We start from the raw sequence: 57671 nt of genomic DNA on the forward strand, positions 1-57671 counted from the left end.
CTGTATAAATCCACATCAAATAATGATTGCTGTTTGTTAAAGTGAAGCTCCTGCATAGCATATTTAGCCACACCTGATTGCCCTTGTAACAAGGCCGAAAAATCAAAGCCATGAAAGCTAAAGCCAAATGATACACCGTAGCTTAATGTAGGCAGGTCTGTTTTGCCTGAGCGTACGTAATCTTTTTCGTTCACGATACCGTCACCATTAACATCTTTCAGCCTAACTTCGCCCGGTTGTACCGGAGCGCCGGCGTAACCAAGATCTTTTTGGTATACAGGGTTACCTGCCGCGTTATTATATGGCTTACCATCCTTGCCAACAGCTAAAACTGGCTGTGATAATATAGGGTTGCCATTAGGGTCTGTTTTATACAATTGCGACCATGAGGTGTAAAGTCCGTCGGCCTGCAAGTATGATCCCTGGTTAATTGGCCTGCCGGTAGCTGCCTGGTATTCCAAACCAGGAGCAATGGCTTCGTCTTTAAACAGGATTTTATTGTGGTTTGTTGAGGCATTACCTTTTACCCACCAGGTAAATTTACCGGGGGCACTGGTATAGCTCAGTTCAATCTCATCGCCCCAGTTCTTTACTTCGCCAAGGTTGTATGGTGGCAGGGTTGCCTGCACTATACCCGGTACACTCCCTTTGTACGAAAGGATATTTTTGCGATGCTCGTTGTAGTGGTCGTAAACGATCGAAAGGCGATCGTTAAGCAGGTGTGTTTCCAAACCAATATTTGATTTTGTTGCCGTTTCCCAGGTTACATCAGGGTTACCCAAAACGTTTTCCCGGGCACCTTGTATCCTGTTACGATCATTAAGGGTACCAAATGTGTAACCGCCGCCAGCATTGTAGCCATTAACGTATTGCCAGGTATCGGGCAGATACAGGTAACGGGCCGATGTATTGGTGCCGGGAATATTGATACCATCATTGCCTACTTTACCCAACGATCCGCGAACCTTTAAATAAGTTATATAATCGGTTTTAGGAAAAAACGACTCATTGCTTGCAATCCACCCTAACGAGTAAGCCGGCAGAAAGCCAAACCTTTTACCCTCAGGGAAGTTTTCCGAACCATTATAACCCATATTATATTCGGCCAGGTAACGGTCGCCGTAATTATAAGCAACCCTGCCTGATATCCCTTCATATGCGTGCGGAAGGTCATACAGTAAATTCGGGTCATATTTTTTCTCGGCATTGGCCAGGATAAAAGCAAGGATATTATGTTTTTTTGCAAATACATGGTTATAATTGATAGATGCTTCACCGTATACCTTACGCCATTTGTCGGTATAAAAGTCGGTCCAGCGGGCAGGTGCTACGTCATTGGTTAACTGCACCAGGATAGGATTAAGCTTATCGCCATTGGGATTTGCCCTTAAACCGTATAACAGCGGCGTATATTTACCACCGGTACGGCTTTGGAAATAACTATCATAAGCACCACGGGCATTCACCGATAAGCCGGGTGTTATGTCGTCAAGCTTATAACTTAGTTTGATGGCCGAATTTAAAGTACTGTTAGTTGTTATGTTGTAATTGTTACTGTTGGCTATGGCATATAAAGGATTAAGCTGATCGTTTTGATTGGTGAAAGGCACCACAAACTTACCATCTATTATTCCGGGCGAACCAAGCGGTGACGACCAAAGAATCCTTTTTTCCCAGGTGTAACCGTCGTTATCCATACCCGTAATAGTTACATATTGGGTAGATACATCTACCGATACCCTGAAGTCGCTATTTACATCAAAATCAAGGTTTGAGCGCAGATTGTAACGTTTCTTTTTGAACTGCATCTCGTCAGAAAACGGCATATAATCGGTATTGAACAAACCGCCTTGTGCCAGGTAACCTAATGACACAAAGTATTTGGTCGCTTTGGTGCCGCCGGTAATGTTGGCGTTTACCTGTGTTTGAGGAGCAAACTTATTGAAGATCTGTTTTTTCCAGTCCTGATCAGGGTGGCCGTAAGGATCATAATAAGGGTTTGTTTGCCCGTTAATAGTTGGTGTATGAGCATTTTGGTAATATTTCAGGTCTTCGGGCGAATAATATATAGTAGCGTCCTTGATCCAGTTGGCATCGCGTTTGGTCACGAAATCACCCCAGGTTTTTACGTCGGCATCCCTTGAATGCTGGATCCAGTAATTTTCATAGCTCTGCTCATTTAATAGCGTAGCATATTGGTATGAGTTAACAAAATTTGGCATGCTCGAAAACTGCGAAATAGCCGTTTGGAAAGTAGCACTCACTTTTGGGGCACCTTCTTTACCACGTTTGGTGGTAATGAGGATAACACCGTTTGCGCCACGTACACCATACACTGCTGTAGCTGAAGCATCTTTCAGAATACTGATGGATTCTACTTCGTTAGGATCGATATCATTGTAGCTATCGCGGGCTATACCGTCAACCATAATTAATGGTGCGGTTTGGCCCGTATAAGTACCAACGCCACGCACATACAGCGTAGCACCGTCTTCACCAGGCTTACCGCTGGTTTGGGTTACAGTTAAGCCCGATAAGCGACCGGCCAGCGCGTTACTCAAATTGGCAACCGGCGATTGCACCAGATCTTTGGTACCAATTGAGGTAATAGCGCCGGTTACGGTTTCTTTTCGTTGTACGCCGTATGCCACAACCACAACCTCGGTAAGGTCTTGCGGAGCATCTTCAAGTGTAACGTTTATTTCCGAGCGGCCATTCAGGGGGATTTCTTTAGCTCTAAACCCCACAAAGGAGAAAACAAGGGTAGCGTTTGCCTCGGTAACGTTAATGGTATAATTACCATTTAAATCCGTTATGGCAGCGGCAGCTGAACCCTTCTGTTTAACAGTTACGCCCGGTAATGGTAAACCTTTACTATCAACAACCTTACCGCTAATTTTCTTGGGGGCATTACTCTCCGCCGCAGTTTTCCTGCGGATGAGGATGGTTTTGTTGTCGATAGTATAAGTTAACGACTGATTGCTTAAACACAGGTCCATGACCTGGTTTATGGTAGCATTAGTAAGATCAACGGTTACCGGTTTAGCCAGCTTAAGATCATCAGAATTATACAGGAAATCATAACTGGTTTGATTCCTGATCTCTTCGAAAACCTCTTTTAAAGTTGTTTGTTTAACCTTTAAAGTAACCTTCTGTGCATAAGTTGCGGCAGACACCTGTAAGAAGGTAACTGTTAGCAAAATAAGTGTTAGTTTCATAATAAGCACAGGTTTATATAGGCGCCCACAATGTTTGCCGCAAGTAAATGCAGTAAAATTTTTATACATTTGAATGTCAGTTTATTAATAAGTGGTTGTAATCGCTGCAATTAGTTTTACTATCTGGCATTGCCATAACATGGCTTAGGTCAGGGGCGGTCCGAAACGCTCCTGGCTTTATTTTTTTATGCTGATAGATAATTGGTTGGGATAATGGAGAGCGTAGATTTATTGCATAACGGTGATCCTCCTTCCTGTAATTTTAAAATGCACATTGCTTATTTGTTCAAGATTTTTCAGCAGGTCGGCTATGCTTTTTGAGCGGGTAAACGTACCACCAAAACGCTGGTTACTAAAATTGCCCTGGTATTCAATATCCGCATCATACCAGCGGGATACCTTCTTCATGATATCAACTATGTTATCATCATTAAACATGAAATAACCGTTTTTCCAGGCCATAGCTTCATTGATGTGTGCTTTTGAAACTGTAATAGCATTGGCATTGCTGCCTATCACTGCCTGTTGCCCTGGTTTTAACAAAGTCAGGCTTCCGTTTTTACTGATCTGCACCGAGCCTTCAAGCAGCGTGGTGGTCAAATCATCATCATCAGCATAGGCCGAGATATTGAAGTGCGTACCCAGAACCTTTGCCTGTACATTGTTCATCTCCACATAAAAAGGCTTGTCTTTATTTTTCGCTACCTCAAAGTAAGCCTCACCGGTAAGTTTTACAGTACGGCTGTTACCGGCAAATTCGGTTGGGTAGCTTAATGACGATGATGAGTTTAGCCATACCTGTGTACCATCGGGCAGCACTACCTGGTACTGGCCTCCCGGCGGGATAGTGAGGGTATTGTATAAAACAGCATTAACACCGGCATGAGTGGCATTTGGCAGCACATCATAAACCAGTTTGCCATCGCCAACTTTATTTACCTGGCTTTTTCCGAGGTTAGCAAGTGCACCGTTAGCTGCACTATCCAGCACGATACTTTTACCGGTTGCCAGCGTAAGTATGGCCTTATTGCTGCCCGGAACAATCCTGGCCGTGGTATTGGCAACTTCATTTTTAACAGCGCCCATTTTTTGGCGGCGCACAAAGTAAAATCCAACCGATGCAAAAATCAAAACGGCAGCTGCAATTTTCACCCAGCCTGCATATAATTTCACGATATTATTTTTACCGCTGACAGGTAGAGGAACAATGGCGTCATCCTTAAATCTTGAATCGGCCTTGATATCGGCCAATACTTTTTGCGCGCGGGTGTTATCAAACTCAGGGGCGCCTTCAAGGTTCAGCATCTCTTCGTCAACTGCGCTAAATACTTCACCGGGATTGCTGTTCAGGTAGCTGAGCAACTCCTCGCGGTCGGTATCGCTTATAGCATCGTTAAAATACTGTTCAAGTAAACTCCTGAGCCTTTCGTTATTCATGTTATTGGTTTATATACAAATTCCCCGGGAGGGGCATTTATGTATAGAACACGTAACTCAAACCATAGGACTACCTGTGTATGATTTTTTTTTTAAGAAATTGTAATTTTCTCTTTTGATGGCGCATTATTTCAACTTATAATGGCACACTCAGCGGTTAGATGATCATCTTTAGTCATACAACACTCGTTAATGCAACGCAGACCAGGCAGGATATATCGAAACCCTATAGTGTAGCACCATTCAATAGTGTTTTGGCAACTGACGCGAATGACTAAAACCGTACATACAGGCGTTCGCTTCTGTTACAATCTGTAATTCCGCTTGAAGTAATTTATTATCGGTCAATTATTTATAGGTTTGGAACAAAAATTGACTTATAAAGCCACTTGCATTCCTTCATATTTCATATCGGCGTTTATGACCTGCTTTGCCTGGCGGCTATAGTCAGCGCGCTTACGCTGGCCTTATTGTTAGTATTCGCCAGAAAGCAAGCGCCAGCTGCCGGCCTATGGTTAAGCCCGGCCCTCGTGGTTGTTGCCCTGCATTTGGCGCAGTTACCGGTAAACCTTTCATTGACATTGGGGCCCTTGCTCTATTTTTTTACACTCAAAATAGTGCGGCCAGAGCGCCCTTACAGCAAAAAGGATTGGACTCATTTCAGTGTCGTGTTAATCAGCCCGCTGGTGCCCGCCTGGTTGGTATCCGTTTCTATCCTCTTTTACCTATACCTGTCTCACCGGGCGATACAGCAATTTTACAATCGCATGCAGCCCCTATTAATGGACAGGTCACGTTTTGTGTTCCGGCGGCTGGAAACGTTTTTGTATTTGTTTGTTTTTAGCGTTTTGTTATGGTTGTTTAGCGATGCTTTCGCGGTAGCTTCCGCTGCGGTACTTGTAGTTATGGCAGCGCAGGTGATTGTAAAGCCGGGTGTTATTATTGCAACACCGCAGCCAAATCGGATTCACGACGACCTGCGTGAAAAAGGCCGATGGCTGAAACGAACGGTAAAGGATATGCGTTTATATGAAGACCCAGAACTAACCCTGCCGTCGCTGGCCACTAAACTGATTGTACCGGTACACGAATTATCGCGCATCATCAATCTGGGCCTCAAAAAAAACTTCAACGATTTTATCAATGAATTGCGGGTACAGGAAGTATCCCGGAAAATGCGTCAGCCCGCTTATGACCACCTCACCTTGCTGGGGATTGCCTACGAATCAGGTTTCAATTCCAAGACGACCTTTAACAGGGTTTTTAGAGAAGTGACCGGAAAAAGCGCCGCAGAATACAAAAGCGAGCTGAAAAAACAGCGCCCAGGTTATAATCCGGGCCTTCCGCAGCGTCTGCAGCCGGTATCATTGCGTTCAAAAATCAAACGCAATTTTATGATCAGGAATTACATCAAGACCGCCTGGCGCGGTTTGTTAAGGAATAAATCGCAAACCATTATTAATATTTCAGGGCTTGGTGTCGGCCTGGCCTGCAGCCTGTTGATCCTGTTATGGGTGCAAAATGAATACAGCGTGGACGGCTTTTTTCAGAACAGCAACCGTTTGTTCAAGGTGTATAAGATTAATTTTGACCATCATGTACCTTCTGGTTCGTATGAGCTGCCTGGCATTCTGGCCGATGAGCTGAAACGGTCATTCCCGGATATTGAATACGCCACCAATATGGCATTTGGCGAGCAGAGCGCTTTCCAGGTCGGTGAGAAGGTAGTCAAAATGAAAGGTAATTCTGCGGGCGCGGATTTCTTTAAAATGTTCAGCTACCCGCTGCTGGCCGGTTCAGCGCAGACAGCGTTGAATTCGCCTGATGCGATTGCCATTTCCAGGCACATGGCAGAAATATTTTATGACAGTCCTGAGCATGCGATTGGAAAAACGATCCATTATCAGAATCAAAAGGATTTCAAGGTAACCGCTGTTTTTGAGAACCTCCCCAAAAACGCCTCACAATCATTCGATTTTTTAACCAATTGGGCGGCCTTCCTGAACAATACCCCCTGGGCCAGAGACATGGGTAATACAGGCCCGTCGGCATATGTAATGCTCAGGCCGCAGGCAAATGCAACCGCGGTAAATGCCAAGATCGCGCATGTTTTTGACCTTTATTATCATATTAACCGCAGCACAGCAAACTGGTATGCCGATATAGCCCTGCAGCCTTATGCCCAGGCTTACCTGCACAATGATCTGGCCAGCGGCAAACCCGCAGGTGGGCGTATTGAATATGTACACCTGTTCAGCATGATCGCTGTTTTTATCTTACTGATCGCCTGTATCAACTTTATGAACCTGTCAACCGCGCGTTCGGTTAAACGGGCAAAAGAAGTAGGTGTCCGCAAAGTGGCGGGTGCGTTACGCGGTTCTTTGATAGGACAGTTCATTACTGAATCTTTGCTGATCACACTGATCGCCGTGGTCTTTGCGCTAATATTGGTATGGCTGTTGTTACCTGGGTTTAACCAGATCACACAAAAGCAGCTGGCCCTCCCATTTGGGCAGCCCAGGTTTTGGCTGACTACTGCCAGTATTACGATGATCACAGGCCTCGTCGCCGGGAGTTACCCGGCCTTCTTTTTATCAGCTTTCAAACCCATTAAAGTTTTAAAGAGCACCGTGAAACTGGAAACCGGCACCCTTTTCTTTCGGAAAGCCCTGGTCATCTTCCAGTTCGTGTTATCAGTGGTTTTGATCACCGGCACGATCATCGTTTCCAGGCAAATGAATTACCTGGCCTCCAAAGATTTGGGCTATGACCGAGGGAATGTGGTTTACCTGCCCATAGAGGGACAACTTTCGTCCAGGTACGATGTTTTCAAAAACGAATTGCTCACCCGCCCCGGCATACAAGCTGTTAGTTACGTCAGTTCAGCGCCTGTTGACATTTATGGCAGCAGCCCTGCTGTTAACTGGACCGGGCATGACAGCACGTCCAATATTATGTTTACCCGCGCTGTTATCGGTTATGATTATTTCAAAACCATGAAGCTGACTTTGCTTGCGGGACGGGAATTTTCCAAAGCCTATCCGTCTGATAGTTCGGGCTATATCCTGAATGAAACGGCGCTAAAATTAACTGGCTATAAGCAGCCAATCGGTCAGCCTTTTACCTATATGGGAAAGCGGGGCACGATTGTCGGGATAGTTAAAGATTTTCATTTTCATTCGTTACACGAGGCTATCGGGCCGATGGTGCTGGCAGCCGGTGCAAAAGATAAATGGGGTGTTGTATTGGTAAGAATCCAGCCGGGCAGGACCCAGGAGGCCTTGGCAGGTTTACAGCAATTGAGTAAGGAATTCAATCCGGCATTCCCGCCGGTTATTTATTTTATGGATGAGCAATACCAGCTACTCTATCAAAACGAACAGGTGATCAATAAGTTAGCCGACATTTTCGCCGGACTGGCGATTTTCATATCCTCCCTGGGGCTTTTAGGCCTGGCGATGTTTACAGCCGAGCAACGTGTTAAAGAGATCGGTATTCGAAAGGTGCTGGGTGCGGGTACCGGTTCCTTATTTGCGTTGCTGTCCGCTGAATTTATGACGCTCATCGGCATCGCGATCGCTATCGCCCTGCCATTGGCCTGGTTGGTGACACACGGCTGGCTGCAAGGTTTTGCCTACCGTGCGTCGCTACCCTGGTGGGTGTTTGCCCTTTCCGCGGGTGCGATCATTTTGATCGCGCTGGTAACCGTCAGCTTTCAGATCATTAAAGTGGCCCTGGTTAATCCGGTAAAAAGCTTACGGAGCGAGTAATTGTTATTTCCAGCTTGCGCGAGATGCCAAAATAAAAGCAAATAAATTTGCGCAACTCAAAAGTTGCATATATATTTGCAACCTACAGGTTGCTTAATTAATATTGCAAGATGAAACAAGACATATTTCAAGCCATAGCCGATCCAACCCGCAGGGCCATATTAACTTTACTTACTATCCAGGCATTAACCCCAAATGCTATGGCCGAAAAATTTGATATGAGCCGGCAAGCCGTATCGAAACATATTAAAGTATTACACGAATGCGAATTGATTAAACCTGAACAGGCTGGCAGGGAAATTTATTATCACTTTAATGCAAAAAAAATGCAGGAGTTTGACAACTGGTTAGCCCAATTCCGACAAAACTGGGCAACTCAATTTAACCAACTCGACCAATTATTAACAACAATTAAAACACAGAAATAATGAGCAACGATCTGCTATTTGATTTTAACGTTGATAAAACAGCGAAAACGGTATACATCACCAGGGAGTTTAGTGCCGGCCAGGCTTTGGTATGGGATGCCTTTACCAAAGCCGAACTACTTGACCAATGGGGGGCTCCTGCGCCTATGCGTGCCAAAACCAAGTACATGGATTTTAAAGTAGGCGGCCGGCGGTTTTACGCAATGATAAGCCCCGACGGGCAGGAACGTTGGTCGGTACAGGAATATACTTCCATTACCCCGAAAACCAATTTTAAGATGTACAACGCGTTTTCAGATAAAGACGAAAACCGCGAACTACCGGGTTCTGAATGGGATTACAATTTCAGCGAACAAAATGGTATCACCAAGGTTGATATTACCATTTTTAACGAATCATTTGAGCGATTAGAGAAATTGTTAGAAGGCTTCAAAATAGGCTTCACCATAACCTTAAAAAACCTGGAAGAGTTGTTGGCCTCCTTATCGCATAAATCATAAACAGAAAAAATTAACCACTTAAAAATAAAATTATGAGAACTATTAATCCCTGGATCAACTTTAATGGAAATGCCGAAGAAGCATTCACTTTTTACAAATCAGTTTTTGGCGGAGAGTTCACAAAGATCATTCGTTTCAAGGACCTGTCAGGACCTGAGTTTCAGGTGGCAGAAAGTGAAGAAAACAAAATAATGCACATTGGACTACCTATCGGCAAACACAATGTATTGATAGCTAACGACGTTCCGGAATTTATGGGACTGGTAAGCGAAAACGAAAACAGATCTAAAATATATGCGAGCACTGAAAGCCGTGACGAAGCAGACAAAATATTTAACGGATTATCAGTAGGCGGAGAAGTTGAAGGACCGATTGGCGACAGCCCGTGGGGTACATACGCCGGCATGTTCAGAGACAAATATGGTATTGAATGGATAGTGGAATTTGACCCCAAATTATAACCGAGCTGATTAAATAGTCTCAATCAAAATTCTATACAGATGAAACGGGTTATCCTTTCCTTAATTTTCATTTTGCACCTGGCAACAATGCAAAATGTGTATGCACAGACTGCAGCCGACAGCAAACAACAGTATGCATCCATCGGTGATTTTCCCCTGGAAAATGGTCAGCATATCGTTAACTGTAAAATCGGTTACCGCACATTTGGGAAACTAAACACAAGCCGGTCTAATGTGGTTATCTATCCAACAGCCGGTGGCAGTACAACCTACATGATGCAACTTTTTGGTGCAGGCACTGAAGTGGATACCACCAGGTTTTACCTCGTATTGATCGATGCTTTAGGAAATGGTGTTTCCTCCTCTCCAAGTAATAGTATTAGCCAGCCAAAAACTTTGTTCCCTCAATTTAATATCAGGGATATCGTCAATACACAATATCAAATACTTACCGAGAAATTAAACATACATCATTTAGCTGCTATTGTTGGAGGCTCTTTAGGGGGCCTCCAGGCATTGCAATGGGCAGTAAGTTATCCTGATTTTATGGATAAAGTAGTTGCCATTGAAGCGACGCCGAAATCTTCTGCCTATGACCTGTTATGGATGCGTACTTATACGGAGGCCGTTAAAAGCGATCCGGCTTATCATGATGGCAATTATGCCGTTAACCCGTCTGTACCGCTATCGGTACACCTGATGCAATTGCTGCTGACAAGCCCTGCCATGCTGAACAATACTGTGCAGGCAGATAGTTTGTCCAACTGGCTGGCCTCGCTTGAAAAACCCAGCCCTTTTACGGTTGATTGCAATAATATGCTTTGGCAAACAAAAGCCACTATGATGCATGATATTACAGCCAAGGCCGGCGGCACAATGGAAAATACCGCTAAACGGATAAAAGCAAAAATGCTGATCATTGCCAATAAACAGGACCACGTGATTAACCAAACTTTGTCCATCAAACTTGCGGGCCTGACAAAAGCGGCATTGGTAGTCATGGATAATGATCTGGGGCATCTGATTTTTAATGAGCAAACCGTAATTGAAGCAACACGGAAGTTTTTATCACCATGATTTTCACCCATCCCCCCTCATCATCCTAACAATGTTCATGCTATAAATCAAGGAAAGCCCATTGCCGGATGGTGAGGGGGATAATGGTGACATTAAATGTAAATGTGAGCATGATTATGTGTTGTTAATATTTTGTTGAATATTCACTTATAGCGTCACATTTTAGCCAGTTCAATTTTGAACGGATATTGTTCACTTTTGATACAATAACCCGAAGCCAATTCAAATCAAACACATAACAGTCAATCACATAAGCCCTCGCCTCAATTATTCCCTTTAACCCTGTCTTCCCAATAATATTTACAATTATGTTTGTTATGTAATCTGGCATTTCCAAATGCTATCTTTAATAAAACAAACATCATGATACTCCAAAACAAAAACGCGGTAATATACGGGGCAGGCGGTTCATTAGGTAGTGCGGTTGCAAAGGCGTTGGCAGCTGCCAAGGCGAAGGTATTTTTAACCGGGCCCCATATTGAATCCATCCAAAAAGTAGCTGATGAAATTATTGCGTCAGGAGGTTTAGCCGAAACAGCTGTAGTAGATGCATTTGACGAGACAGCAATTGATCGGCATTTACAGCAAATAATAGTTAAAGCCGGGACAGTTGATATTTCCTTTAACGCCGTTGGGGTTGATGTAGTGCAAAATATTCCGCTTACCGAAATATCAGCCGAAGACTTTGTGAAACCCATTACCTTTACCATGCAAACCCGCTTCATGACGGCTATTGCAGCAGGTAAGGTAATGATGAAACAAAGATCGGGTGTAATTTTATCGCTTACCGCTACGCCCGGAGGTATTGGTTATCCTCATACAGGAGGCTTTGGCCCGGCTTGCAGCGCGGTTGAAAGTTTTTCACGTACGCTGGCATCCGAGCTGGGTGCTTACGGCATCCGGGTGGTTAATATTCGTTCGGGTGGCTCGCCTGATTCGCGAGTGTTTAAAAACGCCATTGATACCATGCCTGATGTTATGGCCCCTATCATCAAAAAAATGGAAAATGATACCATGCTCAAAAAACTCCCTTTAATGACCGATATCGCCAACACCGCTGTTTTCCTGGCATCAGACCTTGCAGGTCAAATAACAGGTGTGACTATTGATGTAACCGGCGGTACAACGGCAGCATTAAATTACAGGGTAAGCAGACTTGATTAAGAAAGGTTTAGGGTGGAATTGCCTTTAGTTAATCCAGAAGAACAAGGCAAGCATAAAAATAAGGTCGGAGTATTGCAGTTGCGATTTAAGGGTTTTCAGCGCCTCAACCATATGGTTTTTAACTGTATTTGGCGAGATCTGCAACTGATCGGCAATTTCTTTGTGAGTAAGATGCTCCACCCTGCTCAGCCTGAAAATCAATTGCTGCTGACGCGGAAGTTTATTGATGATCCGCTCGGTAAACTGCTCCAGGTCGCTTACCAGCACATCCTCTTCAGTATCGTTATGAACTGTAGCGATGTGGTTTACCAACTTATCTGAAAACTCGCGCGACTGGCACATCTGCCTTAATGAATTTAACGATAAGCGCTTTGCAATAACGTAGAGGTATAGCCAGATATCGCCTAAAGCATTCAACTTTTCGCGGCTGGTCCAAAGGTTTATAAAACACTCCTGCACTATTTCCTCGCTCTGCTGTGCGTCCTTCAGAAAACGGTAAGCCAGCCGGTAAACCTTGCTGCTATACACTTCATAAATCAAATCAAAAGCAGCCTCGTCGCCCGCTATCAATTGTTGGATATGATTGTTGTTAATACTCTTACCCACTGTAGTTTAATTATAATTGGTGAGCTAAAAGTAAAAAGTAAATTTTAATTTAACATAGCAAAAACATGATAATAAATTAAAGTAGTGCTGTTGTAGTGGTACTTTTTTAACGAATGAACATGCTTTTACAACTGATTATCAGCACAAAAGGAGCAAAAATCACATCCTGCATCAAGCGCGGTATTTTTCAAAGTAACTGTACTTTGTGCAAAAGTATTAACGTGGTTAGGCCAATTTTATTGCCGCAGGTTAAAAAAAACAACCTCCTACCGCTCAAACATTAAAAGCAATGGTATTTTTCCACCTCAAACACGGCCGATCAAATTATAACCTTACCTTTACGCCAGAAAAATCTAAATCGTTATCACTTTATGCACCCTGTTTACCGGACGCTCATTTTTACTGCAATAAGTTTATTTTCCCTTATTTTAACCATAAGCAGATGCCAGCGAAGGCAGGCCTATCAACAGCGACAAGCAGCCGAACTACAAAAGGGCTGGACACCAGAACTGGAACAACAGATGTATGATGTCTTCTATACGCAATCAAGTACCTTTAATACCACCGACAGCGTACGGCGTGAGTTTTCATCATGCTGCCTTACCAAAATGAAGGCCATGTTCCCAAACGGCCTTTCGGGGATGGAACAAATGACCGATAGTGTAAAAGTAGCAGTAATGAAAATGGGTGCCGACTGTTCGAAGATCGTCACTAAAAACATTGACATCTGGCAACCTGAAGTTGTACAGCAGCTTAAGCTGCAATTTTACTCGTACCCGGAAATTAAGCTTCTTCCCAAAAACGTAAAAAAAGAATATGTGGATTGTCTCTCGTTTAAAGTAACCACCCATTTCTCCCACGGCTTAAGTGATAGCAGTGCTAAAAAAGATCTGAAAAAGGTAATAGAAAAAGCAAGGAACGGGTGTTTGGTGATGATTGCTAACAAGTATGAAAAATTGAAAGTAAAGAAGGATACCACCAAAAACAGGTAACCCCTCATGACAACAATCCTTGTTAAAAAACAGGCGCAGAATGTCAGGGACCCGGAATGCATGGAACCGGAAAGTATTCAAGCCCTCCACTACCCTTTCCGCATCTTATTTTTCAGGTAATTACGAACGGGGATATCCAGGTAAATCATAATAACATAAGCCAAACCTGTTAATAATAAAACACCAATAGGGATCATGATTATCATTTGCCCCATGGAGGGCTTTTGTGCTTCCAGATAGCTCAGAAACATCCATAAAAACGGGTAGTGGATTACATAAAGCGGGTATGAAATATCACCCGAAAACATACAGATTTTGGCAAAGCGGGGATATAAACCAGCCCCGGCGCCGAGCGCTACCAAAAATGGGAAATAAAAGATCACGATAAGCGGATCGGTTATATGGTTAGCCTTAATCGAAAAAGGAACAAGGAACGCGATCAACAGAAACAAACCAATAGGTAAAAAACCTAAGCGGGATTTAATGATCCAGTTTGAGCGATACACTAAGATCCCTGCTAAAAAAGAGTAGAAAATCCGGATGGCTCCTCCACCAAAGGTATCTCCACCCCAGCCCACCCCAAGGTAACCTGCCTTTAAGGCTTCATAACACAACAACACTGCTGCAACTATGGTTAACAGCCATAGTACTTTATTACGCATTTTAACCAGCACCAGAGCATAAAAAATATTGGCAATGTACTCCCAAAACAACGACCATGTTGGCGGGTTAAGATGGAACAGGTTAAAATATCGCTCATGCACAATTGGGTATGGAATGAGCAGGCATGAACTCAAAAACATAAGTAAAGTTTGCCCTACCCCATAGATTGTATAAAGATTACTGAACGGATCAAAAATAAACGCTAATAACCCAATAACCGCCCCGATAACTACCAAGGGATGTAAACGGATAAGCCGTAGCTTAAAAAAGGCCGCAATACCCAGGTTGTTCAGTTTACTATCATAGGCGTAAGCTATTACAAAACCGGATAAACAGAAAAAGAAATCGACAGCAAGATAAGCATGTGCAATAAAGCTTTTGCTATAATCAGGAACAACAAATTCCATAAAATGAAATATTACAACGGCAATAGCCGCAATGCCACGAAGGCCATCCAGGATCTCAAAATGCTGTTTTGTTTTTAATACTGGTGCTGCTACTACAGGTTCTGCTATCTCCATTGGTTATTTATTCAAACGCCTGCTGCTATTTACCTGGCGTTACTGGTTAGTGTAGCGGCAAACATCCATAAAATAATCATGCAGCTATTTGCTCAAATACCACTTTGAGATGAATTGAAGAAAAATTGAGACGATTTATGGCTTTCAGCAAATCAAAATGCTTCCGGGAATCCTCAAACCGGGCTGGAATTTCAGATGCTATTTGCTATGTTTACTTATCATATCATTTGCTAAACCATATGGAATTTTTATCACTTGAGCCCTTTGTTCCCTCCGGCAGCGATTTTGAAGGCGCTAAACAATTGTTTCAGGAACTGGGTTTTAAAACTAACTGGGATTCGGGGGATTATATCGGATTTCAAAAGGATAGCTGCCGTTTTATTCTGCAACGTTATGACCAGCCTAACTTTGCTCAAAACTTTATGCTAAGCGTAAAAGTGACCGATGTAACAGCCTTTCGCCAAATGGTTATAGATAAGCAATTGCCACAGCGGTTCAATATCCGTATAGGCGGTATCAATCAGGAACCTTACGGCAAGGAGTTTAATATTATCGATATCGCCGGTGTTTGCTGGCATTTTGTAGAGCAATAAAGTCAGGCCAGCCAAAGCTGCATTCTAATAGATGATTTCTCTATAAATCACGCATTACTCCCGCTACTTTAACCAAAAACAAAATTGTACAGTAATGGGAAAATTGTAAAAATAAACTCATCAAATAACTAACAATCAATCAATTAAAAAACACCTCACTTTTCTCACTTCTACACAAAGACATCTCTGTATAAGTTACAGCCATTTCATCGATATAGCTTTTAGCTATATTAGTAGTGATCTAAATCGAACCTAATGGCCAAAACACTTTTATACATTGATGACAATCAAATAGATATTGCCATTATTAAAGGGATGCAGGACAAATACCTGGCGTTTGATGCTGTCACATACAGTACAGATGCAGAGTATTCTATCCGCTATATCAGGGAACATGTACAAAATGAAGATGAGCTCCCGGATGTCATTTTTCTTGATATTTATATGAATCCTTTTAGCGGATGGGAATTTCTGGATGAATTTACTAAAATTCACCACCTGATCGGGAAAACCATTGAGATCTATATCGTAAGCTTTTCGATACTTCCAAAAGATGTGACGCGTTCAAAGCAGTACCAGCATGTAAAATCATATTATACCAAACCGGTTACCAGGGAAACGTTTACCAGTTTCAGAGTTAATTGATAATTGGCGGAAAAGGTTTTGATGGAAGCGCGTTACGATTTTCCGCTCATAAACCCTATCGACTTTGCCGCTTCCTGCTTAGTTACCACTCCTTCAATGTAAAGCTGTCCGTCTTTAATTTTATAGTCGAGGGCTCTTTCGTCCAATTTGTAGTCGTCGTCTTTAAAAAGGTCTTTCAGTTTATTCAGCAGTTCCTTGCGATCAAACACCGGGCTGATGCTTAGCTGATCATTAACCGGTTCAAGCGCGATGCCATCAACTTTGTATGAAAATATTTTTGACTCCATATCGATAAAGATAGGTTATTAGGCCGAACCTGGACAAATAACGCCTTATGGTTTCCTTTTATAAGCCTTATGTTTTGCAAAACCATTACCGACTTGATAAATCCCGTTTACAGGCTGCACTTGTTTCAGTTTGCCGACGGATGTATCATTAGTATTATTGTCTGCCTCTTTATAAGCAGCAGGGATCCATTCCAGCTTTAATCTACATGAGTTGCTCATATCTATATCTCAATGAATATAAATTTACAAAACATGAGGCATAAATACTAAAGGCAAACTAATACAACATCCTATGCCAGCGCATCCGCGGCAAACTGGCGGCAAATTTTCACCTCTTTTACCGCGTCTGATCCATCGGGGACCTTGTACTCCAACTCAATAGTAGCCGGGAATTTATAGTGGTTGTTTTTAAGCAATTGCAGCACCTCTTTGATCGGGGTATCACCCTGTCCCCAGGGCTGGTTGGGGCCATCGTGAAACTTACGGTCTTTGATATGCATGCTGGTGATACGGTCGTGATATTTTTCGATAAACGGTATCGGGCTGCTGCTGGTACCCGCCACATAATGACCAATATCCAGGTTAATTCCGTTGTATTTCGACTGGCTTAGCGCAGTATCCCAAAGGGTTGGCGTAGCCTGGGTGTGGGCATGGTAGCCAACCATCATTTTATGTTTGGCAGCTATATCACCAAGGCGCTTGGTTTGGGCTTCGTCGGGCAGCTCAACAGTTACGTGGTTTACCCCAAGGGCCTTACCTGCGTTAAAGGCATAATCAATTTCGGCATCGCTGTTTTTTGTGCCGAGGGCATTGGGTTTCCAGGCGTAAATATTTACTCCTGCTTCATTATATTTTCTGCGGATCTCTTTAAACTTATCTATCGGGGCATTGGCACGCCATTCGGCTATCTTTTTGCCAAAAGCGGCCCAATCTTCGCCTGCCTCCCGTTTAGGTGCGCCTGCATAAATTTCTGCGGCATCACCCATGAGTTCAATGGCATTAATATTACAATCGATGCAATACTTAAGCAAATCATCAATAGTATCAGGCTTACTGCGGAACGAGTAGGTGATCACCCCTATCTGTACCCCGTTAATGCGCGAGTTGGGTTTATCAGCCAGGCCTGAAAGTACGCCTGCAAATGATGATTTTGAAAATGCTAAAACCCCGGCCGCTGCAAGTACTGCGCTGCCAATAAACCTGCGCCTTGATAAGTTATGCTGTTTCATGATTTTATAGGAAATAGATTGGTTTAAACCAAAGTTATCAATTAATTGATACCCGCAAATTGTGTATTGAAACTGTTACTAACGGAGATTGGCTTGTAGCGTTTGGCCTTATAGTACCGTAAGTATTATAAACTTATAGTATGAAAAAGCTGTTCCTGTTTGGCGTACTCGCTATTTTGTTAGGCTGTAAAAAAGATAATACTCCCAATAATGACCAGTTAATGGGCAAGTGGGAGTATCGTGGCACAAGCTGCTACTGCACGCCCCCCGATCCCAATTCAATAAAACCCGGAAATGGCAATATTATCATCTTTACCGCTAATACCTACAAGCGGTTAAAAAAAGATACCCTGATAAAAAGCGGTACTTACCGCACCCGCAAATATGACAATGTTCACGAACAGATCATGTACGATAACGACACCTCAAGCAATAGCATCACATTTTTTAGGATAGAAGGCAAAATACTCACCTTTTACGGAACGGTTCCTCTTGCAGCCGACGGACCTGAAGACCACTATGAACGGCAATAATATTAACCCAGTGGCCAGTGAAAGCACAACAGGTATCCGTCGGGATCAAGCAGGTGGATAGCCTTCCACCCATAGCCGGTAATTTGGGGCTCTTTAAGGTGCATACCCTTGCTTAATAAATAGTTGTACAGTTTATCAATATCCGGGTGGCCGAAATAAAGTGAGGTATCAGTATGGGCTGCTATGCGCTGCTCATCGGGTTCGGGAGGGCGATCTTGCTTTTCGTAGGCTGTATTAAGCATCAGTTCTATACTGTTGAACTTGAGTAAAACCCAGTCCACATCATCACCTTCGCCCGATGCTTGTGCTATTTCAAAGCCAAGCACATCGCGGTAAAAACCTATAGCTACAGGCATGTCAAAAACCTGGAGTAATGCGGCTACGCCCTGGATCTGTTTTGTAATGATGTTATTCATTTATCTATCAGCTTAACTCCATATAAAGTTACATATTCCCTCTGCACGAAAACGAACGATCCATGTGTCAGAATGATGCAAATTCAAAATCCAGGCAAAAGTTTATTTATTGAAAATCAACACTATACATACATGGCACTTAATTTGAGTTTATAAAAAAGATTACTTTATATATCATGAAACACGGCAAGCAATTGGAAAGGCGAACTTTCAACCAGGACCGTTTTGAAATACTTATTAAACGGCAAAAAAATGGCACTGCTACCTTCAACGAACTTAGCGAATTGGATGAGATCGTAAACCGTGACCCTGATATCCGTGAAATTGTTTTGGAAGAAATGCAGGATGCAGATACCCCAAAGCCTCCGGACAATGACCAAATTCAAACTATCGAAAAACCGGTCAGAAAAAGCTTCATCGAAAACATAAAGGCGTTCTTCAACCGCCTGTTCACTACCGGAGGTGTAAGCATTTACCCATCAATTGCTGCCTGAACAACGTAAACGTTGTATACAATTTTAGTATTCCATACCCTTCAAAACAAAAATGGAACAATCTTTATAGAGTATGTTTGTAGTATCGTTATAAAGCAAACTATTTATGAAAATATTTCAGCAAATGCTTCAGCTCAGGGAACGCAAAAGAGGTTTTCACCTAATCACATCTGAAGTAACTAATGCTTTGCCTCAAATACAGGAACTAAAAACAGGAATTTGCCAGGTATTCATCCAGCACACTTCGGCATCATTAACCATCAATGAAAATGCTGATCCAACCGTCAGGCAGGATTTTGAAATGTATTTCAGTAAAGCCGTACCGGAAAATGATCCTGATTATCTACACGATGACGAAGGTCCCGACGATATGCCCGCCCACCTTAAAGCCGCCATGCTTGGCAGCTCAGTAACTATCCCTATCCGCAACGGCAGACTGGCTTTAGGCATGTGGCAGGGGATTTATTTGTGTGAACACCGCAACTACGGCGGCAGCCGCACGCTGATAATATCGGCCTGGGGCGAATAAATAAAGAATAAATGTTAATAATTATTGTAAAAAGCACAATTAATTTACACATTTGACTAACTATTGTAAATTAATACTTTTTTAACCGGTATACATAGCAAATTTGTCTGCTTATATCGAATGTTATTCTATATTTGTTTTTACCATAAAATTATTACTGTTTATAAATGCTCAAGTATTCCAAGCAAACAAGGTTATTATTAGCTGTTGATTGTATCATTTTTGGCTTTGATGGCGAGGTTTTAAAGATTTTATTGATAAAAAGAGGTTTTCAGCCCGAAAAGGGAAACTGGAGCCTGATGGGTGGCTTTGTTCAGCCCGATGAAAGCCTTGACCAGAGCGCCAACCGGATCCTTAAGCAATTAACCGGCCTGGAGGGCGTGTACCTTGAACAGTTATATTCTTTTGGGCAGCCCCAACGTGACCCTATTGAGCGTACAGTATCTGTTGCATATTTTGCGCTGGTTGATATCCACAAATATGAAACCCAGATCAGTGATGATTACCAGGCCGAATGGTTTCAGCTTAAACGCGCCCCTAAATTGATATTTGATCAGCAGGAAATGGTTGAACAAGCCCGCAAGCGCATCCGTTACAAAGCTGCTATGCACCCAATTCTGTTTGAGCTTTTGCCTACCAAGTTCACCATCCCACAATTACAAACACTTTACGAAAGCGTGTTTAATACCACTATTGATAAGCGTAATTTCAGTAAAAGGGTACTGGCAACCGGCTTGCTTATTAAGCTCGCCGATAAAGACAAAGCAGGTTCCAAACGCGGCGCTTATTATTACCAGCTTAACATGCAAAATTACTATGCCAAATTCCAGGCATTTATGAACTTTATTCCTAACCCCGATTCGTTATAATAACATTTAGGTAAAACGTTCAACTTAATCGTCGGTAATATTATAATAAGGGTATTAAACACGAAAGCGCTATACCACAATATCACCGAATAACAGTTAAAACTAATCGTAGCCGATCCTATTTTTATTTAACATTATCCAACCATACTATTTTTTGTACGTATAACAGATTTAGGCCATATCTTTAACAAAAGGCCTGTTTGCTGATATCAGTTAATGAGAAAAACCGTAAGCTTCTTAGTATTGCTTCTGCTTGCTGTATCCGTATGTTTCGGCCAGTTCAGGGAGGTTAATAAGCTAAAAAAAGACCTACCCTTAATTCGCGATAGCATTCGGTATGTAAATACACTTAACCGGTTGGGTATGCTTATGTATGAGCAAAATATAGACAGTGCTTTTTATTATGCTAAAAAAGCAAGAAATATAGCTGAACGACTTGATTATAAAGCAGGTAAAGCCGACGCCCTGAATGCCATAGGAATTGTTTATGATCTAAAGGGCAATTTGCAGCTTTCGCTCCGTTATTATAATGAAGCCTATAATCTTTATAAAGAATTAAAAGATACATCAAACGTTATACAGGGTTTGATGAACATTGGCCTGGTATTTAATGAAACCCAGGAAAATAAAAAAGCGATTGATTTTTTTAAACGTGCGATAAACACAGGAAAAACGCTACAGCGCGATTCTATCATGTCATTGGTGCTATGTAATTACCTGCTTTTATACCCGGAGCAAGTGCCAAAAGATTCGGTAGAAATTTATCTTAAAAAAGCGCGGGCGATAGGAGTACGATTTAATGATAAACGCATGCTGGTTGAAGCAGACCAGATCCAGGGCCTGCTATACCTGCAAAACAATCAGCGTGAAAAAGGTATAGCATTATTACAGCAGGCTGCTAACAACGGTTTGGCAATGGAACTATCATACTTAAGCCTTGATATAATCATTAACCTTGGCGACCTTTACCTGACCAACGATACTGCTAAAGCTGTTGCATATTATAAACAAGGGCTTTCCATTGCCGAAAAAAGCGGTTATCATTACTATGAAAAGTTCTTTGGGAAAAAATTATATGATATTTATATCGCCCAAAACAACCTTGGTGAGGTGCAGCGCTACAGCGAAAAATTACTGAAGCTTTATGAAGATGAAGAAAAATTCGCTAATACATCCGGCTTCGATTACATTGATTATGCACTTAAAGACCAGGAACTTGAAGCTATAACTATCAGGAGCCAAAACAGGCAGGTGCTTGCCATTGTACTGGGTATTTTATTTGTGATAACAGCCATTACCGTGGTGTTTACATACCGCCTGTATAACCTCAAGAAAAAACATGGCCAAACATTAGAAGAACTTAACCACTCGGTACAGTTACGCAATCAAAAACTGGAGATAGACCATGAGTTTAACAACCGGCTGGTATCCATTCTTGCACATGATTTCAGGCAGCCGATAGGTGCTCTAAAAACGCTGGCAACAGTACTTAAAGACGCAGATTCTTTTACAAGAGAAGAGTTGATGGACCTTGTTGATACCATGGAGCATTCTTCAAATATCTCGCTGGAGATTTTTGAAAACATATTGCAATGGATCAAACAGCAGCTATCGGGCTTTGATTATAAAGCTGTTCCCCTGCCTTTAAAAGAGCTTATTGATGAGGCTATACAACCATTTTATTTAATAGCCAAAGACTGTGGACTTACGTTCGTTATTACAATTGATCCGGCTATTATTATTTATGCCGATAAAGAGTTGGTACAATTTATACACCGCAATTTTATACATAACGCCATTAAATTTTCGCCCAATAATTCAATCATTACTATAAACGCATCAAAAGGTGAGAATGACGTAACTGTTTGTATACAAGACGAAGGAAAAGGCATCTCGCCCGATAAACTTCAACTGTTGTTCAATTTTAAAGCGAACATGCAGTACAGTAATGAAAAGGAAAAAGGTGCAGGCGTAGCCCTCATGATCTGTAAAGATTTTACCGAAAAAATGAACGGCCGCATCTGGGTTGAAAACAACCCGGTTAGGGGCGCTGCTTTCTGTTATTCATTGCCCGACAGCCGTTAACCCCTATTGTAATTTTTAAATTACCACTTGAAAAACAATAGTTTAAGTTCGTAAATTTCAGATCAAATACAGTTTGCTATAACTTGTTATTAAACCTTTAATTTATGAAAACTTACTTACTACTGTTTGTGGCCCTGCTGCTTTCTGTGCATTCCTTTGCCCAGCAAATACCCGCCCGCTGGGACGAGCTTGTTGCTTCTGACTTCCCTGCGGCGCTCGAAAAATCATCAAAAACCTGTATCCTACCCATTGGCATACTTGAAAAACACGGCCCTCACTCCCCTATCGGTACCGACCTCATTCACGTACGCGAGTGGGCTGCCCATGCAGTTAAATCAGAATATGCGGTTGTATTTCCTGATTATTTTTACGGGCAGATCAATGAGGCCCGTCATCAACCCGGAACCTTCGCCCTGCCCAGCAAAGTGATCTGGGATTTACTGGAGGCTACCTGCGATGAGATAGCCCGCAACGGGTTTGATAAAATAGTGATCCTGAACGGGCATGGCGGTAACCCCGAGTTTATCCAATTCTTTATGCAATCGCTACTCAACAAACGGCATAACTATGCGGTATATTTTTACAATCCGGAAGGAGGCGACAAGGAATATAATGCAGAGTACCGAAAAATGCATAAGTCGGCCATTGATGGCGATCAGCATGCCGGCGAAAGCGAAACTGCTTCGATGCTATACTACCGTCCCGACCTGATGAAGATGGACAGGGCGGCGTCGCAATCAGGCGATAACCAGCACCGGTTAAACCTGGCCAACATTTACACCCCTATATGGTGGTACGCCGCTTACCCTAACCACTACGCCGGCGAAGGCGCTAAAGCCACGCCGGAGTTTGGAAAATTCATAGCCGAGCATGAGATAGCCAGCTTTGTACAGGCCCTCAAGGCCATAAAGGCAGATACAAGTACCATTAAATTACAAAATGAGTTTTTTGATAAAGTAGATGCGTTGAATAAGTAATTTATCAAGCAACCAGTTGGACTTTGAAGATAAAGACGACAAAGGGTGCCTGTCAGTCTGAGCCAGTCGAAGACTCGTGCGGATAGGCCGACCCTCCTATATCACATGTCCATCAGGGTCCTCTGTGAGTTCATGTTCCCTCAGGGTCTCTCGCAGAGGACCCTGAGGTTCACCGCCCTCTAACCATCTAACGGAATATTCGGAACAGCAAATCTGCATAGCGTATACATCAGGGTCCTCTGCGAGAGACCCTGATGGGACGTTAACCTGAGGGAGCGTCAAACACTACTTCAACAGTACCTTGGTAGCACCGTAGCCAAATTTCTCTTTACGGGCATCCATAAAGGTTTGTACCTTTTTATGCCGGCCTAATTGTTTGTGCAGCTCATTACGTAGTGTGCCGTTGCCCGCGCCATGTATAAAAGTAATATCGGGCAACTGATGAACAATAGCTGCATCCAGCGCTTTGTGAAAATGGGCCAGCTGGATTTCCATGATCTCCGAACTTGTTAAAAACTGGTAGTCATCACGTAGCTTTTCTATGTGCAGGTCAACTTCGCTGACCGGTTTTTCAATTACCACTTTTTCAATCGGCGTTTCAAAAAAGCTTTCTTTTAGTTTTTGGGCATCTATAACCAGTTCTGGCTCGTCGAGCCTGATGAGCCAACCTGGCTGGTTAAGCAGTAGGATGTTTTTTTTGGTGGTCGAAAAGTCTTTCGCTTTAAACTTTTCATGCACAGCTAATGGTGCCGGTGGTTCAACATTTTGTTTAGTGTTGAATAAAACACTGAAAATAAATTTAGGCCAAACCTGTAGATCGGCCAGTTGGGCTGAATAAATATTTTCAGTTGATTTAGGACCTACTATCCCGGCAAATTCGCCTTTAAACACTTGTTGCTTATCGGTTGTTAAAGTAGCCAGTAACTGAAACGAAGTTTCATTGATCAAATGAAAATGAACTACGGAATTAGCTTTGGCATCAGTAACCACACCTATGTAAACGCCATTTTTTATAAACTCGCCTGCAGGAATAGGCTTTTCATCTGTGATATTAGTACTTTTAGCTGTTCCGGCCGGCTGGTAACCATGCACATAAGTTACTTTACTGGCAAGCACAGGGATCTCAAAATCGTCGTCGCCGGTAACGCCTATCATTTGCTCATCAATAATGCGGGTAACAAAACCTTCCATTTTTTCATCAACAAACCGAACAAAATCGCCTAATTTATATTTCATAGCATATGTTATTACCGTGCAAAGTTAATTTATCCGGGCACATCCACCCCGATAATAAAACTTACTTATTTTTAAAGTAAGTTTGAGTAACAGATTTTAAGAAACATCAATTTTAACCGGATACTTTTAATTTCATACCATGAGCAACAATACCCCTAAAACATTAGATGCCGTTTTATTAAAACAGGTATTTGTCCACAACCTAAACCGCATCTATTTTGGCAAATGCTACCTTGACAAGCACCTTGAACACCTGAAAAGCCTTGCCTCATTTACAGCGCTGCAGCAAGCCATACAGGAGTTTTGGGAAGATATCAAAAAGCAGATAAGCAGGATGAATGAGATCTATACACTGATCAATGAAACGCCGTCAGATAAAAACTGTAACCCTATAAAGTCCATTGTTAAGGATGAATTTTGCCTTGACGAAGCGCAAACTATCCCGGTATTGCTGGATATGGATATTATGATGTATCTGCAACTGCTTGAGCATATTAATATAACCTCATGTCATATGCTTATTATGGTTGCTAAACAGCTTAATTATGCCGAGGCACAGCAACTGCTTACCGAATGCAAGGACGAATCAATTGATAACGATGAGCTTTTCACGCTCATTTCCAAAGAATATATCGTTACCGAATAAAGGCATAAAATAAGAAAGCCATCCGCATAGCGCAGATGGCTTAAATGTTAGTTATTTAATACCCCTATTAAAATAACTGATAACAAAGTAAAAAAAAATATATCCGATACCGCAAAATATTTATTCATAAATAAACTTTGTGACAGCTTTGTTACAAATACATGGTATTACGACGATTTATCAGCTGGTTTTTACTCTAAAATTTCCTGATTAATGCTTCCCGCATATCGTTATTTAATCCAATTGATTTAAATTGGCGACTGAAATTTAAGACGTATGATCAAACCCATTATTTTATCTGCCTTATCCTGCATTGTTTTTGTACAGGTTAAGGCTCAAACCTTGTATATGCCCCGTGATATACAAAAAGCATTTAAAAATGAGACCCGGTCGGCCGATGGCCGCCCCGGCAAAAAGTACTGGCAAAATTATGGCCGCTATAATATCAGTATTACAGCGGTGCCTCAAAATCGTACCGTAAAAGGTACAGAACAGATCACTTATGTTAACAACAGCCCTGATACTTTAAAAAGGCTTAACATGAAGCTGATCCTGAACATTCATAAGCCGGGCGCCGCCCGTTTTGGTGATGCAGCAGCCGACTATCTTACACCGGGCATCCAATTTGATAGCTTCTTAATTAATGGCGAAGCAAAAAAAGTTGCATCAGGATCAACAAATCAAATGGTAGGCTTAAGTAAACCGTTACTGCCGCATGATTCGGTTAAGCTTGACATTGGCTGGCATTTTGAAATTTCAAAAGAGAGTGGCCGCGAAGGCATGATCGATTCAACTACTTGTTACCTGGCTTATTTTTATCCGCGGGTATCGGTTTATGACGATTACAATGGCTGGGATAGGTTACCTTTCTTAGACGCTCAGGAGTTTTATAATGATTTTAACGATTATACCCTGCATGTTACCGCGCCCAAAAACTATGTAGTTTGGGCTACAGGCACCCTGCAAAACCCTAACGAAGTATTACAGCCAGAATATGCAAAGCGCTTACAGGCTTCGTTCACCAGCGATTCAACTATTAACATTGCATCAGCTGCCGAACTTGCCGCCCATAAGGTAACCGCTCAAAAAGACATGAACACCTGGACCTGGACCGCCAATGATATCAGCGACATGGCTGTAGGTATCAGCGATCATTATGTATGGGATGCTGCCAGCGTTGTTGTGGACGATGCTACAAACCGCCGTGCCAGCATGCAGGCCGCTTTTTTAGATAGCTCAGAAGATTTTCACCACGCTGTACAAAACGGTCGTAATTCATTAGGCTGGCTGTCACACAACTGGCCAGGTGTACCATATCCATTTCCTAAAATGACATCATTCCAGGGTTTCGCCGATATGGAATACCCTATGATGGTAAACGACAGCCACACTAATGATGTGCGTTTTTCGCAATTTGTGCAGGATCATGAGATAGCGCATACCTATTTCCCTTTTTACATGGGTATAAACGAGAGCCGTTATGCCTTTATGGATGAGGGCTGGGCAACCACTTTTGAATTGCTGATAGGCACATCAGAAGTGGGCAAAGAAAAAGCCGAAACTTTATACAAAACCTTTCGCGTTGACAGGTGGATCCATGATGCCGTAACTGCCGAAGACCTGCCGGTTATCACTCCATCAAGCGAGTTAAGAGGAGGATACGGTAATAACTCATACGGTAAACCATCACTAAGTTATTTTGCCCTGAAAGATATGCTGGGCGATGTGCTGTTTAAAAAAGCCTTACATGGCTATATGGACCGCTGGCATGGCAAACACCCAATACCGTGGGATTATTTTAACTCGATGAGCAATATCACAGGTAAAAACCTCGATTGGTTTTTCAATAACTGGTTCTTTACCAATTATTACATTGATCTCTCTTTAAAAAGTGTTACCAAAGTAGCAGGCGGTTACACCGCAACTATTAAAAACGTAGGCGGTTTTGTGGTTCCGTTTGATGTAAAGGTTACTTATGCAGATGGTTCGGCCGAGAGTATTCATCAAACACCTGCCGTTTGGGAAAAAAATCAAAAGCAAATTGCTGTAGATCTCAAAACCAACAAAACCATTAAATCAGTTACTTTAGATGGCGGCATATTTATGGATGCCGATGAAAGTAACAATACCTGGAATAAATAATAAAAAAATGCCTGTAAATAATAAAACCCTGCCAACTGGCAGGGTTTTATTATTTTATGATAGTACTAAATATTATGCGTTTTGTACAGAATTATTCCAGTCGTTAGCTGTTGTTTTGGCTTTTGATTTTGCTTCATCGGCAACATCACTCGCTTTGCCTGCAACATCATCAGCTGTTGATTTAACAGCGTCAACAGCTTTATCTTTAGCATCCCAAAGGTCGCTAACAGTACCGCTAAACTTGGTTTTAGCTTTATCAATTACATTATTGCTGTAATCTTTGATCTCTCCGGCTGTTGTTTGCGCCTTGTTTTTGGCGGTATCAACAAGGTCGTTTATATAATCGGCAATATCGCCTCTTAATTCAGTGCCTTTTTCAGGAGCTAACAATAAACCCAAAGCTGCGCCCGCTGCTGCACCTACCAATAGTGCTGCTATAATTTTTGCTTGATCTTTCATGTTCTTTCTTTGTTTTATGTGTAGTCGATTTATGATATTACAGGTTAAACAACAACAATGCCAGTTTTATATGAAGGTAACATTCAAATATTAAGGTGAGGTACACTACAGGTTAACAAAAAACAAAGCAACAAAAAAAAGGCACTCAAAAAATTGAGTGCCTTGTAGGCTTAATGATTATATTATAATTATATAACTTTTACATTTACCGCGTTAAGACCTTTACGGCCATTTTCAACTTCGTATTCAACGGTATCGTTTTCACGAACTTCGTCGATAAGGCCTGTTGAATGAACAAAAATTTCTGGACCGCCATTGCTTGGCACGATGAATCCGAAACCTTTTGTTTCATTGAAAAATTTTACTGTTCCTTGATTTTGCATTGTTTTATTTTATTAATGCGGCCAAGGTAGCTATAATTTACCGTAATCAAACAATCCGTAAAGGGTAATTTAGATTCAAACCAAACAAGCAGGGATGTATCAACCCATTAACAGGTTACTGATCAGGCTACTATTACCCAACGACTATCCTGTAGCATATCATCAGGATCTTCTACTATTCTACATACTTTTATTCGGCTCATTACGGCCCGCTCTATTATATTAAAAAAAAGCCCCCCGGCTTTTAGGCCAGGGGGCTCGCTAAAAAAATATTCACAACCAAAAAGCCTCAAACCACACACTTTACTTTTTCAGCTACATCCAGCATCACATTATCCTGTACTAAAAATTATCTGTCGATGTGTTTAAAGAATATACGATGTCATTGGAGCTTTAGTTTTTAAAAAAGATTAAGTTTACACCAGCAACCGCGAAGTGGTTTGTATCTATAAAATTGAATAATACTAATGAAGGCCTTTATATTTGACCTTAACGGCACCATGATCAATGATATGCCGTTCCACACCAAAGCATGGCAATACCTTTTAAATACCGACCTGGGCGCTAATTTTACCTGGGACGAAGTAAAACCACAGATGTACGGTAAAAACCAGGAAGTATTGGTACGCATGTTTGGCCCCAACCGTTTTACTACCGAAGAAATGAACAGGCTCTCCCTCCTCAAGGAACAGCGTTACCAGGACGAGTTTTTACCCCACCTGGCGCTTTTACCTGGCTTGCACGAATTTTTAGAAAAAGCTTATCAAAACGGGATCCCGATGGCCATAGGCTCGGCAGCAATTCCTTTTAATATCGATTTTGTCCTGGATAACCTTAACATCAGGCATTATTTTAAGGCCATAGTAAGTGCCGACGATGTAGCGCTGAGCAAACCACATCCCGAAACGTTTTTAAAAGCTGCCGAACTGTTAAACACTGCTCCAACGGATTGCCTGGTGTTTGAAGACGTACCCAAAGGTGCCGAAGCTGCTGCTAACGCAGGTATGAAAGCTGTGGTGCTTACCACTACCCATCAGCAAGAAGAATTTGAAACGCTGCAAAACGTAATTCATTTTGCCGGCGACTTTACGGATGACTTTTTTAGCAGCCTGGTATAATAATTAGTAGGGATTGTTATAATATTGCTTGTTTTAACGTATTATTGTTCAGAACCTTATTTATAAACCTGATCTGGACCTTTTTACGATGAAACTTAAATTCAGCTTGCTTTTATTATTGGGCGGCATGATCATCAGCTCATGCAGTGATCATATTTACGCGCCGGCCATGCACCATAGTGATATTGCATACCTGCCTAAGCCTGTATCTGCCGATGCTATTAAATCGGCCAATTATATTTCGGGGGCGCTGGTAGTTGATGAAAGCCCTAATTATTCGGACGAGCTGGTTAGCGCACAGCTCAATTTTAGCCGAGCACATGTATTTGATCATTTCAACCTGGCTTACGGTGCTTTTGGTAGCTTAGGAAATTATCATAATGGCGAGTTGCAGCCGCAAGATCCCAACTATTTTAAAAATAAGTTTTTTGGAGCGGCAGGAGGAAGATTATCAGGTAACTTTTTTGTAAGCGGCAGACATGTCGATTTTCGCTTTATTGGCTTTGAAGCGGCCTACAGTCATGAATTTGGCGATTATCTTAACTTCAGGAGGGCTATTACCGATAAACCTGGCTTTTTTACCGACCCTCGCGCCAATCTCTTTACCTTAGGCGGCACAACCGAGATCATATTTCACACCAACAAAGTTGCCAACCAGTTTGGCTTCAGGCTTTTCTGGGGCGGTACATTTGGTAACGACAACGTATATCGAAATAAAAACAGCGATTACAATTACAGGGTTTATAATCCTGGTATTGTAACCGCCGCCTATTTTATGCAGATCAAAAACTTTATTGCTATTGTTGAAGCCGGTAACTATGTGCAGCTAAGACTTGGCTACAGGTTCAGATAGTTTATTCAGAATAAACACTGCCAACCCTATCGCGCAGGTTATAGCCTGATGCCATTACCTCGCCATAAGCACCCGCTGTACGTACGGCTATCAGGTCGCCGCGGAATGATTCGGGTAACACTACATCTTTCTGGAAACAATCTGTGCTTTCGCATATCGGGCCCACAACATCATATTTCAAACTTTCGGACTTGCCGGCTTCCGACTTCCGGCTTAAGTTCTCTATCTGATGATAAGCCTGGTAAAGCATCGGGCGGATCAGTTCGGTCATACCTGCATCAAGGATCAGGAAATTCTTTTTCTGCCCGTTTTTAACGTAAAGTACCCGTGATATCAATGAGGCGCTTTGAGCTACCAATGCACGGCCTAATTCAAAATGTACTTCTTGTCCCGGTTTAACATTCAGGAAGTTTTTGAATACCTGGAAATAAGCTTCAAAGTCGGCAATATTGTTGTCAGGGCTATAATAATCAACCCCCAAACCACCGCCGGTGTTTAACACTTTTATCGGGAAGCCGCGGTCTTCAAACCATTCCTGCATTTCGTTAATACGGGTACACAGGTTTTTATAAACTTCCAGGTCGGTTATTTGTGAGCCGATGTGGAAGTGGATGCCTAAAAATTGCAGGTTATCGCATTTACGCAAAGCAGCAGCAACATCGGGCAATTGCCAGGTATTGATCCCAAACTTGTTTTCATCGAGCCCGGTAGTGATAAAATGATGGGTATGGGCATCAACGTTAGGATTGATCCGGATAGCTACACCCGCTTTTTTATTTTTTGCTTTGGCAAGGCCATCGATAATAAAAAGCTCCTGGATGGATTCCACATTGAAGCAGAAAATATCGGCATCAAGGGCCAGGTTTATTTCACGGTCAGACTTACCTACCCCGGCAAATACAACCTTCCCTTTATCAAAGCCATGCTCAATGGCCGCTTTAACCTCGCCGCCGCTCACGCAATCAGCACCAAAACCATAAGTTTGGATAGTATCAATAACCTTTGGGTTAAAGTTAGCCTTCATGGCGTAATGCACGTGAAAGCCGTGCTTTGCAGATGCATCGCGACAGGCACTCAGCGTGTTTTTAAGCACCTCAAGATCGTAGTAATAAAACGGGGTATCTAAGCCGTTAAATTTATCTATAGTTTTACTTGTGAACATTGTAGTATATCATCAAATCATGCTGAACTATGCATTTTGTAAATTGCTTCGTTCCCGCAATGACGTTTAAATTTAAAATCTCAAATAAATTAATTCCGAAATCGAAAATCCGGGATCCGAAATTAAAATAACCTGTTATGTAAGCTCCTCAAGGTTTCAACCTTATCCTCGGTTTTTACCAATAACGACAGGTTGTGATCGCTGCCACCATATGATATCATCCTTAATGGGATATGCTTAACAGCTTCCAGCACACGGGCAGCATAGCCATGTTTTTCGGCACCAAAATCACCTACCACGCAAATGATGGTTTGGTTCACATCTATCTCCACCGAACCGTAAGTGTTCAACTCTTTGGTGATGTCACCGAGATAAGTAGTGTCATCGATGGTTACAGAAACACCCACTTCTGATGTAGTGATCATATCGATAGATGTTTTATAGCGCTCAAACACTTCAAACACCTTCCGTAAAAAACCATGCGCCAATAGCATCCTGCTCGATTGAATCTTGATAGCGGTAATAGCGTCCTTAGCAGCGATTGATTTGATCTTATCCTTTTCGCTGCTGTTGGTGATCAGGGTGCCTTGCGCTTTTGGATCCATGGTGTTTAACAAACGAACCGGAATCTTATATTTTTGAGCGGGGAACACACTTTGAGGGTGCAGGATCTTCGCGCCAAAATAAGCAAGCTCGGCAGCTTCATCAAATGACAACTGGGCGATAGGTTGCGTGCCTTTTACGATCCGCGGATCGTTATTGTGCATGCCATCGATATCCGTCCAGATCTGTACTTCCTCGCTGCGGATACCGGCACCAATTAGTGATGCGGTATAATCGCTGCCGCCACGGCGCAGGTTATCTATTTCGCCGTAAGCATTGCGGCAAATATAGCCCTGGGTAATAAACAGGTTTACTTCAGGATGCTTATCAAGCAGCGGAAGCAGGTTTTCGGTAATGTGGTCAACAATGGGTTCGTTGTCCTCATCTGTCTTCATAAAATCTAAAGCGGGCAGCAGTACCGATGGCAAACCTATCTCCTTCAGGTAAACATGATAAAGGGTAGTTGAAAGCAACTCGCCCTGAGCCACAATGATCTTATCTTCAATGTGGGTGAACAGATCATTAGCAAGGTTGCTCAGTAATGAAAAATGGTAGTCGATAACCTCTTTGCCCTGGGCTAAAAACTCGGGCTTGGCAAACAATTCCTTAATAAAAATTTCGTACTTATCCTTCAGGATAGTAATCAGCTGCACCGCCTTCTTCTTATCGCCGGCGAGGTATGCTTGTCCAATTTCTACGAGGCTGTTTGTTGTGCCTGATACTGCCGATAGCACCACCACCTGGCGCTCGGCCGGGTTAATGATATCAAGCAGCGCTTTCATCCGGGCGGGGCTACCTACTGATGTCCCACCAAATTTTAAAACTTTCATTTTTATGTTGCTGTTAACCGTATATGAATTGATGTTTGAGCTATCATTTTACTGATTTTCAAGCACCAATATTTGAGGCGCTAAAAATAGTGTTTTAAAACGCTTATCTGTAATATGAACTGAATTAAAATTTGGAAGGGCGCTTGTCATCCTGAGTGTTTAAATCCGACTGACTCTGAAGATGAAATGACCAAAGAGGACCTGTCACCCTGAGCTTGTCGAAGGGTCGCGTGCAGAGGCCCAGTACACCATGCTTCGACAAGCTCAGAATGACCCTATTTTAATTATGTCATCCTGAGGAACGAAGGATCTTCTTCGCCCCGTATTGCGGCTCTGCATATCCAAGAAGATCCTTCGCTATCGCTCAGGATGACAACCTTTTTACATATATCCATCCTCAAATAAATATTTTCTAACTTCACGGTGATATATCATCCGTTTTGCGCACTTACTATTAAACGCATTGATCATGGCACATGAGATAGTTTTTGATAAACCGGCGGCCCAAAGGGAAAAACTCATTACAGAGCTTTACAAAAGCGCTTTCCCAACGGTGGCGAAATATGTAAGTAAAATGGGCGGCTCCTTTGATGATGCAAAGGATGTTTTCCAGGACGCACTCGTTATTTATTACGAGAAGGCAGTTAAAGGAGACTTCCCCTTGCAAAGCAGTGAAAAAGCTTACTTGTTAGGCATTGCAAAACACCTTTGGTTTAAAAAATTCAAAGATGGTAACAACAACCTGCCGCTTGATAACTGCATTGAAGGCTTTGATATTACCGATGAAGCTGACGAGCAGCCATCCACCAATAAGCTGATGCACTACCTGGAAACTGCCGGTAAAAAGTGCATGGAATTGTTGAGTGCTTTTTATTACCATAAGCTACCGATGAAGGAGGTAGCAGGTTTATTTGGCTATGCAGGCGAGCGCTCGGCCACTGTGCAAAAATATAAATGCATTGAGAAAGTAAGGGAAACAGTTAAAGAACAATCACTGGCTTATGAGGACTTCATTGAATGAGATAAAGGAGATCGATGATCATGTTCTTAAACAGGCCGCACCTGACGAGGCGTTGCTGTTTGAAGCCAAACTGATCATCAACCCTGAACTTAAATACCAGGTGTTGTGGCATAAGCAAACCTTGAGCCTGGTACAGCATTACGGCCGCAACAACCTGAGGGCCGAGATTGAAGCCGTGCATCAAAAACTATTCAGCCAGCCTGAGCATGAGGGTTTCAGGCAAAAGATCATGCGTTTATTTCGCAAACGCTAAAAGCTAAATTTTATGAATATCAATCAAAATGAGTTCCGCAAATATGCGTTGGGGCACCGCCGTGTCCAAAGTTTACATGTCGACAGGTTTATTGCGCAGGTAAACAACAGCAAAATAAACATGGGTATGACACCCTATATTATGGAAGAGCGCCAGATGAACATCTCGCAAATGGATGTTTTTTCAAGACTGATGATGGACAGGATCATTTTCCTGGGCACCGCGATAGATGAACAGGTGGCCAATATTATCCAGGCGCAATTGCTGTTCCTGCAATCAGCAGATGCCAAAAAGGATATCCAGATCTACATCAACTCGCCGGGAGGTTCGGTATATGCCGGGTTGGGGATCTATGATACCATGCAATTCATCTCGCCCGATGTGGCTACTATTTGTACCGGTATGGCTGCCTCTATGGCTTCCACATTACTGTGTGCAGGAGCCAAAGGCAAACGGGCCGCGTTGCCACATTCAAGAGTGATGCTGCACCAGCCGTCGGGCGGGGCCCAGGGGCAGGAGTCGGACATTGAAATTGCTGCCAAACAGATTGCCAAAATGAAAAGGGAACTATATGAAATAGCAGCCAAACACAGCGGGCAAACCTACGAACGAATTAATGAAGTATCCGACCGTGACTATTGGATGATAGCCAAAGAAGCCAAAGCCTTCGGGATGATCGATGAGGTTTTAGGAGCTAAGGAGGATTGATCAACTGCTTTTTTCAGAGGCTGTATCACAAATCATGATCAGCCTCATCTTTTGACTTATTCAGATACTTAAGCGATATATAGTTTTGGGTTAGATTGACTTTACTAACAAAAGGGGGTTAACAGGATTAACATAATTCGGGGTTAACATTTACTTATATAATTAATAAACAGACAACTAAGTGTTTTTTATGCAAAAAACGTGTTAACCCCCTTTTGTATAAATATTATCGGCTAAATTTCTATTCATAGGTAACGCAACACCCAGCGTGGTCAATTTAATTGATGACACAGCCTCTTGATATATCCACTTTTCTATTTTTTTGCAAACCAAACTTCAAGGTTCGGCAGTTTTAATGTTTGATGTGGCGACGCCGGATCATGCAGCTTCAAACTCACCGGGTAAAGTTCATTTTCATCTAACATCAAAGGATTAAGATCTTTTATGTAGATATTTTGYGGGATGCTATGATTGATAGCAAAAGGGATATTCTTTTTAAAGTTGTTAAACACCTTTATCAATAACTGGTTATTTCCGGCCATTAGGTTGAACCCGATAACATGGCTTACCGAAGCAGCTTTGCCGGGGTTATTATTGATAAGCAGTTGCTTGCCATTTAGCAATACAATAACACCATCGCCGCTGGTAATTTTAACCTGCGCATAAATTGTTCCCTGCTTTATATTGATATTTTGCAAAATGTAATACGCATTATCCATACCTGCCGGCAATTCAATTTGCTGTCCGTTTTTATAATTATCCATGCGCTGCCAAAGTTTATCAGCATCGTTAGTATATGGTTTAGCTACATCAATTTTATCGGCAATACCATTTAAACCGCCTAAGCCTGCCGAATATGGCCCGGCAATATACAGAGGCCCCCATTTTATTTTAGCAGTATCTGATTTGAACTTCATCAACCTGTCGCCTTCAAGCTTAAGCGTGGTGGTTACATTATTAACGGTAAGATCAATTACACTACCCTTCTCTTCATCGGTATATTGTATAGTGGGCAGATATTTGCCTTTGTGCTTTGGCTTTATTGTCCAGGCTTGTTTTACCGTGCTTTGATAATTACTATTGTAATCAATACCTGATGAGCTGTAGTAGTTATAGGCATTATGCTCGTCCAGATTTATATGATCATAACTGCTGCTCAGGATGTGAATTGGCTGTACTTTATAGTCTTCGGCAATATCAACTGCTATTACCTTGATCTGTTTTTCATTGTCAAAACCAGCGGGTAAGGTTATCACAGCAGCATCGGCGGTTTGCTTAAATGTGAGTGATTGTTGTTCGCCCAAAACAGATACGTTACTGATCCTGCCTTCCAGGCCGGGCAAAGTGATCAGGCCGTCGGCTGGTACCGATGTTACAAACAGGTACAATTTATCAGGCTTGCTGGTTACGTTTCCCCAGTTAAAGGCGGTAAAAAACGGATCGGCGGTGGTACCATAAACAGCTTCGGCATTTTTATGAAGCCAGGCCCCTATTTTCAATAAAACATCCCTTTCAAAATCCACAACTGAGCCATCGCCTTTAGGCCCGATATTGAGCAGGTAATTACCACCTCGGCTGATCACACGGATCAGGCTTTCCAGTTTCTCTTTATATTTCTCATCCTCGCTGCCGCGTTGTTGCCATGACCTGTAACCCCACGTTTCATCAAAAAACGAAGCCGGCGACTGCCACGGCACACCGATAGAATAATCGGGATACTGATTATCACCCATAACGGCAAAATCACCCTGATCATTACCCAGGCGACTGCTCACCATACAATCGGGTTGCAGGCGGTGTACCAGTTGATAAAGTTCCTTACTTTGTTCGGGGCTTTGTGATCCCATATCAAACCAAAGTTCGGATATAGTGCCGTAGTTTGATAACAGTTCGGTCACCTGGCTTTTGTTATACTCATGATGTTCGGGTGTTATATAATCCGAATTATGGCTTGATATGGGTGACGCCTGCGGATAATGCCAATCGATCAATGAAAAATATAACCCAAACCTGAGGCCATGCCTTTTACAAGCCTCGGCCATTTCCTTTACCACATCGCGTTTAAAGGGTGTAGCGTCAACCACGTTAAAATCGGTGGTTGCTGTTTTAAACATGCAAAATCCGTCGTGATGTTTTGAGGTGAGCACTATCGAACGCATCCCGGCAGCTTTGGCCAGCAGTGCTATACTATCGGCATTCCATTTTACGGGATTAAAATTTTTAGCCAGATTGGCATAAGTATCGCTATATATCCCTGCATGTGCCTGGATCTGCTCACTTAAACCACGGCTAACAGGTTTACCGTCCCAAACACCACCTAAAACTGAGTAAATGCCCCCGAAATGGATAAACATGGAAAACTTTTGATCCTGCCATTGCTTTACCGGAGGTGAGGATGGTTGTGCAAATGCCAAATGAGAACAAATTAATAATGATAACAGGGAATATATACTTTTTTTCATGGTGATGGATTCAATAACCCAAAGTGTAAAAAAGTTGCTAATAAACAAAAAAAACACAACTTAAAGGAGTTGACTGTAAACCTACAATTGCACAATTATGCACACATTGTTAGTCAATTTTACACTTTTGTTAATTAAAGCGTTACATAATTGTGAAATTGCCTTCACAAATTGCATTTTTTTAATAAAAATATTATCTGCATCTTTGTAATGTCACAACCCAAGCCCTGATTCATAATAAAAAAACCTTTTGCCTGGTGGCAGGGTTTAGTTAACCTTTAAAAAAAAGTAAATGGCAGAACCTATACAAATCCAACCCAATATCCATTGTGAGCCTTGCAAAGAATGCGGTGCGCGCCCGGTAATTGAACAAAGCCGCAAAGGTTTTTTAGTTACCTGTCCTACAAGTAAAAAACATTACGCAACTGCTCCGGGCATGGTAAATATTGATGAATGGAATAGGTTTAATAAAAAATCGCCTGTGCTTACAAGCACTCCATATAATAGCAAAGCCTCATAAAAACTATCCCCAAAGGTATGTAGTTTTAGGTTTTTAACCGGTAAAGCCCGCTTATGAGGATACAATGGCTTTAATTGTATTCATGTTATGCATATTGTAGATACTGAAAATGAACCTTCAAAGAAAAGGCATAACCGCACTTTTTGTCCAAACTGCCTAACTAACACCGGGCAAAGGATCAAAAGGCCGCTCCTGTTAAAGCTATTGACATTTTGGCTACCGGTTAAAAGGTATTTTTGCTACAGCTGTAATAAAAAGTACCTGGTAATTGAAAGGTAGTAATCAGTTAAAATGCAAGCCAGGGCAATTTTATCTTCCAAAAAGCGGCGTTGTTTGTTTACTTCCTGATTTGAGATATTCGGTATAGCTTTTTTTAATATAGCCGATCATATCGTAATCACTCATCTTTTTCACTTTTTTTATATCCGGGTGATATTGATTCATAAAATTTTGAAGCGAATCGCCTTTGAGATTAGTTATAGAACTTACCTTTTCCGGCGAAAAAAACCTGTCGACATACTCATCATCCTCATCCTTCAGTAAGATCTTTTGCAGCTTTGATTGCGGAGCTTTGTTTTTGGTAAGCATATCAACAACCGAAAGCAGGTTAATACTCAAAATAGATGCGGTACTTTTATCTGCGTTTATGTGATTGCTGGGTTTACCAAAATCAAGATCAGCCGGACGTGTTATAAACGCATCTTTTATGGTTGAGCCACGATAGGCAAAAACAGAAGCAAACTCCCTCCTGTTCCTTAATGAATCGGCTTTAGCATTACGCCTGGCCCTGATTTTCACTTCACTTAAAACTGTTGCATCCGGATCGATGTAACATCTTAAAGTATCAAATTTCAAAAAACTAATTATAAGCCTGAATGGTTTGTATCCAATACTGCTGATCCTTAATGTATCGCCCGGCTTTACACCAGCTAATACAAATTTCCCTTCTGTATTACTTATACCTTTTGACGCCGGTGTGCTGATAAAGGCATTTGCAACCGGTAAATAGGTAGTTTTATCAATCACTATTCCTTTAATACGCTGGGCAAACAGGTTTATTGACAGAAGCATCAATATTACTGTAAAGGTAAGTTTCAATGTTTTCATGACGGGTTCAGTTAACAGGTAAGTAGGTTATTTAAATGTAACACATAAATTGCTAACCTGTGTGCTTTTAACAAATATTAACAATATGACTACGTCTGTAGCACGTTCAACTATTTTCATGAAGATATAATAACACCTGATGGTATACGGATGAAAAGACCACTGCGCGATGCAGTAGTCTTATTAACCGACAAATAGCAGAATCATGTTAGAAAACGATACAGGGTTTCAGCAAAACGCCTTCCACTCCTTTTCAGGGTAGGACAGCCGCCCGCTGATCGATCATAAACTGAATGCGTTGAGCGCTGTTTAACCTGGTACCTACAGCAGTATAAGCTTTGCCTGCCTTAAATTGGTAAGCGGATTTGAGTTGTTTACCAATGTTGGAGATTTTAAGGGTCTCAATAGAATAAAGCTCACCATTCATATTTGTTCCATACCAACCTGGCATCTGCTTTTGCCTCCATGTTACCAGGGTGTAATCTGCTCCCGGCGCCTGCCTCACCAATGAGTCATTGGCAGCTTGCATGGCAGCATCATTCCCATAGAGCATTAGAATATTTCCCTTTTTGTTGTCTATCAATGAACAGATAGGTTTCTGACCTTTAACTTCATAGAGATATTCCGGAGCCAGTGTAGCGTATCTTTTTTGCTGACAAGAACTCAGTAGCAGCGTTATTGATAGTGTATAATAGATTATCTTCAACATGACCTCATTATTGTGTTACTTGATTAGTTACTTTCTTAGTGGGAACGTTAAAGACAAAATCATTTTCAGGCGCTAACAACCGGTGGCAATTGATACAAGTCCTATCAAAGATCGCTGTCTTTCCATATGGCTTTAACGCCAGGCCATCAAACTTTGCAAATCCCCATCCTTCTGTTGCAGCATATTTCTTGCTGTCCTTTACCATAACCTGTACATTTTGAAAATTTCCAGGCCTTACTATGCCGTCGCTGCCCTGTTGTTGCTTGCCCCAAACAGCTTTGACCATCTTCGAACCATCCGGAAAAGGCATTTTATTCGATTTAATGGCATTATACATGATGTCGTTGGCATACACCACACGCATACTTCCCCCGTCATATTTATCTGTGATACTAATGATCCTCCAATTCTTATAATCCGGATAATATGGAACACCATTTACAGATACCGGAACCTTAAAAGCTTTGAGATTAGCCTGCTCTGAAGAAAGGGCAGCAGGCCTGATAATTCTGCCTGTATCAACTTTATGCCTTCCGGGTAATGAATTAACATACTTCTTAAGTATTGCGAGATCGGATGCGGATACCCGGGAACCACTATGCAACCAACTATAACGGTTAAGTGGCATTTTTCCCTGCTCAATAGCGTTGACCATCTCCCACAGCAATAGCTCCTGTACAACCGGGGGATTTTTGTCCCACTCAGAAAAATTAAACCTTGAACGGCCTTCATTAATATCATGGTTAACCAGGAAAGACACCGGTGCTATCCGGCCGTACCACGCTGGATTAGCGGCATTAGAGTGACAATCATAACAAGATTGCTTTAGGATCCGGCTAACCTCTTCCGGAGCAGTTATTTCCTTAGTCACAGGAGGGTTAACAATGACGGGCGATGTAAATTGCAGTAAGATGAAACCAACCGCCAGCACACCAACAATTAAAAGAGCTCTGTAGTAAGCTATCGATCTTGTTTTTTTCATAACAATGTATTTTTTATTTTCTTACCCGGGCTCGTTAATCGGGCTATGAAGTAAAATCGCATACGGGTTATTTTGCCAAACTGTCAACTTCTATGATCGCATCTGCAAAAGCCTGCGGTGCCTCTTGTGGCAGGTTATGTCCTATCCCTCCGTTAATGGTATGATGTAGGTACTTACCTTTAAATTTATTAGCGTATTGTGAAGGATCCGGGTGCGGCGCGCCATTTGCATCTCCTTCAAGAGTTACAGTAGGAACCAAAATAACCGGAGCTGCAGCAAGTTTCTTTTCAAGGGCATTGTATTTAGATTCGCCTTGGGTAAGGCCCAATCTCCAACGATAATTATCGATAACTACTTTAACGTGATCCGGATTATTGAACGCTTTTGCAGACTGCTCATAAGTTGAATCGCTGAAGTTCCATTTCGGAGAGGCTAACTGCCAAATCAGTTTATTAAAAGCCGCGGTATTTGCAGCGTACCCCGCAACACCGCGGTCTGTCGCGAAATAGTATTGATACCACCAAGCCAATTCAGCTTTTGGAGGAAGTGGCGCCTTATTTCCAGCCTGGCTTCCGATCAGATATCCGCTTACAGAAACCAGTCCTTTAACCCTTTCAGGCCAAATAGCGGCAATGATATCGGCAGTACGTGCCCCCCAATCATATCCGCCAAGTATTGCCTTTTTAATTTTCAGGGCATTCATAAAAGCTATGATATCCTCTGCTACTACAGCCTGTTGTCCGTTGCGTTTTGTTGAAGCCGATAGGAATGTTGTTGTACCGTAACCCCGCAGATAAGGCACCAGAACATGGTAGCCTTTTGCAGCCAGGATATTTGTAACCTCACTATAACCTGATATATCGTATGGCCAGCCGTGAAGGAGGATTACCGCTTCTCCGCTGGCGGGCCCAGCTTCAACATATCCTACATTCAGCAGTCCGGCGTTTATTTGTTTGATTGGCCCAAACTGATCATTTGATAGCATAATGGAATCTTTAGATTTCCACGCCCTGCTCTGATATGCATGTGCAGAGCCGAAACTTAGTAGCAACAATGCTGTGAAAAACAATTTCATTTTAGCCAACAGGTTGTTGGTTTTTCGCAATGGTAATTTGTTCATGGTATTAGATGTTTGAATTTATTCTTTGTAAATGTTTTCTGCCCTTATTGAAAGCTAAAGTAGAATGGTCAATAATGCGTCATGAGCGTTATTCGTTGAATGGGCGAATACAATCGTTAAACCGGCGGAACGAGAAAGTATACCTTTCGATATAGTGGAGTGGGCCGGTTGCGATAAAACTATGGGCGCCAACCTGAATTAAGTGTTCCTAAGGCCTTACCTCATGTATGAATTTCAGCCGGTAAAGTCCGAATGGCGGCAGTATGGAACACAATTCCTTTAATAACAGCCGCTTTTTTTTTACAAATCGCAACTATAGCGAAAGCGTCGCCAGGAGCGGCGGCGCTTAATTCTAAAATAACACCAATAATATCGTAAATAAATTAATTGCTCCGGGCAGCTATATAAAGCCGCCTGCTTTTTTGACTTATAGTTTTAAACTGATTTTACTATTGGTTTAAAACTATTGTATTCCCGCGGTTGATATACGGGTACCATGGGCTATAACTATTCATAAATAAAGCTTCCATCTCCCCTCCTGTTCATTGTTTTGCCATTACGTTTTGGCGCCCCGCTCCATTTCTGTAAATTCAGACGTAATCCTACTAAAAAATACCGGCTCAATGTACTGGACAGGGTATTGGTGTATCCGCCCTGCGGTGAAAGTGTTTGCTGTATAAAATTATTCTGGTGCAGAATATCATAAACATTAAACGTAAGCACCAGGTTCTTTTTGGCCAAAAACTCCTTTTCAAAGCCAGCATTAATCACAAACGGGTTACGGTTAATACCCGTTAGCCCGGTAACATAACTTTTAGAGGCGCTATAATTTACCTGGAAAGTTTTCAGGAAGTAAACTTTGCCATCTATACCCAACGAAGTTGTTCTGAGCGAGGTTGGATCAGCATTATGCAGCGTGGTGAACGAACGCGAGATATCATAACCAAGATACGGGTTTACCTCAAACCAGTCGGTTGGATTTATCCGCGGGCCAAAGCGTTCGTCAAAACGCCAGTTGGTATTATGATAAAGTACGTTGTTACTCATAGCGTTGTTGAAAGCATAGGTTACATTACCATTAAGCGACAAGTTATACCGGCGGTCGTCAAATTGTTTGGCGATATTGTAACGGCCCACTATAGCGTATGATCCGTTGATGTTGATATAATGGATTTCGTTGATAGTTTTATACTTAAACTTGGCCTCGTTGGTAGGATCCAGCGGGTCGGAAGATAGGAATTGCCTGATCTGCAAAACATTGGTTGTTGTTTGATTATCAATTGTAGTACCGTTGATATTGAATGATAAATTAAACCTGGAGTTTGGCAGGTAATTGTTATAAATAATATTAAGCGAGTTGGTAAATGTTGGTTTAAGATTAGGGTTACCCACTACGATGTTATTGGGGTCCGATCTGTCTGTAAAGGGTTGGATCTGCTGAAAATTAGGTTCCGTATTAGATCCGGAATATGCTATGGAAACCCGCTCGGTACGAGACCACGAGTAGGAAAACCTGAATACGGGGATCACCTTAAAATCAGACCGGGAAGTGGATACATTCTCGCTGGTACCATTATTTATTTTAGTACCTTTTAAAAGCGTAGGAACTATGGTACCTCCTAATGACAGGTTTACCTTTTTGCCGTTATACCGGTAGTTTAACGTAGCCCTGGTTTCGGTAAAGGAATAGTTATAGATATTATCAAGCCGGGTAAGTTCAACCACCTGGCCATTCGCGAGCACGGTATCAGAAATAGCCTTGTTATCATAAACAGCCGTACGCACCTGTCCGTTAAATTCAAACTGAGATACGAGATTAATCGGTTCAACGTAAGTAACGCTGGTACGGTATGTAGTATTTTTGCTGGTGCGGTTGGTTAACAAATGCGAGGCGGAATCACGCAGCAACGAGTCGCGGGTATTATCAAAATAGTAATGATAATCATTATCGCGGTCGCCGTTGGCCTGGCTGTTGGAATTATTGATACTGAACTGGATAGAGGCATTACGATGGGGCTTTTTAAATATGTGCTGATAAAGCACGGTAGCACCATAGTTAGGTGCAGTGTTTAAACTGCCGTTTGCCCCATTAACAACAGGATGCTCAAAACCGGTTGTAAAGTTGTTGATATTATCGGTAACCGAGGTGCTGAAATTTGATGAGTTGGAGTAACTGAATGTGGGTGTTATTTGTAAATAATTGGCGCTGTCAATACTATAGTCCATCTCAAAATTCACGTTATGGCTTTTACTTTTACTTTCCCGCGTGCTTTGCGAAGTAAAATCAGTTGAGCCCAAAGTTGAATTGGTTTGCCCGTAGCTATTATTCACCGAATTGTTGTCACTGTAACGGTAGGCATAACTAGATATCACCTGCATCTTTTTAGTCCACTGATCGCGGTAATTGAAGGATGGGGAAGCCGAGAAGGTAGTTCCAGGGCTACCGCCCCTTCCCGCGCCTGCGCCAACACCTGTACCTCCACCACCACCATTGGTAGCCCCCCCGGCTATCCCGGTTGAAGCAACCCCTGTAACCGTATTGGCTATCCGGCCAATTACGCCGAGTTGTTCGTTAGCATTGATCCGCTGCGCGAAGATCTGTCCGTTATACCTGTCGTTATTGCCGCCCTGAGCGGTTACCCGGCCGGTATTGCCCACCGATCTGTCGGCCCGTGTGGTAATGTTTAATACCTTTTGAGGGTCGCCGTCTTTAATTCCTGTACGTGCTGCCAAATCACCGTAGTCATCAACTACCTGGATCTTGTCAACAATATCCGCGGGCAGGTTCTGGATGGCCTGGGCTACATCGCCGCCTGCATATTCCTTACCATTTAATTTTGCCTTTGTAATTTGCTGCCCCTGATGCGTAACCGTTCCATCCGAACCCACCTCCATGCCTTCCATCTTTTTTAGCAGTTCATCTACAGTGGAATTTTCGCGTACTTTATAGTCGCTAGCGCGGTATTCTACCGTATCTGTTTTGTATACAACGCTTGGTGTGCCGTTAACAACAACTTCTTTTAGAGCATTGGTTTCGGGCCTTAAAATAATGGGATCTAACGTAAGCCTTGGTACAGCATCGTTATTAAGCATCTTTTTAACCAATGTACGGTAACCGATACTACTGATGGTCAATGTAAAAGTAGCCGATTTTATATTCTTAAAAATAAAGATCCCATCGGCGTTGGTAGCCGTACTTATGGTGTCTTTCTTGGATACGAGTTTAACTACCGCCCCAACAACCGATTGATCTGTAGAATCTTTCACGATGCCACTAACCTGCCTCAGCAGTAAAGGAGGAGGCAAAGCAGCCGGTTTACGTACGGGCGACGTTTGAGCAAACAGCCGTACCGACAGCATTAAAAGTGGTAACAATAAAAGTAATCGTTGTTTCATGGGTAGGTTTAAGACGCTTAGGTATGGCAATAATATACTTAGCCGGCCTGTTTGGGCTGGTCAATTATATCAGGGATATTTTAGTTAATTATTTTTTTATCAAAAGGTACTTACCCCAAAAATCAGTCGGGCTCATCATGCTTTGCAGGTCGACTCCACCCGGACCGCTACGGCCACCGCCAAAACCTCCACCACCATTTCCTCCGCCGCGCCTGCCGCCGCCACCAAAACCGCCGCCGCCTTCATTTCCGCCACCATCTCCCCCACCGTTCCCAAATTGGATTCCGTTTACTTTAATGTTATAGGCAAACTCTTTAGAATCATCAACATTGATATTGAGCAGCTTTAGCGGTAAGGTCAATTCATATACAAGGTTGCCTTTAGCATCGTAATCAACCGCTGCCTTGATGCCGTATTCATTATAAATGGAGATCACACTATCGGCTATGGCTGCAAATCCGCTTACAGTAATTTCCTTTGCCGAAGCTGCTATTTGTTTGCGCATGGCCACTATCGCAGCCGAATCCAAACCGCCCTGCTGCCCACCAGCACCGCCCCGCCGCCTGAACTGGCCACGCATGGCCGACTGGCTCACTACAGGAAAAGTCACCAGAAAAGCCCCTTTATCTTTTTTCTTTCCTTCGGTATTTATAGTAAAACTGATCCCCCCGGCAATGATTTTCCTGTTATTGGTTTGATCTGTTGATTGCACCGCGAGGTAAAGATTTTGCCCATCATTTGCCAGGGTATAATAAAGCTGTGTGGTTTTATTATAGGCCTGTAATGGATTTGTCCACTCCTTTAATTTCCCGTCTGCTTTAACATCAGCCGGGGCCGAAACCGAGCCCTCCTGCACATTATTCAGCTTTTGCGCATTTGCCGAGTAGCCGAATGCTGTGATCAGTACAAATCCTAAAAAACATTCATTTAAAATCCGTATGCTATATTTCATCTTGATGAATTTATTTAACAAAACATGGTTATTGATTTTCCTGATACCCCACATAAGCCAATATTCTTTCCCGGTAATTATCGCTCACCGGTATTTCAACATCATTGAGCAAGATCCTGGTACGTTTAAAAACGGTTATTTTATCCAGCGATACAATAAATGACCGGTGCACCCTCGCAAACCCCTCTACCGGCAATTTGCTCTCCATAAAATGCATACTCAGGCGGGTAATGACAGGCCTATTTGTACTTTTAAGATAGACCTTGATATAGTCCTTCAACCCTTCAATATATATGATATCAGACAGGTTAATCCGGATAATCGAATAATCGGCATTGACAAAAATATACCCCCCGTCAACCTGAGTTTTTGCCGGAATGTCTTTTTGCAAACGCACACTGCTTAGTTCGGCTGCTTTGTTTACTGCTTTTAAAAAGCGTTCAAAAGAAAACGGTTTTACCAGGTAATCAACCACATCAAGGTTAAAGCCTTCAAGCGCGTAGTTTTCATAAGCGGTAACCAAAATAACCATGGGCGGCTTAACCAAGCCTTTCAAAAACTGAACACCTGATATGCCGGGCATCTGGATATCCAGAAAAATAAGATCAACCTGCCCCTGCCGTAAAAGCTCCATAGCTTCCATCGCGTTTTTACAGATTCCTACTAACTCCAGGTTCGGCAACTTCCTTACGTTGTCTTCCATCAGCTCTTGCGCCAGCTTCTCATCATCAACAACAATGCACCTCATGATCAATTCAATTTAATTTTAAGGTTGCAGGTAAACGTGGTACCATCATTTATAATTTTCAGGTCGTACCTGGTTGCATAAAGCAAATCAAGCCTCCTTTTTACATTGGCCAATCCTATGCCCGAGCTTTTATCCTTCGAATCGTTAATGGGTGCAATTTTATTAATGACAATAAAATTCAACCAGCCGCTACCGTCTACATGCAGCTCAATATCTATCATCGGATCGGTTAGCATACCGATACCATGTTTAAATGCATTTTCAACAAAAGGAACCAGTATCATGGGTTCAATGTAATAAGCATTTATATTATCAGGAACATTGAACACAATTGTTACACTATCACCAAAACGCAATAGCTGCAGCGCCATATAACTGTTAAGGTAATCTACCTCCCGGGTTAGCAGTACCTTTGCGCCCTCACTTTCATAAAGCATATAACGCATCAGGTTTGAAAGCTCAATGATGGCAGGCTCCAGCATATCTGATTTTTTGCGTGCCATGGACGCCATATTATTCAAAATATTGAATATAAAATGCGGGCTAACCTGCGACCGCAGAAAACTGAGCTCCGTTTTAAGGTTCTCGTTTTCCTTTTCCTTCCTGATCTTTTCTTTTTGCGAATTGTCAATAATGATCCGATAGCTGATACTAATTCCCGTAATAGATAAATAAGTGAGTATGTTGGTAAAATACCAACCAAACCATCTCCTATCCGGCCGGAACCCTGCACGCGGGCGATCATCAAAGCCGCGCATGTGTGCGTGTAACCGGGCTATGTCTGCCGGCTTCAACAATGAAAGCTGGCTATCAATAAAGCGTGAAAGCCACATGAGCAGTACAATTGCTGCAACCAATGCCAACACATAAAGCAGCAATTGTTTTTTATTACTGTAAATTACCGGGTATAAATAATAAGCATTAAAATAAAAGAAACCCGCCAGGATGATATTATTGATCATCAGCTTGTAATGCCAGTTGCTGAACCCGCTCCAGGTATTGGGGTTGCGGAAAAGATAAGGCGAGATGATAATCAGCGCCCAAAATAAGACGTGGATCACAGGTTTCAGGTACCTGCTTGAGTATATCCTCTTTATTGCCATGATATAAACATACCTATAAAAGATAAACAGATTTTACATAAGAGATAAAGGTGCGGAAATAATAGACGAGCCAATGCTTTTTGGCGATTAAACTTATGCGACTTCAATTGGCCTGAATTTAATCTATAATCTTCCCGCCTTAACATCGGGCTAACAAAAAACCAGTTGAATATTTACGCATAGAACGGTACAAAAATTAAAGGCGTCAAACATTTCAGAGACAAGTATTTTTTTGCATTACGGATGATATTTTATAACTTACTGGTAAAAAGCTAATTAATTCATTTCTCACTTAATCAAACCTAATCTTATCCCATGGCAACTCAAACCTCACAAAAAAAGATCGCGGAACTTATTCAATACTATCTGCAACCGGTAAAATTAATCGCAGTGCCTCCGTTTAATGTTGGTTTAAAATCGGCAAAAGAAGATACAATGAAGCAACTGCTTGGCACACCGGATCTGCCGCTGACAACAGATGACCAGCCCAAGAAGGCCAGCGCCCTGGTAAAAAAATTAGCACATACCGAGAATATCAGCCTGCACGTGATCGCTAACGGCATCGTACCCTCGGTTCAAAGTCTGAAAATAGTGCTTGGAAAAGCATTTGCTGACGAGCTGGCAGCAGGCCGCGACCTTAAAGCTGTACTATCTTCACCATACGAAATGCTGAATGTACGGTATAGAAAACCTACAAGCGGCAAACCCAGCACCTCAATCAGCAACCATGCCTGGGGAACAGCTATAGACCTCACCATTCTGGGGCATAAGTTCCTGGGTAATACCAAAGATGAAATCCCCCAGTTTATCAACCTTTTGCTCCCATTATTTAATAAAGAAGGCTGGTATTCAGGAATAGATTTCAAGGATACGATGCACTTCGAAGTATCTGACGGAACTATCCGTGACTGGGCCAAAGCCGGTAAGTTCAACGTATAGATCAAATTGAAATGTCTCACAACAACGGTTTCAGGGCGGTTTGTAACCACCACAAGGCTGGCGCGTGCCTTCAGAAAAGGGCCAGGCACTCCCAGCTGCCTTTATGACATTATTTTTTTTATAAACAGTGAATTATAGTTTGTTTCTATTTACGTTAAGCAAGTGTGCTAACGGTTTTTAGCAGCCCACTGCTTTAAAGCAGCAATAGCATCGTATAAAACGCCCGCTTCGCCCCTAAAATCGCCCGAGCCTTTCGGCGCGCCGGTTTGTACATCGTACCATTCAAAAAAACCTTTGTTGGTAAGCATCCTATCGAGCATCGGCGATAACTCGGCATAAGCTTCCTGCGGGTGACCGTAAGTAACCAGCGGCGCTATCATTCGTCCGCCAAACCACGTCCAGTCGCCGCCATTTTGGTAATTAAATGGCTTCATGTTAGGATACTGTTTTTCGGGATAAGGAGGATATACCGTCATGCCAATGGTGGCGTGCTTTTCTTTAGCCGCGGCTGCAAGCATCTGTTTGTTTATTTCCATAACCTCTGCCGGCGTATTAAATCCTGCTATAACTGCGCATATCGATCCCCCGGTGTATAAAATATCCTTTTCATTGAAATCGGGAGAAAACGGGCTTCCATCGAGATAGATATGAGGGATGTATTTTTGATCGGCGGGATCCCAAAGGTACTTACGAACATTTGCAGTAACCTTAGCAGCCTCTGCCGACCATTTTTTTCGAATTTTATATCCGCGTGGCATCATCGAAATGAAATCCTGTACCGCTTTCACAAACATGGCATTATCGTAAATATCCAATGCCCATTTGGTTTTATCATTAATGGTTACCCCCCAACCCGTTTCAGATTGCACATCTCCCCAATCAATTGTTGTGGCACCGGTTATCAGACCATACTTTCCAGACCACCTCTCCTTTTGCAGGTAAAGTAGCGCATCTTCCATCCGTTGTAAAACCGTGCGGCCACCTATGCTTTCATCAAGTATGGTTTTATCGCCGGTAAAATCTATGTATTTCTTTACGGCCTGGATAAGTGACGATTCCTGATCAGTCTCCACCGTATTCTTGTGCGCAGCCCAGCCGGGTAATAAAGGCGAATAACGGTATTTATAGCCCACGCTCGCCTTAGCACTGTCAACTACACCATCTACAATATCACCACCTGCGCCCTGGATCTTAAAAAACATCAATAATTTGCTTTTCACATCTTGTCCGGGATGTACCTGTAACGAGCCGTTAATAAATGTATTGAAATCCCGGATCCAAACTTCATTGTATGAAGTACCGGCAGAAAAACCTGACAACAATTTTAAAGCTCTGGATTGAACCGTATCCAGCCGCGTATCGGCAAGAATTTGTCTGGCTAAAACTTGGTCAGAAGTGTACTGGGCTTCAGCAGCTGAAAAAATAAAACAAAACAGCGCCAAAGGAATAAGCAGGTGCTTTTTCATGCAGATAAATTTTGAAATTAGTTTACTGCCTTTTAGATAGCTGCGGGCAAAGCTTTTATAATATGTACAAACATAATGTCATATTGCAAATATCCAAAACTTTTCTAATTTATTTTTTTTAAAGGGTTATGGAAGGCACTAAACATTGACACTCCAGCTGTTTCCCTGATAAATCATTACCTTGCTCCGCATTTTACTTCTGGTTCAAAATGAAACTCACCATCGATCATAAAAGCGCCATACCTTTACATATTCAGGCCGAAAACTTATTAAGGGAACTCATCCGCGAGCCTGAGTATCAAGCCGGTAAATTATTACCCAACGAAGTGGACCTTGCAAAAAAACTGGCTATATCACGTACTACGTTAAGACAGGCGATCAATAAGCTCGTTTACGAGGAACTGCTGGTGAGGAAGAAAAGGCTTGGAACAAAGGTTGCCCATACCAAAATGAGCTCGAAGTCAATGAACTGGTTAAGCTTCACCCAGGAAATGGAGGCCCGTGGAATTGCCATAAAAAACTACGAGCTTCATGTAAGCTGGGTCTTTCCTGAAGACCATATCGCTAATTTTTTCGATATTAAAACAGATAAGAAAGTATTGAAAATGGAGCGGTTGAGAGGGAACACCGAAGAAGCTTTTGTATATTTTATTTCGTATTTCCACCCCAGAATTGGGTTAACAGGAGAAGAAAATTTCAAAATACCGCTTTACGAAATGCTTGAAAATGAACATTCTGTAATAGCAGATCTCTCAAAAGAAGAAATTAGCGCAAAAGCAGCGGATAAATTCATTGCAGGTAAACTGGAGATTGATCCAGGCAGCCCTGTTCTGATCAGGAAGCGCTTTGTTTATGACCAGGGTGAAAGGCCAATGGAGTATAATCTGGGCTACTATAAGGCCGAAAGTTTTGTTTACACGGTAGAAAGTAGGCGCAGTTCCTGACTTTTATTTTTTTCAATTTATTTGAAATCTAACCGAAACACAATATGTTTGTACATTATAACATAAAATGCATGAATAATTCTGCTTTATCGAATGCGGCTAACATTGATACGATGAGAAACACAGAACAGTTTCTACTTCCGGACCACAAGGAACAAGTCAGGAAATCAGCATATGATATTTATCCTACTTATGAAATAGCCGACCCGGTTTTCACCGGTTACAAAACTTTGGCAAAATGGATCATTACAACCAACCAGAATATTGTTATAGACGGCTATTCAGGCGTATATTGGGAGCTGTTTATCCGCGGTCTGAATGAAGAATTTACAGCGTTGGGCATCAATGCCCACTGGATTGATGTCAACACAGCGTTGAAGCCTGAAGATGTTATTCATGAAATGACTGCTAAATATGATGGAGGTAATGACCCGCTATTTGGCAAGGTATACGAAGGGAAACTCGGTGATTTTTTTGACGCAGAAAAACTCCAAAACCTGAAACCTGCACTAAACAAACTGAACATATTGTATGGTGCCGGTGCCGCCCTTGCGGGATGGCAATGCCTGCTCCTTTATATCGATGTGCCTAAAAATGAGATCCAGTTCCGCTCAAGGGCAAATAAGACCTGCAACCTCGGTGAAAACCTGCCCACTGATCCCAAAAACCAATACAAACGTTTTTACTTTATTGACTGGCCGGTACTCAACAAACATAAAAAACAACTTTTGCCGGTAATAGATCTCATTATTGACGAACAACGGATCACTGAAATATCATGGACAACCGGCGATATTTTGAGAAACGCACTTAAAGCGATGTCGCGCCATATGTTCAGGGCAAGGCCCTGGTTTGAACCGGGTGTTTGGGGTGGTCAATGGATCAAAAACAACATTAATGGTTTGAATAAAGACGTTGTTAACTATGCCTGGTCGTTTGAGCTGATTGCCCCGGAGAATGGCATCCTGCTGCAAAGCGGCAATAATATGCTCGAAGTTTCGCTTGACACCTTGCTATTACTGGATAACCAGGCTATTTTGGGCAAAGCGGCCAACAGGTTTGGCGAGGCCTTCCCTATCAGGTTTGATTTTTTGGATACGTTTGATGGCGGTAACCTTTCATTGCAATGCCACCCCTCTGTTGAATATACCAAAAAGAACTTCGGAGAAGACTTTACACAGGATGAAACCTATTATATACTTGATGCGGAACCAGGTGCGGAAGTTTACCTCGGTTTCCAGGACAACATCGATAAAGAACAATTCAAAACCGTTTTAGAAAACAGTTTTGAGCAAAATGAACCTGTAGAGATCAAAGACTACGTGCAAACCTTTCCGGCAAAAAAACACGATCTCTTCCTGATTCCTAACGGCACGGTACATTGCTCGGGCAAAAATAATATGGTCCTTGAGATCAGTGCTACCCCCTACATTTTCACTTTCAAGATGTATGACTGGCTCCGGCCCGACCTGAGCGGCAATCCCCGAACACTGAATATTGACAGGGCGTTTGAGAACCTTGATTTTAACAGAAAGGGCGATGTAGTAACCGATACACTCATTTCAAGGCAAACTGCTATAAAAAAGGGCAAAGATTGGAAGGTTATCCACCTTTCTACACACCCCGATCATTTTTATGCAATTGAACGTTTCGAATTTGATACTGAAATAACGGAAAATACCAGCAATCAATGTCATGTACTGAGCCTGGTTGAAGGTGAAAGTATTATAGTGACAACAAACGGCTTACAGCAGGTTATTCATTATGCAGAAACCTTTATTATTCCTGCCGCTGCAGAAATTTATACGTTGAAAAATACGGGTAACGTTAGGGCAAAGGTTATCAAGGCCTTTGTTAAAGATGAAAGTTGCTGATAGTTCAATCAAACCGAAGTTCGCCAAAAATGCATCCTATTAAAACCTTATAACATGAATAAGATTTTTTTCATCGTATCTGCATTCATTTTCACATGTGCTGCTGCCATGGCGCAAAAGAGTGATCAACACTTTAATAGTATAACCCTGCAGCCTACCATTGCCTATATCAATTACCATGGTGAGGCCCGCAGAATGGTACGACTGCTATTTCGCAACGGTAAAAGTTTTGCTTCCACAGAAGCTACCGTTTCATTTAATGGCATAACCGACCATGTCAAAATTCCGGCAGGTAAAGACGGTATTGATGTTTTTGAGCTTCCGCTACCGGGCGCGCAAATAACCTCGGCCGTACAGGCAACAGTTACCTTAAAGGCTAACGGACAAATTTATATGGCCCGTTGCATTGTGGAGCCAGCCAGAAACAACTGGACAATGTACATCCTGCCACATTCGCATGTGGATATCGGCTACACCAATACGCAGGCTAAAGTTTTAAAACTACACATGGATAACATCGATGAAGCCATCGATCTGGCAAAAAAAACTGCTGATTATCCTGCTGAGGCCCGTTATAAATGGACAACAGAGGCCATTTGGGTTGTTGACAATTACCTGAAAGCAGCCGATGATGCTAAAAAGGAACGTTTTTGGGATGCTGTAAAAAGAGGATGGATCAGCCTTGATGGGGCTTACGGTAATATCAATACCAGTATGACCGATTCATACCAGTTGATGCAGATGTTTGCCAAATCACAAAAGCTGGCAAAAGCACATGGCATTGAGATACATACTATGTTCCAGGGAGATGTGCCGGGCGCAAGTTGGGGACTTGCAGCACAAAGCGAACAAACCGGGATCAAATATTTCTTATCAGGTCCCAATGCGTCCGACAGGATAGGAAACCTTGCTAAATGGCAGGACAAACCTTTTTATTGGATGTCTCCATCCGGTAAACAAAAGCTGTTGTTTTGGCAATGCCAGCCGTATTCAATAGGCTATGCTTTAAAGGGTACCAAGATCCCTAACTTTTTTACAATAGAAGACCCGAAGCCTTTTTATACGGGCCATCCATCTGATAACTTTTTGAACCCATACCTTTTCCAATACCTCGGCGGGCTCGAACAAAGCAATTTTCCTTATAATATGTCGCTGTTAACCTGGGCCATGAGCGATAACGCCCCGATTGACCCCGAGCTTCCTGATGCAGTAAAAAACTGGAATGAGCATTACGTATCACCAAAACTTGTTATTACATCGGTAAAGCAGTTTTTCCAGGATTTTGAAAAACAATATAAAGATAAGATCCCGTCATTCACAGGCGATTATACCGAATATTGGACAGATGGCGTATCATCAGCAGCAAAAGAAACAGCCATAAGCCGGGAAATGTCAGATAAGTTAAAACAAGCATCAGCCATATGGGCAATCCGCGCAAAGCCAGCCTACCTCACTACGGATTTTGACGAAACATGGAAAAATCTTTTGCTTTACAATGAACATACATGGGGTGCATACAATAGTGTAGATGCTCCCGAAGATGCTAAAGTTAGAAGCGATTGGGCTATCAAAAAAGGGTATGCTTTAAATGCCCAAAAACAAACCGACTCCCTTACCAGCCTGGCGCTGGCAGTAAAAGCCCCGGCAGCAAACAAAGTTGACGTTTACAACACCTTATCATGGCCACGTACCGATATTGTTTATGTGCCGGCCGCACTAAGTGATGCAGGCGATCAGGTTAAAGATAATACCGGCAAAGTGGTTCCATCGCAACGTTTAAGCTCAGGTGAATTGGCTTTTGTTGCAAGCAGAGTGCCTCAATTTGGTAAAGCCACCTACAGTATTAACCAAGGCAAAGCCTTTTCAAGTGGCAAAGCTACAATTTCATCAAGCGAATTAGCTAACGGAATATACAGCGTAACTATCGATAGTAAAACAGGTGATATCAGCAAACTGGTAAAAACCGAGGGCGGTAAGCAACAGGTATTAGTTGATAGTGCAGGGTTTAACAAATATATTTATATGCCCGGCGATTCAACACAACGCCAGCAAACAAGTACCGACGCTGTTATAACCATCAAGGAAAAGGGGCCGCTGTTGGTGAGCTTATTGATTACTTCAAAAGCACCTGGTGCCTATGGCTTAACCCGCGAAATCAGGCTGATTAACGGCCTCGACAAAATTGAGCTGATCAATACAATTGATAAAAAAAGTATCCGCTCAAAAGAGAGTGTTCACTTTGCTTTTCCCTTTAACGTTCCCGGCGCGCAGGTTCGCTACAGCATTCCCTGGGGCAGCGTTACGGCCGAAGCCGACCAGCTTCCAAATGCCAATAAAAACTGGTTTACGATGCAGCGCTGGGTAGATGTTTCCAACTCATCATTTGGCATTACCTGGTCAAGCCCTGATGCTCCTTTGTTTGAAATAGGAAAGATCACTACGGCCGATTTACTGGGCGGCTTACATCATGCGCCGCAATGGCTTGCATTCACTCCGCAGTCATCCCGGATCTATTCATGGGTGATGAATAATCTTTGGCACACCAATTTCCGGGCCGAACAGGAAAAAGGACCAGCCATATTTCATTACATCTTCCGCTCGCATCCTGCCGGTTATGATGGTTTTGAAGCCGACCAGTTTGGCCTTAGCAATCATCAGCCATTAGTAGTATCAGCTACTTCCGGTAGTTTGGATGAGCAATTATTTTTCAATATCGATGGAAAACAAGTGTACGTAGAATCGTTAAAACCAGCCGATGACGGCAACGGCGTTATAGCACAGATAGTAAGCACCGGCGATAGCGATGTAACTATCACCCCTAAAACAAAATCAGCCATAAAGATCTGGAAAAGTAACCTGGCCGAAGAGAAGGTATCTGTTCTTGATAACAATTTTAAAATCCCTGCAAAAGGAATAATTACCGTACGAGTTGAAAAATAAGATATCAATGGAACAAAAATTATCCACGGGAACGAAAACTTCTACCCTGTTTTTAACAGCAATAACCCTTATCGCCACGTTGGGCGGTTTGCTCTTCGGCTTTGATATGGCTGTTATTTCGGGAGTACTTCCTTTCGTAAAAAGCCAGTTTGCATTATCAGCTGCAACAGAGGGCTGGTTCGTATCTTCGGCACTCATTGGCTGTATTATAGGCGTTGCTTTTTCCGGTGATCTAAGCGACCGTATCGGTCGAAAAAAGATGCTGATGCTATCGGCTGTGCTATTCCTGCTGTCGGCGGTAGGTTCCGCCTTATCTTCCGGCTTCACACTACTAATTTTAGCGCGTATGCTGGGCGGCATGGGCGTTGGCGTGGCATCCATCGTAGCACCATTATATATCTCAGAAATTGCCCCTGCACATATAAGGGGCCGCCTGGTAACCTTTTATCAGCTGGCTATTACGGCAGGCATCCTTATTGCTTATTTGACCAATGCCGGTTTACTCAATTTTTCACTGCACTATAAGGGAGCTGAATTTGGACAGGTTTTAGACCTGATATTAATTAAACAAGTTTGGCGAAGTATGCTTGGCTTAGGAGCAATTCCGGCCCTGCTGTTCTTTATAGGCTTATGTTTTGTACCGGAAAGTCCACGATGGCTGATCCAAAACGGAAAAAATGAAGAGGGCATTGCCATACTTTCAAAGATCACAGACCAGGTAACAGCCCAAAATGATGCGTTACTGATAAGCAGCACAAAAAGCCAGGAGAAGGGAACATACCGCGAGATCTTTGCCCCTGCCATGCGTAAACCGCTGCTAATTGGCCTGCTGCTTCCATTATTCTCACAATTCAGCGGCATTAACGCGGTGATTTATTATGGCCCAAGGATCCTTAGCGATGCCGGTATCAATATCAGCAATGCCCTGCTCGGGCAGATCATATTTGGCATTGCAAACTTTGTGTTCACCTTGATAGCTATCTGGAAAGTGGATAAAATGGGGCGCAGGCCGTTGTATATAGCAGGTGCTTTAGGGGCTACTGTTTGCCTATTTTTCACGGGCTTTTGTTTTTATACCGACACTACAAACAACATCGCATTAGTCGTTAGCATCATCCTGTTTTTAGCATGCTTCGCATTTTCGATAGGTCCTTTAAAATTTGTTATCGCTTCAGAGATCTTTCCAACAAGAATAAGAGGCAGGGCTTTGGCTTTAAGCATCATGACCATGTGGGTGGCAGATACTATTGTGGGACAGCTTACACCTATGTTTCTGGGCTCGGTTGGCCCGGCTGTTACTTTCTGGTTCTTTTCGGCCTGTTGCCTTTTATCTTTCTGGGTAGTATATAAAATGGTTCCCGAAACTAAAGGAAAATCGCTGGAAGAGGTACAGGAGATTTGGGTAGGGCATTAATACGGATTAGATTTTTTCCCTTTGGGGATTAGTCTCTCTATTTTTAATCGCAGATTTTGGCTGCCGACAAAATAGTCTGTTGCCACC

General features: G+C 42.4%; 51 protein-coding genes (1 of these 51 cut by a window edge). 28 read left to right on the top strand and 23 right to left on the bottom strand.

Going from position 1 to position 57671, the window contains the following annotated elements; genetic code table 11:
• On the bottom strand, nucleotides 1–3218 hold the 5' portion of the coding sequence (locus AC1DUD_RS23840; RefSeq protein WP_477379075.1) for a TonB-dependent receptor. The gene continues 313 nt to the left of window position 1, outside the view; the window shows 3218 of its 3531 coding nt (coding positions 1–3218); its start codon is at nucleotides 3216–3218; its stop codon lies off the left edge, out of view.
• 228 nt (nucleotides 3219–3446) lie between these two features.
• Nucleotides 3447–4655, bottom strand: a complete 1209-nt coding sequence (locus tag AC1DUD_RS23845; protein WP_477379077.1) for a FecR family protein — start codon at nucleotides 4653–4655, stop codon at nucleotides 3447–3449.
• Nucleotides 4656–5044: 389 nt separating this feature from the next.
• Between AC1DUD_RS23845 and AC1DUD_RS23850 the strand changes: the two genes are divergently transcribed.
• The 6 genes from AC1DUD_RS23850 to AC1DUD_RS23875 all read left to right on the top strand — a co-directional run bounded on the left by AC1DUD_RS23850 (nucleotide 5045) and on the right by AC1DUD_RS23875 (nucleotide 12055).
• Nucleotides 5045–8425: an ABC transporter permease gene (locus tag AC1DUD_RS23850; protein ID WP_477379079.1), complete on the top strand. Its 3381-nt coding sequence runs from the start codon at nucleotides 5045–5047 to the stop codon at nucleotides 8423–8425.
• A 110-nt stretch (nucleotides 8426–8535) separates the two neighbouring features.
• Nucleotides 8536–8853, top strand: coding sequence for an ArsR/SmtB family transcription factor (locus AC1DUD_RS23855; protein ID WP_477379081.1), 318 nt, complete (start codon nucleotides 8536–8538; stop codon nucleotides 8851–8853).
• Nucleotides 8853–9353, top strand: coding sequence for an SRPBCC family protein (locus tag AC1DUD_RS23860; protein ID WP_477379083.1), 501 nt, complete (start codon nucleotides 8853–8855; stop codon nucleotides 9351–9353). The genes AC1DUD_RS23855 and AC1DUD_RS23860 overlap by 1 nt, the downstream gene beginning before the upstream one ends.
• A 32-nt stretch (nucleotides 9354–9385) precedes the next feature.
• On the top strand, nucleotides 9386–9814 hold the full coding sequence (locus tag AC1DUD_RS23865; RefSeq protein ID WP_477379085.1) for a VOC family protein: 429 nt from the start codon (nucleotides 9386–9388) through the stop codon (nucleotides 9812–9814).
• 39 nt (nucleotides 9815–9853) lie between these two features.
• Nucleotides 9854–10891: an alpha/beta fold hydrolase gene (locus AC1DUD_RS23870; RefSeq protein WP_477379087.1), complete on the top strand. Its 1038-nt coding sequence runs from the start codon at nucleotides 9854–9856 to the stop codon at nucleotides 10889–10891.
• Between the two features lie 363 nt (nucleotides 10892–11254).
• Complete coding sequence (locus tag AC1DUD_RS23875) at nucleotides 11255–12055, top strand: SDR family NAD(P)-dependent oxidoreductase (RefSeq protein WP_477379089.1); 801 nt, start codon at nucleotides 11255–11257, stop codon at nucleotides 12053–12055.
• Nucleotides 12056–12079: 24 nt separating this feature from the next.
• Here the strand turns inward: AC1DUD_RS23875 and AC1DUD_RS23880 are convergent, their stop codons facing one another.
• On the bottom strand, nucleotides 12080–12661 hold the full coding sequence (locus AC1DUD_RS23880) for an RNA polymerase sigma factor (RefSeq protein ID WP_477379091.1): 582 nt from the start codon (nucleotides 12659–12661) through the stop codon (nucleotides 12080–12082).
• A gap of 371 nt (nucleotides 12662–13032) precedes the next feature.
• Between AC1DUD_RS23880 and AC1DUD_RS23885 the strand changes: the two genes are divergently transcribed.
• Nucleotides 13033–13653: a hypothetical protein gene (locus AC1DUD_RS23885; RefSeq protein ID WP_477379093.1), complete on the top strand. Its 621-nt coding sequence runs from the start codon at nucleotides 13033–13035 to the stop codon at nucleotides 13651–13653.
• An 89-nt stretch (nucleotides 13654–13742) separates the two neighbouring features.
• On the opposite strand, the gene AC1DUD_RS23890 is transcribed toward AC1DUD_RS23885, so the two are convergent.
• On the bottom strand, nucleotides 13743–14837 hold the full coding sequence (locus tag AC1DUD_RS23890) for an acyltransferase family protein (protein ID WP_477379095.1): 1095 nt from the start codon (nucleotides 14835–14837) through the stop codon (nucleotides 13743–13745).
• 239 nt (nucleotides 14838–15076) lie between these two features.
• Between AC1DUD_RS23890 and AC1DUD_RS23895 the strand changes: the two genes are divergently transcribed.
• Both AC1DUD_RS23895 and AC1DUD_RS23900 read left to right on the top strand, forming a co-directional pair.
• Nucleotides 15077–15430 (top strand): VOC family protein, encoded by a 354-nt coding sequence (locus AC1DUD_RS23895; RefSeq protein ID WP_477379097.1) that lies wholly within the window; start codon nucleotides 15077–15079, stop codon nucleotides 15428–15430.
• Between the two features lie 255 nt (nucleotides 15431–15685).
• Nucleotides 15686–16075, top strand: a complete 390-nt coding sequence (locus AC1DUD_RS23900) for a response regulator (RefSeq protein WP_477379099.1) — start codon at nucleotides 15686–15688, stop codon at nucleotides 16073–16075.
• 32 nt (nucleotides 16076–16107) lie between these two features.
• On the opposite strand, the gene AC1DUD_RS23905 is transcribed toward AC1DUD_RS23900, so the two are convergent.
• From AC1DUD_RS23905 to AC1DUD_RS23915, 3 genes are all read right to left on the bottom strand, one after another.
• A complete protein-coding gene (locus tag AC1DUD_RS23905) occupies nucleotides 16108–16362 on the bottom strand; it encodes a hypothetical protein (RefSeq protein ID WP_477379101.1) in 255 nt (84 codons plus the stop codon).
• 45 nt (nucleotides 16363–16407) lie between these two features.
• Nucleotides 16408–16581, bottom strand: coding sequence for a hypothetical protein (locus AC1DUD_RS23910; protein ID WP_477379103.1), 174 nt, complete (start codon nucleotides 16579–16581; stop codon nucleotides 16408–16410).
• Between the two features lie 71 nt (nucleotides 16582–16652).
• Nucleotides 16653–17591 carry a sugar phosphate isomerase/epimerase family protein gene (locus tag AC1DUD_RS23915; protein WP_477379105.1) on the bottom strand — a complete coding sequence of 313 codons (939 nt, stop codon included), beginning with the start codon at nucleotides 17589–17591 and terminating at the stop codon, nucleotides 16653–16655.
• A gap of 140 nt (nucleotides 17592–17731) precedes the next feature.
• Between AC1DUD_RS23915 and AC1DUD_RS23920 the strand changes: the two genes are divergently transcribed.
• Nucleotides 17732–18124: a hypothetical protein gene (locus AC1DUD_RS23920; protein WP_477379107.1), complete on the top strand. Its 393-nt coding sequence runs from the start codon at nucleotides 17732–17734 to the stop codon at nucleotides 18122–18124.
• A gap of 2 nt (nucleotides 18125–18126) precedes the next feature.
• On the opposite strand, the gene AC1DUD_RS23925 is transcribed toward AC1DUD_RS23920, so the two are convergent.
• Entirely contained in the window at nucleotides 18127–18540 is a 414-nt protein-coding gene (locus tag AC1DUD_RS23925; RefSeq protein ID WP_477379110.1) for a VOC family protein, read from the bottom strand.
• Between the two features lie 176 nt (nucleotides 18541–18716).
• Here AC1DUD_RS23925 and AC1DUD_RS23930 point away from each other — a divergent pair, with 176 nt between their 5' ends.
• From AC1DUD_RS23930 to AC1DUD_RS23950, 5 genes are all read left to right on the top strand, one after another.
• On the top strand, nucleotides 18717–19034 hold the full coding sequence (locus tag AC1DUD_RS23930) for a hypothetical protein (protein ID WP_477379112.1): 318 nt from the start codon (nucleotides 18717–18719) through the stop codon (nucleotides 19032–19034).
• A gap of 106 nt (nucleotides 19035–19140) precedes the next feature.
• Nucleotides 19141–19563 carry a secondary thiamine-phosphate synthase enzyme YjbQ gene (locus AC1DUD_RS23935; protein WP_477379114.1) on the top strand — a complete coding sequence of 141 codons (423 nt, stop codon included), beginning with the start codon at nucleotides 19141–19143 and terminating at the stop codon, nucleotides 19561–19563.
• A gap of 167 nt (nucleotides 19564–19730) precedes the next feature.
• Nucleotides 19731–20432 (top strand): NUDIX hydrolase, encoded by a 702-nt coding sequence (locus AC1DUD_RS23940; RefSeq protein WP_477379116.1) that lies wholly within the window; start codon nucleotides 19731–19733, stop codon nucleotides 20430–20432.
• Nucleotides 20433–20648: 216 nt separating this feature from the next.
• The gene (locus AC1DUD_RS23945) at nucleotides 20649–22517 is read left to right on the top strand and encodes a tetratricopeptide repeat-containing sensor histidine kinase (protein WP_477379118.1); all 1869 of its coding nucleotides are present in this window, start codon (nucleotides 20649–20651) and stop codon (nucleotides 22515–22517) included.
• 104 nt (nucleotides 22518–22621) lie between these two features.
• Entirely contained in the window at nucleotides 22622–23494 is an 873-nt protein-coding gene (locus AC1DUD_RS23950; protein WP_477379120.1) for a creatininase family protein, read from the top strand.
• A gap of 285 nt (nucleotides 23495–23779) precedes the next feature.
• Here AC1DUD_RS23950 and AC1DUD_RS23955 read toward each other — a convergent pair whose 3' ends face one another.
• On the bottom strand, nucleotides 23780–24730 hold the full coding sequence (locus AC1DUD_RS23955) for a Smr/MutS family protein (protein ID WP_477379122.1): 951 nt from the start codon (nucleotides 24728–24730) through the stop codon (nucleotides 23780–23782).
• 139 nt (nucleotides 24731–24869) lie between these two features.
• On the opposite strand from AC1DUD_RS23955, the gene AC1DUD_RS23960 reads away from it, so the two are divergent.
• Together AC1DUD_RS23960 and AC1DUD_RS23965 are read left to right on the top strand one after the other, a co-directional pair.
• Nucleotides 24870–25376: a DUF892 family protein gene (locus AC1DUD_RS23960; RefSeq protein WP_477379124.1), complete on the top strand. Its 507-nt coding sequence runs from the start codon at nucleotides 24870–24872 to the stop codon at nucleotides 25374–25376.
• Between the two features lie 276 nt (nucleotides 25377–25652).
• Nucleotides 25653–27518, top strand: coding sequence for a M1 family metallopeptidase (locus AC1DUD_RS23965; protein WP_477379126.1), 1866 nt, complete (start codon nucleotides 25653–25655; stop codon nucleotides 27516–27518).
• 72 nt (nucleotides 27519–27590) lie between these two features.
• Here the strand turns inward: AC1DUD_RS23965 and AC1DUD_RS23970 are convergent, their stop codons facing one another.
• Together AC1DUD_RS23970 and AC1DUD_RS23975 are read right to left on the bottom strand one after the other, a co-directional pair.
• Nucleotides 27591–27977 carry a YtxH domain-containing protein gene (locus tag AC1DUD_RS23970; RefSeq protein WP_477379128.1) on the bottom strand — a complete coding sequence of 129 codons (387 nt, stop codon included), beginning with the start codon at nucleotides 27975–27977 and terminating at the stop codon, nucleotides 27591–27593.
• Nucleotides 27978–28165: 188 nt separating this feature from the next.
• Nucleotides 28166–28360, bottom strand: coding sequence for a cold-shock protein (locus AC1DUD_RS23975; protein WP_110587018.1), 195 nt, complete (start codon nucleotides 28358–28360; stop codon nucleotides 28166–28168).
• A gap of 467 nt (nucleotides 28361–28827) precedes the next feature.
• Between AC1DUD_RS23975 and AC1DUD_RS23980 the strand changes: the two genes are divergently transcribed.
• Together AC1DUD_RS23980 and AC1DUD_RS23985 are read left to right on the top strand one after the other, a co-directional pair.
• Nucleotides 28828–29478 carry an HAD family hydrolase gene (locus AC1DUD_RS23980; RefSeq protein ID WP_477379131.1) on the top strand — a complete coding sequence of 217 codons (651 nt, stop codon included), beginning with the start codon at nucleotides 28828–28830 and terminating at the stop codon, nucleotides 29476–29478.
• 88 nt (nucleotides 29479–29566) lie between these two features.
• A complete protein-coding gene (locus tag AC1DUD_RS23985; protein WP_477379133.1) occupies nucleotides 29567–30331 on the top strand; it encodes a hypothetical protein in 765 nt (254 codons plus the stop codon).
• 1 nt (nucleotide 30332) lies between these two features.
• On the opposite strand, the gene lysA is transcribed toward AC1DUD_RS23985, so the two are convergent.
• Both lysA and AC1DUD_RS23995 read right to left on the bottom strand, forming a co-directional pair.
• Entirely contained in the window at nucleotides 30333–31493 is a 1161-nt protein-coding gene (gene lysA, locus AC1DUD_RS23990) for a diaminopimelate decarboxylase (protein WP_477379135.1), read from the bottom strand.
• 122 nt (nucleotides 31494–31615) lie between these two features.
• Nucleotides 31616–32926, bottom strand: a complete 1311-nt coding sequence (locus AC1DUD_RS23995) for an aspartate kinase (protein ID WP_477379137.1) — start codon at nucleotides 32924–32926, stop codon at nucleotides 31616–31618.
• Between the two features lie 469 nt (nucleotides 32927–33395).
• Between AC1DUD_RS23995 and AC1DUD_RS24000 the strand changes: the two genes are divergently transcribed.
• From AC1DUD_RS24000 to AC1DUD_RS24010, 3 genes are read left to right on the top strand one after another with little or no spacing between them, the layout of a single operon-like run.
• Nucleotides 33396–33947: an RNA polymerase sigma factor gene (locus AC1DUD_RS24000; protein ID WP_477379139.1), complete on the top strand. Its 552-nt coding sequence runs from the start codon at nucleotides 33396–33398 to the stop codon at nucleotides 33945–33947.
• A complete protein-coding gene (locus AC1DUD_RS24005; RefSeq protein ID WP_477379140.1) occupies nucleotides 33928–34200 on the top strand; it encodes a hypothetical protein in 273 nt (90 codons plus the stop codon). The genes AC1DUD_RS24000 and AC1DUD_RS24005 overlap by 20 nt, the downstream gene beginning before the upstream one ends.
• Nucleotides 34201–34212: 12 nt before the next feature.
• Nucleotides 34213–34908: a ClpP family protease gene (locus tag AC1DUD_RS24010; protein ID WP_477379142.1), complete on the top strand. Its 696-nt coding sequence runs from the start codon at nucleotides 34213–34215 to the stop codon at nucleotides 34906–34908.
• Between the two features lie 314 nt (nucleotides 34909–35222).
• Here the strand turns inward: AC1DUD_RS24010 and AC1DUD_RS24015 are convergent, their stop codons facing one another.
• On the bottom strand, nucleotides 35223–37370 hold the full coding sequence (locus AC1DUD_RS24015; protein WP_477379144.1) for an alpha-L-fucosidase: 2148 nt from the start codon (nucleotides 37368–37370) through the stop codon (nucleotides 35223–35225).
• 292 nt (nucleotides 37371–37662) lie between these two features.
• On the opposite strand from AC1DUD_RS24015, the gene AC1DUD_RS24020 reads away from it, so the two are divergent.
• Nucleotides 37663–37890: a hypothetical protein gene (locus AC1DUD_RS24020; protein WP_477379146.1), complete on the top strand. Its 228-nt coding sequence runs from the start codon at nucleotides 37663–37665 to the stop codon at nucleotides 37888–37890.
• Between the two features lie 309 nt (nucleotides 37891–38199).
• Here AC1DUD_RS24020 and AC1DUD_RS24025 read toward each other — a convergent pair whose 3' ends face one another.
• From AC1DUD_RS24025 to AC1DUD_RS24060, 8 genes are all read right to left on the bottom strand, one after another.
• A complete protein-coding gene (locus AC1DUD_RS24025; protein ID WP_477379148.1) occupies nucleotides 38200–38997 on the bottom strand; it encodes a peptidase associated/transthyretin-like domain-containing protein in 798 nt (265 codons plus the stop codon).
• Nucleotides 38998–39250: 253 nt separating this feature from the next.
• Complete coding sequence (locus tag AC1DUD_RS24030) at nucleotides 39251–39706, bottom strand: hypothetical protein (protein ID WP_477379150.1); 456 nt, start codon at nucleotides 39704–39706, stop codon at nucleotides 39251–39253.
• 7 nt (nucleotides 39707–39713) lie between these two features.
• The gene (locus AC1DUD_RS24035) at nucleotides 39714–40688 is read right to left on the bottom strand and encodes a heme-binding domain-containing protein (RefSeq protein WP_477379152.1); all 975 of its coding nucleotides are present in this window, start codon (nucleotides 40686–40688) and stop codon (nucleotides 39714–39716) included.
• A gap of 67 nt (nucleotides 40689–40755) precedes the next feature.
• The gene (locus AC1DUD_RS24040; RefSeq protein WP_477379154.1) at nucleotides 40756–41808 is read right to left on the bottom strand and encodes an alpha/beta fold hydrolase; all 1053 of its coding nucleotides are present in this window, start codon (nucleotides 41806–41808) and stop codon (nucleotides 40756–40758) included.
• 507 nt (nucleotides 41809–42315) lie between these two features.
• A complete protein-coding gene (locus tag AC1DUD_RS24045) occupies nucleotides 42316–45204 on the bottom strand; it encodes an outer membrane beta-barrel protein (protein ID WP_477379156.1) in 2889 nt (962 codons plus the stop codon).
• A gap of 88 nt (nucleotides 45205–45292) precedes the next feature.
• Entirely contained in the window at nucleotides 45293–46156 is an 864-nt protein-coding gene (locus AC1DUD_RS24050) for a hypothetical protein (RefSeq protein ID WP_477379158.1), read from the bottom strand.
• 28 nt (nucleotides 46157–46184) lie between these two features.
• Nucleotides 46185–46904 (bottom strand): LytR/AlgR family response regulator transcription factor, encoded by a 720-nt coding sequence (locus tag AC1DUD_RS24055; RefSeq protein WP_477379160.1) that lies wholly within the window; start codon nucleotides 46902–46904, stop codon nucleotides 46185–46187.
• Between the two features lie 2 nt (nucleotides 46905–46906).
• Nucleotides 46907–48007, bottom strand: coding sequence for a sensor histidine kinase (locus tag AC1DUD_RS24060; protein WP_477379162.1), 1101 nt, complete (start codon nucleotides 48005–48007; stop codon nucleotides 46907–46909).
• A gap of 315 nt (nucleotides 48008–48322) precedes the next feature.
• Here AC1DUD_RS24060 and AC1DUD_RS24065 point away from each other — a divergent pair, with 315 nt between their 5' ends.
• Nucleotides 48323–48946, top strand: coding sequence for a M15 family metallopeptidase (locus tag AC1DUD_RS24065; RefSeq protein WP_477379164.1), 624 nt, complete (start codon nucleotides 48323–48325; stop codon nucleotides 48944–48946).
• Between the two features lie 167 nt (nucleotides 48947–49113).
• Here AC1DUD_RS24065 and AC1DUD_RS24070 read toward each other — a convergent pair whose 3' ends face one another.
• Entirely contained in the window at nucleotides 49114–50412 is a 1299-nt protein-coding gene (locus AC1DUD_RS24070; RefSeq protein WP_477379166.1) for a glucosidase family protein, read from the bottom strand.
• A gap of 209 nt (nucleotides 50413–50621) precedes the next feature.
• Between AC1DUD_RS24070 and AC1DUD_RS24075 the strand changes: the two genes are divergently transcribed.
• The 4 genes from AC1DUD_RS24075 (at nucleotide 50622) to AC1DUD_RS24090 (ending at nucleotide 57584) form a co-directional block, all read left to right on the top strand.
• Nucleotides 50622–51356 carry a GntR family transcriptional regulator gene (locus tag AC1DUD_RS24075; RefSeq protein ID WP_477379168.1) on the top strand — a complete coding sequence of 245 codons (735 nt, stop codon included), beginning with the start codon at nucleotides 50622–50624 and terminating at the stop codon, nucleotides 51354–51356.
• A gap of 113 nt (nucleotides 51357–51469) precedes the next feature.
• A complete protein-coding gene (locus tag AC1DUD_RS24080; RefSeq protein ID WP_477379170.1) occupies nucleotides 51470–53230 on the top strand; it encodes a class I mannose-6-phosphate isomerase in 1761 nt (586 codons plus the stop codon).
• A gap of 54 nt (nucleotides 53231–53284) precedes the next feature.
• Nucleotides 53285–56170 carry a glycoside hydrolase family 38 N-terminal domain-containing protein gene (locus tag AC1DUD_RS24085; RefSeq protein ID WP_477379172.1) on the top strand — a complete coding sequence of 962 codons (2886 nt, stop codon included), beginning with the start codon at nucleotides 53285–53287 and terminating at the stop codon, nucleotides 56168–56170.
• Nucleotides 56171–56177: 7 nt separating this feature from the next.
• Nucleotides 56178–57584: a sugar porter family MFS transporter gene (locus tag AC1DUD_RS24090; protein ID WP_477379174.1), complete on the top strand. Its 1407-nt coding sequence runs from the start codon at nucleotides 56178–56180 to the stop codon at nucleotides 57582–57584.
• Nucleotides 57585–57671: the final 87 nt, after the last annotated feature.

This window comes from Mucilaginibacter sp. P4_A11 (assembly GCF_056402535.1).

What these genes read in the sequence shown, in the direction of transcription:
- AC1DUD_RS23845 (WP_477379077.1), bottom strand. Translation starts at nt 4,655, where the DNA reads ATGAATAACGAAAGGCTCAGGAGTTTACTTGAACAGTATTTTAACGAT.
- AC1DUD_RS23855 (WP_477379081.1), top strand. Translation starts at nt 8,536, where the DNA reads ATGAAACAAGACATATTTCAAGCCATAGCCGATCCAACCCGCAGGGCC.
- AC1DUD_RS23860 (WP_477379083.1), top strand. Translation starts at nt 8,853, where the DNA reads ATGAGCAACGATCTGCTATTTGATTTTAACGTTGATAAAACAGCGAAA.
- AC1DUD_RS23865 (WP_477379085.1), top strand. Translation starts at nt 9,386, where the DNA reads ATGAGAACTATTAATCCCTGGATCAACTTTAATGGAAATGCCGAAGAA.
- AC1DUD_RS23870 (WP_477379087.1), top strand. Translation starts at nt 9,854, where the DNA reads ATGAAACGGGTTATCCTTTCCTTAATTTTCATTTTGCACCTGGCAACA.
- AC1DUD_RS23875 (WP_477379089.1), top strand. Translation starts at nt 11,255, where the DNA reads ATGATACTCCAAAACAAAAACGCGGTAATATACGGGGCAGGCGGTTCA.
- AC1DUD_RS23885 (WP_477379093.1), top strand. Translation starts at nt 13,033, where the DNA reads ATGCACCCTGTTTACCGGACGCTCATTTTTACTGCAATAAGTTTATTT.
- AC1DUD_RS23890 (WP_477379095.1), bottom strand. Translation starts at nt 14,837, where the DNA reads ATGGAGATAGCAGAACCTGTAGTAGCAGCACCAGTATTAAAAACAAAA.
- AC1DUD_RS23895 (WP_477379097.1), top strand. Translation starts at nt 15,077, where the DNA reads ATGGAATTTTTATCACTTGAGCCCTTTGTTCCCTCCGGCAGCGATTTT.
- AC1DUD_RS23900 (WP_477379099.1), top strand. Translation starts at nt 15,686, where the DNA reads ATGGCCAAAACACTTTTATACATTGATGACAATCAAATAGATATTGCC.
- AC1DUD_RS23905 (WP_477379101.1), bottom strand. Translation starts at nt 16,362, where the DNA reads ATGGAGTCAAAAATATTTTCATACAAAGTTGATGGCATCGCGCTTGAA.
- AC1DUD_RS23910 (WP_477379103.1), bottom strand. Translation starts at nt 16,581, where the DNA reads ATGAGCAACTCATGTAGATTAAAGCTGGAATGGATCCCTGCTGCTTAT.
- AC1DUD_RS23915 (WP_477379105.1), bottom strand. Translation starts at nt 17,591, where the DNA reads ATGAAACAGCATAACTTATCAAGGCGCAGGTTTATTGGCAGCGCAGTA.
- AC1DUD_RS23920 (WP_477379107.1), top strand. Translation starts at nt 17,732, where the DNA reads ATGAAAAAGCTGTTCCTGTTTGGCGTACTCGCTATTTTGTTAGGCTGT.
- AC1DUD_RS23925 (WP_477379110.1), bottom strand. Translation starts at nt 18,540, where the DNA reads ATGAATAACATCATTACAAAACAGATCCAGGGCGTAGCCGCATTACTC.
- AC1DUD_RS23930 (WP_477379112.1), top strand. Translation starts at nt 18,717, where the DNA reads ATGAAACACGGCAAGCAATTGGAAAGGCGAACTTTCAACCAGGACCGT.
- AC1DUD_RS23935 (WP_477379114.1), top strand. Translation starts at nt 19,141, where the DNA reads ATGAAAATATTTCAGCAAATGCTTCAGCTCAGGGAACGCAAAAGAGGT.
- AC1DUD_RS23940 (WP_477379116.1), top strand. Translation starts at nt 19,731, where the DNA reads ATGCTCAAGTATTCCAAGCAAACAAGGTTATTATTAGCTGTTGATTGT.
- AC1DUD_RS23945 (WP_477379118.1), top strand. Translation starts at nt 20,649, where the DNA reads ATGAGAAAAACCGTAAGCTTCTTAGTATTGCTTCTGCTTGCTGTATCC.
- AC1DUD_RS23950 (WP_477379120.1), top strand. Translation starts at nt 22,622, where the DNA reads ATGAAAACTTACTTACTACTGTTTGTGGCCCTGCTGCTTTCTGTGCAT.
- AC1DUD_RS23955 (WP_477379122.1), bottom strand. Translation starts at nt 24,730, where the DNA reads ATGAAATATAAATTAGGCGATTTTGTTCGGTTTGTTGATGAAAAAATG.
- AC1DUD_RS23960 (WP_477379124.1), top strand. Translation starts at nt 24,870, where the DNA reads ATGAGCAACAATACCCCTAAAACATTAGATGCCGTTTTATTAAAACAG.
- AC1DUD_RS23965 (WP_477379126.1), top strand. Translation starts at nt 25,653, where the DNA reads ATGATCAAACCCATTATTTTATCTGCCTTATCCTGCATTGTTTTTGTA.
- AC1DUD_RS23970 (WP_477379128.1), bottom strand. Translation starts at nt 27,977, where the DNA reads ATGAAAGATCAAGCAAAAATTATAGCAGCACTATTGGTAGGTGCAGCA.
- AC1DUD_RS23975 (WP_110587018.1), bottom strand. Translation starts at nt 28,360, where the DNA reads ATGCAAAATCAAGGAACAGTAAAATTTTTCAATGAAACAAAAGGTTTC.
- AC1DUD_RS23980 (WP_477379131.1), top strand. Translation starts at nt 28,828, where the DNA reads ATGAAGGCCTTTATATTTGACCTTAACGGCACCATGATCAATGATATG.
- AC1DUD_RS23985 (WP_477379133.1), top strand. Translation starts at nt 29,567, where the DNA reads ATGAAACTTAAATTCAGCTTGCTTTTATTATTGGGCGGCATGATCATC.
- lysA (WP_477379135.1), bottom strand. Translation starts at nt 31,493, where the DNA reads ATGTTCACAAGTAAAACTATAGATAAATTTAACGGCTTAGATACCCCG.
- AC1DUD_RS23995 (WP_477379137.1), bottom strand. Translation starts at nt 32,926, where the DNA reads ATGAAAGTTTTAAAATTTGGTGGGACATCAGTAGGTAGCCCCGCCCGG.
- AC1DUD_RS24000 (WP_477379139.1), top strand. Translation starts at nt 33,396, where the DNA reads ATGGCACATGAGATAGTTTTTGATAAACCGGCGGCCCAAAGGGAAAAA.
- AC1DUD_RS24005 (WP_477379140.1), top strand. Translation starts at nt 33,928, where the DNA reads ATGAGGACTTCATTGAATGAGATAAAGGAGATCGATGATCATGTTCTT.
- AC1DUD_RS24010 (WP_477379142.1), top strand. Translation starts at nt 34,213, where the DNA reads ATGAATATCAATCAAAATGAGTTCCGCAAATATGCGTTGGGGCACCGC.
- AC1DUD_RS24020 (WP_477379146.1), top strand. Translation starts at nt 37,663, where the DNA reads ATGGCAGAACCTATACAAATCCAACCCAATATCCATTGTGAGCCTTGC.
- AC1DUD_RS24025 (WP_477379148.1), bottom strand. Translation starts at nt 38,997, where the DNA reads ATGAAAACATTGAAACTTACCTTTACAGTAATATTGATGCTTCTGTCA.
- AC1DUD_RS24030 (WP_477379150.1), bottom strand. Translation starts at nt 39,706, where the DNA reads ATGTTGAAGATAATCTATTATACACTATCAATAACGCTGCTACTGAGT.
- AC1DUD_RS24035 (WP_477379152.1), bottom strand. Translation starts at nt 40,688, where the DNA reads ATGAAAAAAACAAGATCGATAGCTTACTACAGAGCTCTTTTAATTGTT.
- AC1DUD_RS24040 (WP_477379154.1), bottom strand. Translation starts at nt 41,808, where the DNA reads ATGAACAAATTACCATTGCGAAAAACCAACAACCTGTTGGCTAAAATG.
- AC1DUD_RS24045 (WP_477379156.1), bottom strand. Translation starts at nt 45,204, where the DNA reads ATGAAACAACGATTACTTTTATTGTTACCACTTTTAATGCTGTCGGTA.
- AC1DUD_RS24050 (WP_477379158.1), bottom strand. Translation starts at nt 46,156, where the DNA reads ATGAAATATAGCATACGGATTTTAAATGAATGTTTTTTAGGATTTGTA.
- AC1DUD_RS24055 (WP_477379160.1), bottom strand. Translation starts at nt 46,904, where the DNA reads ATGAGGTGCATTGTTGTTGATGATGAGAAGCTGGCGCAAGAGCTGATG.
- AC1DUD_RS24060 (WP_477379162.1), bottom strand. Translation starts at nt 48,007, where the DNA reads ATGGCAATAAAGAGGATATACTCAAGCAGGTACCTGAAACCTGTGATC.
- AC1DUD_RS24065 (WP_477379164.1), top strand. Translation starts at nt 48,323, where the DNA reads ATGGCAACTCAAACCTCACAAAAAAAGATCGCGGAACTTATTCAATAC.
- AC1DUD_RS24070 (WP_477379166.1), bottom strand. Translation starts at nt 50,412, where the DNA reads ATGAAAAAGCACCTGCTTATTCCTTTGGCGCTGTTTTGTTTTATTTTT.
- AC1DUD_RS24075 (WP_477379168.1), top strand. Translation starts at nt 50,622, where the DNA reads ATGAAACTCACCATCGATCATAAAAGCGCCATACCTTTACATATTCAG.
- AC1DUD_RS24080 (WP_477379170.1), top strand. Translation starts at nt 51,470, where the DNA reads ATGAGAAACACAGAACAGTTTCTACTTCCGGACCACAAGGAACAAGTC.
- AC1DUD_RS24085 (WP_477379172.1), top strand. Translation starts at nt 53,285, where the DNA reads ATGAATAAGATTTTTTTCATCGTATCTGCATTCATTTTCACATGTGCT.
- AC1DUD_RS24090 (WP_477379174.1), top strand. Translation starts at nt 56,178, where the DNA reads ATGGAACAAAAATTATCCACGGGAACGAAAACTTCTACCCTGTTTTTA.